At 61.0% G+C, this 49,375-nt stretch carries 39 protein-coding genes and 1 other annotated feature; of the genes, 24 read left to right on the top strand and 15 right to left on the bottom strand.

All coding sequences use genetic code 11. The features are described from left to right. Positions 1-187: 187 nt before the first annotated feature. The gene (locus ACODSN_RS14970) at positions 188-1,684 is read right to left on the bottom strand and encodes a SulP family inorganic anion transporter (protein ID WP_489056285.1); all 1,497 of its coding nucleotides are present in this window, start codon (positions 1,682-1,684) and stop codon (positions 188-190) included. Positions 1,685-1,741: 57 nt separating this feature from the next. Further along, positions 1,742-1,797, bottom strand: a sequence feature (sul1 is cis-regulatory element that is thought to sense ions involved in sulfur or methionine metabolism; They are found in Alphaproteobacteria). A gap of 214 nt (positions 1,798-2,011) precedes the next feature. Between ACODSN_RS14970 and nhaA the strand changes: the two genes are divergently transcribed. Continuing rightward, positions 2,012-3,202: a Na+/H+ antiporter NhaA gene (gene nhaA / locus ACODSN_RS14965; protein WP_489056284.1), complete on the top strand. Its 1,191-nt coding sequence runs from the start codon at positions 2,012-2,014 to the stop codon at positions 3,200-3,202. 39 nt (positions 3,203-3,241) lie between these two features. Here the strand turns inward: nhaA and ACODSN_RS14960 are convergent, their stop codons facing one another. Further along, a complete protein-coding gene (locus ACODSN_RS14960) occupies positions 3,242-3,862 on the bottom strand; it encodes a hypothetical protein (RefSeq protein WP_489056283.1) in 621 nt (206 codons plus the stop codon). A gap of 332 nt (positions 3,863-4,194) precedes the next feature. On the opposite strand from ACODSN_RS14960, the gene ACODSN_RS14955 reads away from it, so the two are divergent. The 5 genes from ACODSN_RS14955 to ACODSN_RS14935 all read left to right on the top strand — a co-directional run bounded on the left by ACODSN_RS14955 (position 4,195) and on the right by ACODSN_RS14935 (position 9,324). After that, complete coding sequence (locus ACODSN_RS14955) at positions 4,195-5,496, top strand: SLC13 family permease (protein ID WP_489056282.1); 1,302 nt, start codon at positions 4,195-4,197, stop codon at positions 5,494-5,496. 509 nt (positions 5,497-6,005) lie between these two features. Further along, positions 6,006-6,215, top strand: coding sequence for a hypothetical protein (locus ACODSN_RS14950; protein WP_489056281.1), 210 nt, complete (start codon positions 6,006-6,008; stop codon positions 6,213-6,215). A 409-nt stretch (positions 6,216-6,624) separates the two neighbouring features. Then, the gene (locus ACODSN_RS14945; protein ID WP_489056280.1) at positions 6,625-7,572 is read left to right on the top strand and encodes a DUF2493 domain-containing protein; all 948 of its coding nucleotides are present in this window, start codon (positions 6,625-6,627) and stop codon (positions 7,570-7,572) included. Between the two features lie 228 nt (positions 7,573-7,800). Further along, the gene (locus ACODSN_RS14940; RefSeq protein ID WP_489056279.1) at positions 7,801-8,427 is read left to right on the top strand and encodes a hypothetical protein; all 627 of its coding nucleotides are present in this window, start codon (positions 7,801-7,803) and stop codon (positions 8,425-8,427) included. A 483-nt stretch (positions 8,428-8,910) separates the two neighbouring features. Beyond that, the gene (locus ACODSN_RS14935) at positions 8,911-9,324 is read left to right on the top strand and encodes a single-stranded DNA-binding protein (RefSeq protein WP_056769078.1); all 414 of its coding nucleotides are present in this window, start codon (positions 8,911-8,913) and stop codon (positions 9,322-9,324) included. A gap of 130 nt (positions 9,325-9,454) precedes the next feature. Here the strand turns inward: ACODSN_RS14935 and ACODSN_RS14930 are convergent, their stop codons facing one another. The 3 genes from ACODSN_RS14930 to ACODSN_RS14920 form a co-directional block, all read right to left on the bottom strand. Then, positions 9,455-9,883 carry a thermonuclease family protein gene (locus ACODSN_RS14930; protein WP_489056278.1) on the bottom strand — a complete coding sequence of 143 codons (429 nt, stop codon included), beginning with the start codon at positions 9,881-9,883 and terminating at the stop codon, positions 9,455-9,457. A 394-nt stretch (positions 9,884-10,277) separates the two neighbouring features. Then, the gene (locus ACODSN_RS14925; RefSeq protein ID WP_489056277.1) at positions 10,278-10,757 is read right to left on the bottom strand and encodes an RES family NAD+ phosphorylase; all 480 of its coding nucleotides are present in this window, start codon (positions 10,755-10,757) and stop codon (positions 10,278-10,280) included. Beyond that, positions 10,754-11,188 carry an Xre family toxin-antitoxin system antitoxin gene (locus ACODSN_RS14920; protein WP_107125803.1) on the bottom strand — a complete coding sequence of 145 codons (435 nt, stop codon included), beginning with the start codon at positions 11,186-11,188 and terminating at the stop codon, positions 10,754-10,756. Before ACODSN_RS14920 ends, ACODSN_RS14925 begins: the two co-directional genes overlap by 4 nt. Positions 11,189-11,479: 291 nt before the next feature. On the opposite strand from ACODSN_RS14920, the gene ACODSN_RS14915 reads away from it, so the two are divergent. Further along, complete coding sequence (locus ACODSN_RS14915; protein WP_489056276.1) at positions 11,480-11,650, top strand: hypothetical protein; 171 nt, start codon at positions 11,480-11,482, stop codon at positions 11,648-11,650. A 56-nt stretch (positions 11,651-11,706) separates the two neighbouring features. Here ACODSN_RS14915 and ACODSN_RS14910 read toward each other — a convergent pair whose 3' ends face one another. The 4 genes from ACODSN_RS14910 to ACODSN_RS14895 form a co-directional block, all read right to left on the bottom strand. Beyond that, on the bottom strand, positions 11,707-12,717 hold the full coding sequence (locus tag ACODSN_RS14910) for a tyrosine-type recombinase/integrase (RefSeq protein WP_489056275.1): 1,011 nt from the start codon (positions 12,715-12,717) through the stop codon (positions 11,707-11,709). Beyond that, positions 12,710-13,675: a tyrosine-type recombinase/integrase gene (locus ACODSN_RS14905; RefSeq protein WP_489056274.1), complete on the bottom strand. Its 966-nt coding sequence runs from the start codon at positions 13,673-13,675 to the stop codon at positions 12,710-12,712. Before ACODSN_RS14905 ends, ACODSN_RS14910 begins: the two co-directional genes overlap by 8 nt. Further along, positions 13,672-14,904: a tyrosine-type recombinase/integrase gene (locus ACODSN_RS14900; protein WP_489056273.1), complete on the bottom strand. Its 1,233-nt coding sequence runs from the start codon at positions 14,902-14,904 to the stop codon at positions 13,672-13,674. The genes ACODSN_RS14905 and ACODSN_RS14900 overlap by 4 nt, the downstream gene beginning before the upstream one ends. A 151-nt stretch (positions 14,905-15,055) precedes the next feature. Further along, positions 15,056-16,183 carry a citrate synthase gene (locus tag ACODSN_RS14895; protein ID WP_489056272.1) on the bottom strand — a complete coding sequence of 376 codons (1,128 nt, stop codon included), beginning with the start codon at positions 16,181-16,183 and terminating at the stop codon, positions 15,056-15,058. A gap of 76 nt (positions 16,184-16,259) precedes the next feature. On the opposite strand from ACODSN_RS14895, the gene ACODSN_RS14890 reads away from it, so the two are divergent. Both ACODSN_RS14890 and ACODSN_RS14885 read left to right on the top strand, forming a co-directional pair. Then, positions 16,260-17,636: a CoA transferase gene (locus ACODSN_RS14890; RefSeq protein ID WP_489056271.1), complete on the top strand. Its 1,377-nt coding sequence runs from the start codon at positions 16,260-16,262 to the stop codon at positions 17,634-17,636. A 365-nt stretch (positions 17,637-18,001) separates the two neighbouring features. Then, complete coding sequence (locus ACODSN_RS14885) at positions 18,002-18,523, top strand: hypothetical protein (RefSeq protein WP_489056270.1); 522 nt, start codon at positions 18,002-18,004, stop codon at positions 18,521-18,523. Positions 18,524-18,664: 141 nt separating this feature from the next. Here ACODSN_RS14885 and ACODSN_RS14880 read toward each other — a convergent pair whose 3' ends face one another. After that, positions 18,665-19,042: a hypothetical protein gene (locus ACODSN_RS14880; protein WP_489056269.1), complete on the bottom strand. Its 378-nt coding sequence runs from the start codon at positions 19,040-19,042 to the stop codon at positions 18,665-18,667. 275 nt (positions 19,043-19,317) lie between these two features. Here ACODSN_RS14880 and ACODSN_RS14875 point away from each other — a divergent pair, with 275 nt between their 5' ends. From ACODSN_RS14875 to ACODSN_RS14850, 6 genes are all read left to right on the top strand, one after another. Further along, positions 19,318-19,713 (top strand): DUF3768 domain-containing protein, encoded by a 396-nt coding sequence (locus tag ACODSN_RS14875; protein WP_489056268.1) that lies wholly within the window; start codon positions 19,318-19,320, stop codon positions 19,711-19,713. A 326-nt stretch (positions 19,714-20,039) separates the two neighbouring features. Beyond that, positions 20,040-20,219 (top strand): hypothetical protein, encoded by a 180-nt coding sequence (locus ACODSN_RS14870; protein WP_066532566.1) that lies wholly within the window; start codon positions 20,040-20,042, stop codon positions 20,217-20,219. Positions 20,220-20,232: 13 nt separating this feature from the next. Next, on the top strand, positions 20,233-20,997 hold the full coding sequence (locus tag ACODSN_RS14865) for a ParA family protein (RefSeq protein ID WP_489056267.1): 765 nt from the start codon (positions 20,233-20,235) through the stop codon (positions 20,995-20,997). Continuing rightward, the gene (locus tag ACODSN_RS14860; RefSeq protein ID WP_066532561.1) at positions 20,997-21,932 is read left to right on the top strand and encodes a ParB/RepB/Spo0J family partition protein; all 936 of its coding nucleotides are present in this window, start codon (positions 20,997-20,999) and stop codon (positions 21,930-21,932) included. The genes ACODSN_RS14865 and ACODSN_RS14860 overlap by 1 nt, the downstream gene beginning before the upstream one ends. A gap of 297 nt (positions 21,933-22,229) precedes the next feature. Next, a complete protein-coding gene (locus ACODSN_RS14855) occupies positions 22,230-22,766 on the top strand; it encodes a hypothetical protein (RefSeq protein ID WP_489056266.1) in 537 nt (178 codons plus the stop codon). Continuing rightward, positions 22,759-23,886 carry a relaxase/mobilization nuclease domain-containing protein gene (locus ACODSN_RS14850; RefSeq protein WP_489056265.1) on the top strand — a complete coding sequence of 376 codons (1,128 nt, stop codon included), beginning with the start codon at positions 22,759-22,761 and terminating at the stop codon, positions 23,884-23,886. Before ACODSN_RS14855 ends, ACODSN_RS14850 begins: the two co-directional genes overlap by 8 nt. A gap of 73 nt (positions 23,887-23,959) precedes the next feature. Here the strand turns inward: ACODSN_RS14850 and ACODSN_RS14845 are convergent, their stop codons facing one another. The 5 genes from ACODSN_RS14845 to ACODSN_RS14825 form a co-directional block, all read right to left on the bottom strand. After that, the gene (locus ACODSN_RS14845) at positions 23,960-25,423 is read right to left on the bottom strand and encodes an argonaute/piwi family protein (protein WP_489056264.1); all 1,464 of its coding nucleotides are present in this window, start codon (positions 25,421-25,423) and stop codon (positions 23,960-23,962) included. Further along, positions 25,420-26,760 carry a DUF4365 domain-containing protein gene (locus ACODSN_RS14840; protein ID WP_489056263.1) on the bottom strand — a complete coding sequence of 447 codons (1,341 nt, stop codon included), beginning with the start codon at positions 26,758-26,760 and terminating at the stop codon, positions 25,420-25,422. The genes ACODSN_RS14845 and ACODSN_RS14840 overlap by 4 nt, the downstream gene beginning before the upstream one ends. Positions 26,761-26,882: 122 nt before the next feature. Further along, positions 26,883-30,287, bottom strand: a complete 3,405-nt coding sequence (locus tag ACODSN_RS14835; RefSeq protein WP_489056262.1) for a UvrD-helicase domain-containing protein — start codon at positions 30,285-30,287, stop codon at positions 26,883-26,885. After that, positions 30,287-32,950: a PD-(D/E)XK nuclease family protein gene (locus tag ACODSN_RS14830; protein ID WP_489056261.1), complete on the bottom strand. Its 2,664-nt coding sequence runs from the start codon at positions 32,948-32,950 to the stop codon at positions 30,287-30,289. The genes ACODSN_RS14835 and ACODSN_RS14830 overlap by 1 nt, the downstream gene beginning before the upstream one ends. 16 nt (positions 32,951-32,966) lie before the next feature. Then, the gene (locus ACODSN_RS14825) at positions 32,967-33,110 is read right to left on the bottom strand and encodes a hypothetical protein (protein WP_173655764.1); all 144 of its coding nucleotides are present in this window, start codon (positions 33,108-33,110) and stop codon (positions 32,967-32,969) included. Between the two features lie 125 nt (positions 33,111-33,235). On the opposite strand from ACODSN_RS14825, the gene ACODSN_RS14820 reads away from it, so the two are divergent. From ACODSN_RS14820 to brxL, 9 genes are all read left to right on the top strand, one after another. After that, the gene (locus ACODSN_RS14820; RefSeq protein WP_489056260.1) at positions 33,236-34,120 is read left to right on the top strand and encodes a WYL domain-containing protein; all 885 of its coding nucleotides are present in this window, start codon (positions 33,236-33,238) and stop codon (positions 34,118-34,120) included. 111 nt (positions 34,121-34,231) lie between these two features. Beyond that, positions 34,232-34,852, top strand: a complete 621-nt coding sequence (locus tag ACODSN_RS14815; protein WP_489056259.1) for a DUF1819 family protein — start codon at positions 34,232-34,234, stop codon at positions 34,850-34,852. A 20-nt stretch (positions 34,853-34,872) separates the two neighbouring features. Next, a complete protein-coding gene (locus ACODSN_RS14810) occupies positions 34,873-35,463 on the top strand; it encodes a DUF1788 domain-containing protein (RefSeq protein WP_489056258.1) in 591 nt (196 codons plus the stop codon). 8 nt (positions 35,464-35,471) lie between these two features. Continuing rightward, on the top strand, positions 35,472-39,005 hold the full coding sequence (gene brxC, locus ACODSN_RS14805) for a BREX system P-loop protein BrxC (RefSeq protein ID WP_489056257.1): 3,534 nt from the start codon (positions 35,472-35,474) through the stop codon (positions 39,003-39,005). After that, positions 39,005-40,177 carry an AAA family ATPase gene (locus ACODSN_RS14800; RefSeq protein WP_489056256.1) on the top strand — a complete coding sequence of 391 codons (1,173 nt, stop codon included), beginning with the start codon at positions 39,005-39,007 and terminating at the stop codon, positions 40,175-40,177. Before brxC ends, ACODSN_RS14800 begins: the two co-directional genes overlap by 1 nt. Further along, the gene (locus ACODSN_RS14795) at positions 40,174-40,725 is read left to right on the top strand and encodes a hypothetical protein (protein ID WP_489056255.1); all 552 of its coding nucleotides are present in this window, start codon (positions 40,174-40,176) and stop codon (positions 40,723-40,725) included. Before ACODSN_RS14800 ends, ACODSN_RS14795 begins: the two co-directional genes overlap by 4 nt. Then, the gene (gene pglX / locus ACODSN_RS14790; protein ID WP_489056254.1) at positions 40,725-44,255 is read left to right on the top strand and encodes a BREX-1 system adenine-specific DNA-methyltransferase PglX; all 3,531 of its coding nucleotides are present in this window, start codon (positions 40,725-40,727) and stop codon (positions 44,253-44,255) included. Before ACODSN_RS14795 ends, pglX begins: the two co-directional genes overlap by 1 nt. Before the next feature lie 2 nt (positions 44,256-44,257). Further along, positions 44,258-46,759, top strand: a complete 2,502-nt coding sequence (gene pglZ, locus ACODSN_RS14785) for a BREX-1 system phosphatase PglZ type A (protein ID WP_489056253.1) — start codon at positions 44,258-44,260, stop codon at positions 46,757-46,759. 10 nt (positions 46,760-46,769) lie between these two features. Then, positions 46,770-48,842: a BREX system Lon protease-like protein BrxL gene (gene brxL, locus ACODSN_RS14780; RefSeq protein WP_489056252.1), complete on the top strand. Its 2,073-nt coding sequence runs from the start codon at positions 46,770-46,772 to the stop codon at positions 48,840-48,842. The last annotated feature ends 533 nt before the right edge of the window (positions 48,843-49,375 follow it).

The following is a 49,375-nucleotide window of genomic DNA, read 5'->3' as shown; positions in this document are numbered from 1 at the left end:
AGGTGGGTCACTTCTCGATGAAAACCCCGGGTCACTTCTCAACGGCAATCAACAAGTAGATCCTAAAGCACGCCGAGGGCCGCCCACGCTCTCGGAGCGCGGTCGGAAGTGCAGTTACGGCACCTTTAGCGAGCGCCGCGCTGGCTTAATCGCGTACTCAGCTAATGTGAGCGAGCTGCCGATCAGCTTAATGCGGTGCCAGCCCCATCTCGACGCCTGTCTTATCATGCAGTGCGAAACGATCGATGATGTCGGCGCTTGCCCGGTTATAGCCGATTACCTCGACGTCCCGACCATCGCGTCCCAAGCGCGCGACGATCTTGTCGAGTGCGCCGACGCCGGAGATGTCCCAGAAATGCGCTGCGGTCACATCGATCAGCACTCGCCGCGCAGTGTCCTCAGTCTGAAACGCGCGCGTAAACCGTTCGACCGAGGCGAAGAAGATCTCGCCGGTAACGTGATAGGTCGCCTGCATGCTGTCGATCGACACGGTGCGCTTGACCGAGAACATGCGCTGGACCTTGCCAGCAAAGAATATGCCGGAGAGCAGCACGCCAGCAAGCACGCCCAAGGACAGATCGTGCGTCGCCACCACCACGACGACCGTCGCTACCATGACCACCGATGATGTTAGCGGGTGGCGCCGCAGGTTCAGGATCGAGTTCCAGCTGAACGTGCCGATCGACACCATGATCATGACGGCGACGAGCGCAGGCATCGGCACACGCCCGACATAGGGGCCGAGCACGACAAGCAAGAAAAGCAAAAACCCGCCAGCGACGAAGGTGGACAGTCTGCTGCGTCCGCCGGACGTGACGTTGATAACCGATTGGCCAATCATCGCGCAGCCACCCATGCCGCCAAACAGCGCCGCGACGATGTTTGATCCACCTTGGCCGGCGCACTCCTGACGCTTGTTACTATCGGTATCGGTCATATCATCGACGATCTGCGCGGTAAGCAGCGACTCCAGCAGTCCGACCGCTGCCATCGTCAGCGAATACGGCAGAATGATCCGCAGCGTATCGAGCGTCAGCGGCACCTGCGGCAGCGCGAAGCTGGGCAGCGCCTCAGGCAGCTTGCCCATGTCGCCTACGGTATTGACCGGCAGACCGAGAGCGATGCTGATCGCGCTCAAGATGAGGATCGCCACCAGCGGCGAAGGGATGGCTGTGGTGATACGAGGGAAACCGTAAATGATCGCGAGGCCGCCAGCGACCATGGCGTAGGTCTCCCAGCCTACATTTGTAAGCTGTGGTAGCTGAGCCATGAAGATCAGGATGGCGAGCGCGTTGACGAAGCCGGTAATGACCGACCGCGAGACGAACTGCATGACCAGATCGAGCCGTAGCAGGCCAGCTGCGATCTGGATAAGACCCATCAGGATCGTGGCGGCGAACAGATATTCGACACCGTGATCGCGCACGAGCGGCACGACGAGGACGGCGACCGCCGCCGTCGCGGCCGAGATCATGCCCGGCCTCCCGCCAATAAATGCGATCGTCAGCGCGATCGCGACGGAGGCATAAAGACCGACCCGTGGGTCGACGCCGGCGATGATGGAAAAGCCGATTGCTTCGGGAATGAGCGCGAGTGCGACGACGATGCCGGCCAGGATGTCGCGGCGCGCCGCAGCAGCATTCGTAAACCACTCGCGACGGTAAGCAAAAAGATCGAATGTCATTGGTAATCCACAACAGGGCACAGAGCGCACTTGGTGCGCATGGGGGTGGGTGCGTGTTGTTGTCCGGCGGATCGGCGGCCGAAATAGCCACCCGGAATTTCACCGGGTCCTTGCGAATGGCGGGCCCCTATCCCTTCCCGGCGTGTGGGGCAACTGGTCAATCGAACGAGGGCTAGCGATAGATTGGTGAGCACCGGAGCGCGCGACTGTTGTGCGTTGCGGAATGAACTGCGATAAAGAATGCGGGTGTCGTTTTTCCGAAGGAGACGGCAGGTGAAAGCGCTGGTCGGGCCGCCAGCGCGCGACCCATGCCCGGAAGATTTGCTGATGAATGACATCCGACGGCCGCCAAGCGCGCTACGCAGCTTTCTCAAGAGTCAGACGTCTGGCGGTCTGATTCTCATGGCGGCGGCCGCACTCGCGCTGCTGGTAGCCAACTCGCCCCTAGCGCCAACTTATTTCGGTGCGCTGCACGCGTATGTCGGACCGTTGAGCCTGTCCCACTGGATCAATGACGGCTTGATGGCCGTGTTCTTTCTGCTGGTAGGCCTGGAGATCAAGCGCGAGGTACTCGATGGGCAATTGTCGAGCTGGAACCGACGCATCCTGCCTGGTGTGTCTGCGCTCGGCGGAATGGTCGTGCCAGCGCTGATCTTCCTGGCGTTCAACGGCCAAGACCCGGACACCGCACGTGGCTGGGCGATTCCTTCGGCGACCGACATCGCATTCGCCCTTGGTGTCCTGTCGCTGCTTGGCGATCGTGTCCCCACATCACTGAAGGTCTTCCTGACGGCACTTGCGATCATCGACGACTTGGGCGCCGTGATCATCATTGCCCTATTCTACACCAGTAACATGTCGATCCTTTATCTCGCCCTTGCAGGCGTAGTCGTAGCCATGCTGATCGGCATGAACCGGTACGGTGTCGTTCGGCTAGCACCGTATTTGCTGCTGGGCGCCCTGCTGTGGTTTCTGGTCCTGCAATCCGGTGTGCATGCGACCATTGCCGGGGTCGCGCTTGCCCTTACCATCCCGCTGCGCCGCGACTTGGGCCGCCCGGACGACATGGTGCATTCGCCGCTGCACAAGCTCGAGCATGGCCTTCACGGATGGGTGACATTCCTGATCGTGCCGATATTTGGATTTGCCAATGCCGGCGTCTCCTTCGCCGGGCTGACGCCGGCAGTTCTTGCCGACCATCTGACGCTCGGGGTCGCCTTGGGGCTGCTTCTGGGCAAGCTGGTGGGCGTGTTCGGCAGCGCCTACCTCGTGATCCGTGCAGACTGGGCTGACATGCCGGCCGACGCGAGCACGCTCCAACTGCTCGGCGTGTCGCTCCTGTGCGGCATCGGTTTTACGATGAGCCTGTTCATCGGCCTGTTGGCATTCGCGGATAATGCGTTGCTTCAGGAAGAGGTGAAGATCGGCATCCTCATGGGCTCGTTGCTGGCGGGGCTTCTCGGGTGGAGCATCTTGCGCGTTGCGCGCCGCGAAACGCGCCAGCCCACCCCGGCGTAAGGAAAAGCAAAGCCTTAGACGCCACCATCGTTTATCAACTCAATCGGTGAGCGATCCCGCTGGCCAAGTAGCGAGCGCCTTGTCAGTCAATGGATCCGCAATCGCGAGTTCATCCAGCACCACGAAAACCAGGCAGACCGGACGCTGTTCCGCCCCGCCGGGCTGACGGCAAGCCACGGGCAGGTCATTCGAACTACTCCCGAGGCGTCCGGTCAGGCGCAGAGCCAGGCCCTGCCTGCCATCGAACTCCGCTCGCTCCATTCGCAGTACGGACGAATAAGCCTTGCCGTCGCGACGCCCCTGCCGTGCGCCCCCCGCACCGAAGACTTGTCCGATCGCGACGGTCTGTCCGGCTAATGTAACGGGCTCGGCTCCCATAGGTACCGCCGGTGTCTGTGAAGCTGGACATGCTTCGCTGCGGGTCCAAGGTCGCGCGATCCAGAAGCCTTCGATCGTCTCTGCGTTCGATGCAGCATCCCCCGCAAACCATTCGCTCGGCGACCACGTTATCGGGGAGACATCCAGGCGCAGCGCTCCAGCCGCATCATCGTACCGCCAGCGCATTGCCGTCTTGCTGTCGGCGTCCGCCGGTCCATCGCACCCGAAGGGCAGCGATAAAGTAAACGGCTTGCCGACCGAATCTCGAACGCTCGCCGGCATGGCATCGCCTCGCGCAGTGGCATCCGCCGCCTCAGCGGCCAGAGCTAGAATGTCAGCACGACCCAGCACGCGAGTTGCACTGACCGTGGGCGACGGGCTGGGTACGGGCGCGACTACGACCGGAGTTTTCGGGGTTTGGCGTTCCTGCGAGGAACGCTGCCCTAGCAGAAATCCGCCCCCGCCGACGACCATTATCGCGAGTATACCGGCGGTCAGGGCGAGACGACTAGCACGCGGGCTGGGTTCATTCATGGACACAGGATAGCAAGTTCCGGCAATGGGTTCACCATGAACATGACGTATCCTGCACAACCGCCATCGGCCGTCCGCCGTTGAGTGGCGAGCAGATCCTGACGCTGGTGGTGCTGGTGGCGGTCGTCGCGGCGCTGATCTGGGACAAGGTGCGCTCCGACGTCGTCGCCTTGGCAGGCGCGGCGGTGCTGCTGATAACCGGGGTCGTCCGTCCGGTCGAAGTGCAGGGCGCGTTCGCCAGCCCTGCCATCATTGCGCTCGCCTCCCTGTTCGTCATCGCCTACGCGCTTGAGCTCTCCGGCCTGCTCGATCGCGCGATCGAGGCGGCGGTCCGGATGTGCAAGCAGATGGGCGCCGCTGGGCTGTGGGTGCTGCTCGCCGTCATCGGGTGCTTCTCCTGCTTCCTCAACAGCACACCGATCGTCGTGATGGGCGCGCCGGTCATCCGCGACGTCGCTACGGCGCTGAAACTTCCTCCGAAGCGCTATCTGATGCCGCTGTCGTACATTACCGTGTTGACCGGCTGCTGTACGCTAATCGGCACGTCCACAAACTTGCTCGTCGACGACATGGCACGCATCGCTGGGCAGCCGCGCTTCGGATTGTTCGAGATTACGCCGGTCGGCATTCCCTTGGCGCTGGCTGGCGGGCTCTATCTGTTTCTGTTCAGCGGCAAGCTGATGGGCCGGAGCTTGACCGATCCAGCGACCGAGCAGCGCACCCCGGATTTCGAAGCACCGGGCGCGCAGATTGGCCACGCCGAGCTCTTCGCTGAACCTCGCCCGTTTCAGCCGGTCAAGGCGGCTATCGCCGGGGCGGTTTTTGTCGCGGCGATAGCCGCGGCGGCGTTTAACATCGCGCCAATCGCGGCGTCGGCATTCGCGGGCGCGGTACTTCTGATCCTGTTGCGCGTCATTACCGCGGATGAAGCCTACGGCGGCCTGCGCCCACAAATCCTGATCCTGATCGCCGGCATGGTCGTGATCGGTATCGCCATGGAGGAAAGTGGCCTTGCCGCCGCCGGGACCGGCGCGCTCGTGGGCTCGCTGCATGATTTTAGCCCGCTGGTCGCGCTGATTGTCCTTTACGGACTGACCATGATCCTGACGGAGCTGCTATCCAACGCGACCGTTGCGGTGTTGGTCACGCCGATCGCCGTGGCGCTGGCGGAAAGCCTGGGGGTCAGCGCGCGGCCATTCCTGGTCGCGGTCATGATGGCGGGTAGCGCGGCATTTGCGACACCATTCGGCTACCAGACGAACGTCATCGTCTATCAGATGGGCGGATACCGCTACATGGACTTCGTCCGTGTCGGGCTTCCACTGAACCTGATCACCTTTGCCGTTGCGATCCTGGCGATTCAGGTATTCTTCCCGTTTTGACCGTTCAGTGCTGGCGGCCGAGTTCTACGCCGGCACGGCAAGCGGTGGCACAGATCGATAGCGGCGCGATCGCACCAGTTGGACCCGTCCGCTTCGATTGGGTCGCTTGCCAATAGAGCCGGTCAGCAATCGTCCCACTTTCTGTGGTTCTGCGATGCCAGGCAGGCAACCGTGGATGTCGGCTCATGACAAGGGCTGCCGTTCCCCGCGTCGCTTGGGAATGGCAAAAATGTCCCAATTATGCCTGTCCAGGGAGACCTGGGCGTGTACCCTGTGCGTCGGCTATCGAGAGGTTGATTGGCCGCAGCGACGATCGTCTTGGCGGCACCAGTTCGACGCCGACATGGCAATCACCAACCAGCTTAGTCTGGGAACACGTGGCATTTCCCGGGCATGGTCTGCGGATTGATCCTCTTCCTCACCAGTGACGGAGTTCAACCAGGCCGATCGCGCTTCTGTCGCGATCCGCATCGGCGGATCGCTGTTCCCTGACCTTCTCCCCGGCTTCAGTGCTACCGTCGAGCTATTGCGCCTTCACGGATTGGGAGGGGACCGAGTTCGATCCGGACGATCTCGATACGAGCGTTCCCCTGTACCTGGCCGACCATGAGGTCGCCTGGGGCCGGTTCGAGGCGATCCAGGCTTTCTGTTTCGATCATGCCCTGGTTTTCGCCCGCTGGATGGCGGCGCTCCTGGGGCGTTCGGCCCCGAGCGGGTGATCTTTGACGGCACGACCGTTCGGAGTTTCAGTGCGTCGGACGATGACGAGATCCTGATCTCGGCGGCAACGGTGCGCGGTCTCGGCAGTTATGCGCCGGTGCTGTCGCATCTCGCAGCGGCGGAATTCGAGATACCCTCCGTTCCGGATCGACGGCGCAGGCTGAGGACAAAGCGAAGCCGGTCTGTACTCGACACCTCCCCGCCAGAGGATGCCGCATATGGGCGCCCGCGAGGCGCCGGCAACCCGCGAACGGCGGGCCGAGTTGCCGTGTGCCACGGCTGCCCGCACCACCCCTTGTTCGCGCGTTTCCCTCGGCTGTGCCTCGGTGCCAGCCCCTCTTTTGCGAGCGCCCGGAGGATGCGCATCCGGCGGAGAGGCCGCCGGCACAGACAGAAAGGCTCGCTATCATGTCCACATCGCTTGCAGCCGCACTCGCGGCACTGGAGCTAGGGCACCTCGAACCCCGTGCTGAAGACCTCAGTGGCATGGCGCCGCCACCAACCGAGGCGCTGGAGCAGACCGTTACCGCAATCTGGAGCGATCTCTTCACGACGATGAGCAACACGTCGATCGAGCGCGACATCGAAGATCTGGGCTGGGGGCTGGTGAACCTCTTCCACCGCGCCGCCGCCAAGAAACACGGGCTGGTCGATCGGCTGACCGACGACATCCGCCTTCTCCTCGCCGAACAGGACGGCTCCGAAATCAGCACGGCCAATCTGGAGGAAAAGATCGATCTCGCCAAGAAGGTCGAGGAGTCCGCTGGTGCCTTCGAGATCATGCGCGATGTCGCCGCCGCGCACTATATCCGGGAGACCGGGAGATCGTGGGTGCCATCGTCCGGCAACCGCATTTCGCTCGGTGTCACCGCCGGGATCGTCGACGGCCATGCCTTCCTGCGGGCGCGCCGCGAGCGGGCTTTGAACGCCAACACCGCGCAGGGTACGCCGATTGTGTTCGCCGGTGGCCGCCTCACCTTCGCCAACGACGAAGATATGAAGACGTTCGCCGATAACCTGCTGGCCACCCTCAACAAGGTTCGCGCCCATGTCGGCGACATGTATCTCGTACACGGCGGCGATATGAAGGGTATCGAACGGCTTGCAGCGTCATGGGCCGAGCAGAACGGCATCCAGCAGGTGCGGTTCGGTCTCGATCGCAAACTCGGCGATCGCGCCGGCTTCCGTCGCAACGAGCAGATGCTCTCGCTCAAACCGCGTTTCGTGATCGCCTTCCAGGGCAATGGCGTGACGGAGCGGCTTGTCATCGAAGCCAAGGCTCGGGGACTGCGTGTCGTTGATCGCCGCGGCCCATTGGGAAGTCCTCCTTCAGCTGCTCGTCGCGGTGCGGGCTGAAGGCGCGGGCCGCCGGTTTCCCGGCGGCCCCTTTTCCGCTCCGCTCACGGTCGTCTTCTCGAAGTTCCCGCAGGCAAGAGGGGAGGGCGGCGAGGCCTTTTGGGTGTCGCTGAATAGCACTGGAACCCCGTCGGCCGTGTCGGCAGCGGGCGTGCGTTTCAGATTCCACCAGCCATCCGCGTCGCTCACGCTGCACCGGGCGTCGCTTTGCCACGAAGAAGGGAGATTATGATGCGCGATTTGCATGATGAGGAACTGCGCGCTTTGCTTGCGTTCCGACAGCGCCATGGTCGCTGCTGGAAGGCGGCGTTGCTGCTGCGCTGGTCGGCCGGCACCGACACCGATGAACCCGGTGCGGCGCATTTGCGCCATCTGCGCAATATCGGAGGACCGCGCTGGCTGATCGGGCTATCGCCCGCCACGCTTGATGACGCTGCGCGGCGTTTCGCCGGGGACGTCGATCCGGCGCTGATCGACATTTTCATGGAGAATGCCACGGGCTTTGCCCGCTGCGCGTCGGCAAGCGTCGGGATCGCTCCGGCGAGTGCTGCACATTCGCTGGCCATCGCGATCGAACTCAGCCTCAAAGCCTTTCTGATGAAGGCGGGCTATGCCGACGACTGGAACCGTGTCCATATTCGGCATGACCTCGAAAAGGCCCTGGCGCTTGCGACGGAAGCAGGCCTGTCCGGCCTGCCTCTGGAATTGCCGGATCTCACAGCGATCCTTTCGCCGGCCTATAGTCACCACGAGATCGACGCGTTGTTCCGGGTCGGGGCGTCACCCTTCGATGTGACCGACGCCTGTCTCTGCGTCGACCGTCTCCTTGCCGTGATCCGGGTGCAGATCGCGTAACCGGCCCCGCAACATCATCCATGCGCGCACCACTCGAAAGGGATTTGCCAATTCGATTGAAGCCAGAGACGGTTTTCCGACTAAACCCGCCGGACGGCCATCATGTCTTCTTGTCGTAGGGGCCGCCGCTGCTTCGCTGCGAACGACAAGTCGAACTGGAAAATGGGCTGACCAACGGTGGTGGGGCTATCGGGCGTAGATTGCTGCGGTGATAGGGCAATGCTTCTGCAACGGTTCCTGGGTTCATAGAACCAAAGCCACCATCCCTTCTTTTTGACCTGATCCCTAAGTCGGTCGTTCGGTGCTTCCAACCCGCTCCCCTTCGGGCCGAGTTGCCGTGTTCCACGGCTGCCCGCACCACCCCTTGTGTCGGGGTTCCCCTACGCCGCTTGCGCGCTCCGGTGGAAGCACCGCCCATGCCCGCCTTTTGCGGGGGTCAGTCGAAGGGACGGTCCCTTTGGCACCCAAAAAAGGAACCTCGACATGCAGAACCTCGTCATCCTCGCCGGCAATGTCGGCGCCACGCCGGAAGCCCGCACCACCCAGGGCGGCACCAAGATCACCCACTTCAGCCTCGCGACTTCGCGGCCCAAGCGAGACAGCAACGGCAAGGTCGTCAAGGACGACAATGGCCGCCGGATCGAAGATACCGAATGGCACCGGATCACCTGCTTCAACGGCGTCGGCAAGACCGTCGAGCAATATGTCGACAAGGGGATGAAGGTGATGGTGCGCGGTCGCATCCACTACACCCGCTGGACCGACAACGAGAATATCGAGCGGTACGGCGTCGAGATCATCGCCGACGAGGTGACCTTCCTCACCCGCGCCAAGCCCGCCAGTGGCGACCAAGGCGGCAATGACAGCTCAGTGGATGACGACGAAATTCCCTTCTGAGACCGGCGAAGCCCGGCGGCTCACGCCGCCGGGCCTTTTTGCTGTTTTCCGCAGCACGGTTCGGGATCGAGGGAAGTTCGGGAAATGGATCTGAACGAGCGCGGCTAGGATATTGCTCTTCCGCGTCCTCTCAGCGGCAGTGGCCCGCCGCATATCGGCTCCATCGCAGCACTGTGCCGCTCGCAATCATGGCGCAGCTGATATCGCCGATCGCTGGCGCGGCGCACCAGGCACCGGTGCGATCCCCTTTTGCATTGCCAGTCGATCGGCATTGGAGTCTTGGACCTGTGACAAGGATATGGCCTGTGGCGCTGCGCCCCTTCGCGCCGCCCAGCAACCGCACCAGCATGTCGCGCGCGACAATCCCGCTGGCGCGCGGGCAGGGGTGTCCCGTGCGGCACGAGCCATCGATCTCCCGCGCCGCTATCCCAGCGAGCCGGATCCGTGGTCCCTCGCGACACCAAATCGGGCCATCGCCGTCCCAAACCCTGATCGGTGTGCAGGTGAACGACTGGCCGCCCTGCACGACCGCGACGGCAAGCAGAAATACAGCGAGCATCAGCGCTCAACCCGGAAAGGGGTGTAAGTCATGCTTTAGGGAAGAGCGGCAATGTATCCGACCTCGTGGCGGGCTCGTCGGCGAGGATGTCGTAGCAGCGCAACCGCATTGCCAGGTGTCGCGCCAATTCCGCCGTTGCACGGCGTCGTGCAACGGTATCGCCACACCCAATATCGGTGACGAGGGCCGGTTCGGCCGTGGCGAGCGACACCTCGAGGTGGAGGGCTAGGCTATCTTCATCGACTCGGAGCATGGTCACAGAATAGAACAAATAAAGAACATTTATCAAGTGTCGAGATCCAGCGACCCATCCATTATTGCTTGGGTGACGCCAGCCATGACTGGACATCGCCCAGCGTTCCCAACAGCGTGCTGATCGCCAAGCCCTTCGCGATCAGCCGTAGAGCCGGTCATCCCACCAGATTGGTTCGGGCAGTTCGAAGCTGATTGCTTGCGCGTCGGGATGTGCTGGATTGATCAGGAAGTTGCGTTCCACCCGTGCCGGGATCGAAGGCACCAGCAACAGCGCCGAGCGCCCTGCCGCGAACCAAGCCTCGCCAAAGGCCTTGCAGATGTCTTCGCGCTTGCCGTCCCACCCGGAGAATTTCGCGGTCGGGAAGACTTCATAGCTGACGCCGTTGGGAATGGTGATGCGGATATAATGCTGGTTGGGCGGCATCACCGTGTTCGCGTGGGCGAGCTTTTCCAGCATCGCCGTCGGATAATGTTCTGACGTGTAGATGATCGGGCTGGCCGCGGTGTTCCACCGTCCCGGATAGAGCCGAGCGCCTTCGCTGTCATAGATCGGATGCGCGCCATCGGGATCGCCGATCCTGAAGCAGGTCAGCACGCGGTCGGTGATCTGGGTTCTCACGCCCCGCCGCCGTAAGCCGCCCGTCCCAGCAGGTTGATGACGACATCGGCCCCGGGCCCTGTCGCCAGCGCCACGTCGAGCGGCGCTTTGTTGTCGAGCATGGGATGCGCGCGGCCGAGAAAGTCGCGGACCTTGGCGGGATCCTTATAGATATCGAGCGCGAAGCTGAACACCTTGGCGATCCGCGCCAGCTTGTCGCCTTCCTCGCTGGTCAGGCGCTTGGACGCCGACTTCTTGCGGCGATCAAGCGTCGCCTTGGAAATGAGGCGGAACTTGAAGCGGCTGTCGCCCGGCGCGACGGTGTCGGCGAGATGGTCGAGCGCGCCGACCGGCAGACCTTCGAGGATCGAATAGCTCAGCCCCAGGCGCGTGTCGCCCTTGCGGGGCGCAACCCCAAGCAGGGTCTCGATCGTCACGGGCTGGCTCGCCATCTGCTGCTTCTGTCTCATCTGATGCAGATGTATGTCTCACATGAGGCAAGCACAAGCAACCGGTGATATCCGTTCGGTGGCGCCATGACCTCTTCCGGCCGGCAGCTTCACCCCGCTCTTTGAGGCGCAATCCTTGGTCCGGCGCGCGGCCTAATGCGATCAACCCGTAAAGGGTCCGGTCGCTTCGCTACGGCTTTTGGCCTGCGGCAAAAAGTGATCGCGGCCACCCTCCGAACACTTCGGGCGCCAGTCGAGCGGGGATGAACCCGCCGGCTTTCAAGGAGCCTCGACATGTTCACCGACATCAAGATCGCCCGCCTGAATGCACTCGGCCTCTCCAAGACCCTCATGATCGCAACGATGGTCATTGGGATCGGCAACCAGTTCGCCGTCATCACCGCCGACGACTTTGACGGCGACCTGGTCGTCATCAACGATTATGACCCCTGGGAGATTATGTAGACCCGCGGGGTATTGCCCATCCGGCCGGGCGTCTGGCCCGGCCGGAGTACACATAATCAAAGCGACTGAAGGAAGGCCATCAGATGATCCGGTGCCCGATACCGCGATGTCGGGGCGTCGATCGGCTGTAACCTGCTGAGCGCTTCTTCCTTCATGGCCAGATCTGCCTCCAGGTAGATATGCGTCGTGCCGGTGCCCTCGTGCCCGAGCCAGAGCGCGATCACCGTAATATCCACGCCCGCCTGCAACAAATGCATCGCCGTTGTGTGGCGGATGGTGTGCGGCGAGATCGGTCGCCCGGCAAGCTGCGGCTGCTGACGCGTGGCTTGATCGACTGCCAGCGCGAGACGCTGTGTAACGGCAGAGCGCGACAGCCGTCCACCCGAACTGCTCGGGAAGAGGAAGTCGGACTCACCAGCTCTGCTGAGCCGGCGTATCCACGGACGGATGATCGCGGCCGTGGGTTTCCATAGCGGCGTGCTACGCCGCTTCCGGCCCTTGCCCTGCAGATGCGCGACCGGGGATACGTCGAGAACGACGTTGCCCACGCGGAGATCGATGATCTCAGACACGCGCGCTCCAGTGTTATAGAGCATCGTGAACATCGCTCGATCTCGCTGGCCGACCCAGCTTATTGGATCCGGAGCGGCGATAATCGCTTCCATCTCCGGCCTGGTCAGGAAGCCGAGCACCGCTTTATCGCATCGTTTCTGTGGGATGGCCAGGCTGCGCTCGATGGTGGCCAGCGCGGTCAGATCCTGGTGAGCAGCATATTTCAGGAACGAGCGGATCGCGGCCAGAGGCGCATTGCGGCTACGCACGCCGTTGCCGCGCTCCCGCTCGAGATGATCAAGGAAGCCAAGGATCATCTCCGCGTCGAGATCACTGAGCATCAGACGGGTTGGCGCCTTGCCGATGGTCGCTTCTGCAAACGCGAGCAGCAGCCGGAAGGTGTCCCGATAGGCTGCCACCGTGCTCGGGCTGACGGCACGATGCTTTCGCAGGTGCTCCACAAAGAAGCGTTGCAGGATAGCCGAGAACGACGCGTGGGCGGATGGCTCAACCATGGAGAACCTCCCCAACTTTGCTGCCAAGCGCTTCGAACCGCTTGCCGGCTATCGCCATGAGTTCGGGCACGGCCTGCATGTACCAATAGGTTTCGCCGATGTTGACGTGGCCGACGTAGGTGGCGAGCGCCATCATAGCATTGCCAAGATTGCCGCCCTCTTCTTGCCAGAGCATCAGTCGGCGACAGATGAACGTATGTCGGAGATCATGGATGCGGATCGACCGATGACCGCCCCGCGCTTCGATCCTGAGTTCCGAGGCGACCTTCGAGAAGGTATTCCGCGCTGTATCGTAGCGGAGCGCCCGCCCGCTATATTCGGAGAGGAACAGGGGAGCCGCCGCATCCATCGCGCCATATTTCGCGCGTATTGACAGATAGCTCCGCAGTGCGGTGCCAACGGTCGGATGCATGGGCACAAGGCGCGATCGGTCGAACTTCGAGTGTCGGACGATCAGCTGCGTTTGATCTGGGTCGATGTCGCCGCACGTTAGGCGGAGCGCCTCGGAGATCCGCAGGCCTGTCGATGCAAGCAAGCCCAACAATGTCGTGAACGTTGCTGGCGTCAGCCCGCCGAACGGCGCCAGGCGGGACGCTGCGTTGAGCAGTGCCTCGATTTCCGCTGGCGTATAGATGTGTGGCGCGACCCGGCGGTGTCCCCGGCCGAACGGATTGCCTTCCGGGAACACGGTGGTGGGATCGTGCTCAGCTAGGAAGCGGGCGAACGGGCGCAAGACGTTGACACGACCGGCCCAGGTAAATGGGTCAGCGTGCAACGCTTGTTCGCGCGCCCATCGCAACACGATGGCGGGGGTCAATGCGCCGTCGTGGCCGTTCGCATCAGCGAACCGCGCGAACGCCATGGTCAACTTGCTCGCCGTCGAAAGCACGAAGCCGAGGCTGCGCCGTTCGGAAAGATACGCTTCCGCGCGCGACAGCATGATGCCGCGGCCGCTCATTTCGCGGCTCCTGGCCACGGTAATGCCACGGCGGCCAAGCGAGCAACGTCGACGCGAGTATAGGTCGCCGAAGTGACGATGCTACGATGACGCAGCACGTCGGCGATCTGCTTCATCGGCGTGCCGGCGTTGACCAGTCGGCTTCCCAAGGTGTGGCGAAGGATATGAACACGGGTCCGATCCCAGCCGCATCGTCGATAAGCGGTGCGGATCGCCTTTTGTACCGTTAGCCGGCCAATCGGCACGCCGAGCGGCGCTACGTGCCGCACGAAGATCGAGCGGCACGTAGTTTTCGGACGCTCATGCAGGAGATAATCGGCAATCGCCTGTCCCGTGGCCACGGGAAGTGGCAACACGTCGGCGCGTCTTCCCTTGCCGGCCGAGAGATGCAGAGTGCCCGCTCGCCAGTCGATATCGTCGAGACGAAGTCTTGCTACCTCTCCGCATCTCAGGCCCAGATCAGCCAGACATCGCGCCATGGCATATCCCCGGCGCGGCGACGAACAGGGCATGTCGAACGATGCGAAGAGCTCAACCAGTTCATCGTGCGACAAGACCTCCGGCAACGATGTATCACGCCAGTAGGCGGGGCGTGGCACCGCTCGCTTCAGACTGGCGACCTGGTCGCCGAGGAGTTCCCGGTAACGAAACCAGCACTGCAACGCGCCGCCCATCACACGGACGGTATTCGCGCTTGCGCCGGGCTCGCCGATTACGAAGCTGCGAATAGCGGCAACGCTGATCGACGCGAGCACGATCGGCCTGCAGCCAAACTGCGCTCGGAGGAAGCGACGTATGATCCGGCACCGGTGGTCGCGTGTCCCCTGGGACAAACCCCATATATCCGCCATCCTGCGATCGAAGCCGGATAACTCGCGTGCGATCTCATCATCGCTCGGCATCGCGGCTATTCCCTGCGCGCGCAGAATTCGGAGGAGAAGGTTGAGGGCGGCGCGCACCTCGATCATCCCGAGCGGCACCGGCCGCTGGCACGAGCATCGCGGCAGATGTTCCGACAAAAAGCGCTTGATCACCGCCTCGTCAACATCGCCCGCCGCATGCTCTTCGCGGGCTAACCACTGTCCGAAGTGGACTATGGCAGCGAGGTAGCGACGGCGGCGCTCGTTATATCGCGCCGCGAGCAGATGTTCGCGGTAGAGCGGGAGGATTTCCGCAAAGACATTTGTGGGGTCTTCGGTTCGAAGCTGGAGCGTCAGGGGTGTGGCCATTGTTTGATCTCCCATTGAAGAGAGATCGACTTTGGAGCCGCGATTACGTGCATCATAAACGCTTGTCACGTTGTGCGATCGACGGGAACGGCAGCGTCTGGTGGATTGCTGATAGTCAGATATTGGCGGACAGACTGTACATAACTGTCATTCAACTCGGCAAAACACCGTTGTAGCGGCCGCGCGGCCTTATCAGTGTTCCGATCCGATTTTGTTCAATAACGTGAGCGCACCAGCCCACTGCTCGGCCAATCAGAAAAATGCGGAATGGCGCGTCTCTGGGCAATCCCAGTGCATCGACCATCACCGCAAGTGCATAGTCACAATTGGGAAGCAGTCCCGTAAGGTCGAAAACGCTGGCGGCCAACGCCCGCAGGTCATTCGGCGCCTTGATACCTGCCAACATCAGGCCCGCACGAGGGTCGCCATCGGGATAGAGGTTGTGGCCAAAGCCCGGCAGCATTCGATCGCGCTCTAGCCATTGTCGAACAGCTTTCTCCGCACCCTGCCGCCGAGCATCTTCGGCAAGGTATCGCAACGCTTCGCCAGCACCGCCGTGCCGCGGACCGGATAGGGTGCACAATCCGGCAAGCAGGCAGGCGGGCAGCGATGCCCCGGTCGATGCGGCGACGCGAGCGGCGAATGTCGAGGCGTTGAGGTCGTGGTCGGCCATGGAGACCAGCGCTTGACGCAACCGCTCAGCACTTTGCGCATCGCAATTCCAGCCAAGAGCAAGTCGCTCATGGGTCGGACCCGGACCATCTGCCGCACCGCAGATCGATGCCAGTCTGCCTATGATCATCGCTGCATCCTGCGCAATGTGATCACCGCTGCAGCCTAAAATGGGCTGGCCTTGTGAAGAATGGGCGGCGAGGACCGAAAACGCATCCCCGCCCGCTTCGACGGCATCGGGCGAAAAGACGGGCGGATTCCGCACATCCCAAAGGAGTGCGGCAGTTTCCTCGAGCGTCGAACTGCGAGCCAGTTCGATAGCATCCTGCCCGCGATAATAGAGCTTGCCGCGATGGACGGTAGACAGACTTGTCAGGAGCGCCGGTTCTCCCCAGTCCATTGAACTAGCCGCAATCGCTGCCGGCTTCCGGCCGCGAGCCTTGCGAAGCGAGACTTCGGCGATGTCATCCGCGTTATAGAGGCTTCTACGGCTGTCGGCGGGATCAGGTTGCACGCGGATGCGGCCCCTGCTCGCATAGGCATAGAGTGTTTGCGCCTTGACGCCCAAGCGGGACAGCGCGGTGTCGCAATCGATCCAACCATTCATATTGATTATATATATCAAGATTGATTATATCGACAATCAGGCAAAAGTGCTGCTCACCTGATCGGGAGGAGGCACCATGTCCGACACTATTGCGCACTCCATGCTCGCCGGCATTTTGGCTGCGCTTGACCTCCCCGATGGCAACGCATCGCGCGTTGCCTTCAGCAGTGACGATCGCTTGCCATCCTGCTTTCCTGTTTCAGAGCTGGCCGCCGCTTCGATAGGTGCTGCTGCCGCAGCCGTATCCGAATTGGTCGGCTTATGCTCGGCCGTCCCGCCGGTCTCCGTCTCCTATAGATCGGCGTCGCTTTGGTTTGCCTGGTCGATTCGGCCTCAGGGGTGGGAAATGCCGAACCCCTGGGACGCCATAGCGGGCGATTACAAGGCTCGGGATGGATGGATAAAGCTCCACACCAATGCCCCACATCACCGCGCAGCGGCGCTGTCGGTGCTCGGTTGCGAACCAAGGCGCGAGGTTGTTGCGGACATTGTCGCGACTTGGCGTGCAGGCGAGCTTGAAGATGCGATTGTCGCTGCTGGTGGCTGTGCCGCACGCTTGCGGTCTGTCGAAGAATGGGCGGCCCATCCGCAAGGCGAAGCCGTTTCGGCAGAGCCATTGATAATCTGGGATACACCAAACAAGGGAATGGCGAGCGAATGGCAGCCTTCTCGCGCTCGCCCGCTTTCGGGGCTGCGTGTGCTCGATCTCACCCGCGTTCTCGCGGGGCCTGTGGCGACGCGATTTCTTGCTGGATTTGGCGCGGATGTCTTGCGTATCGATCCACCCGGATGGGATGAACCCGGCGTCATCCCCGAAGTGACATTGGGTAAGCGTTGCGCAAGGCTCGACCTCAAGACCCCATCTGGGCGTAATGCCTTCAGTGCGTTGCTCAACAAGGCCGACATATTGGTTCATGGCTATCGCAGCGACGCACTCGAAGAAATCGGGTTCGGTGCCGGGGCGCGACAGGCCATTCGCCCGGGCCTGATCGACATTTCCCTTGATGCTTATGGCCATAGCGGTCCTTGGGCGCGGCGGCGGGGTTTTGACAGCCTCGTACAGTTTTCATCCGGGATCGCAGCTGTGGGCATGGATTGGCGCAACGCGGACGCTCCGGTCTCGCTTCCCGTTCAAGCACTTGATCATGCTACAGGTTATCTCTTGGCGGCCGCCGCAGTTCGGGGTGTGATCGCAAGAACTACCGGCTCAGGCCCATCAAGTGCGCGGCTGTCGCTGGCACGCACAGCCAAGTTCCTAGCTCATCACAAAGGCAGTCCGTCAAACGCAGGATTTGCGCCGTCGATGGATGAAGACTTCGCCGCCACTGTTGAACAAACAGATTGGGGGCCGGCACGGCGTTTGCTTCAACCGGTCAACATCGCTGGCACTCGGATGCACTGGAGCCGGCCAGCAACGAAACTCGGTTCAAGCACGGCAACCTGGATCGGGTAAGTGAGTAACGGGGCCTGATGTCAAATCTTTCAAGGTCCGGTTTTGGGGAAGCGCCGGGTCATCATGAACCTCCAAAAATGGGGCGTTACATGCCGTTGACCGAGCAAGTACAGTTTGTTCGATTATGTGCAGTCCGGCCGGGCCAAACGCCCGGCCGGATGGGCAATGCCCCGCGGGTCTACATAATCTCCCAGGGGTCATAATCGCGATTATGCAGACATCCGCATAACAACGAATATGATCCGTTCGCGTGACACTTGCCGGGAGCCTCAGGGCTCCCGGCTCTGCCAAACATCGACGGGCATCGCGCTCTGTTTGTACTCTCGAGCAACCGATTATCAACATGCGCGCGATACAAAGTTGGGATGAATGCCGAAACAAAGATTCTATCCCAAAGTGATGACGCATTGTGGAGCCGGGTGGTCCATGATGTGAACGCATGGCGCGGGGCGTGTCTGCAGTGTTTCTCCGCGGCCGAGGCTGGCGTGACCGAAACCTTGCTATCTTTGAGTACGGTGCCGGAGAAAGGTGCGGCCGTCCGTCTGCGCCATCTGACCGGGCAGCGGTTCGACGATATCGCGGCGGTCCTTGGTACGGAAGGGGCCTTTGCCGCTGAGGGGAAAGCGGCGTTCAAAGCGATTGAGGCTTTTCGTGCCCATGAGCGCCTTCGAACATTTCTGGCGCATGGGGTGGCAAAGATTGCGATTGAGCGGACGGACAAGTGGATCGTGGTTTACCGTCAGGTCTCTATCCGTGCGCGGCAGGCTGAACGCACCATGCTTCTGGTCGAGGAAGCGGAAGGCCTTGAGATGCTCGCTGATATACGGCGGAAAAGCCAACAGCTCTGCTCAGTTCTTGGAAACCTGCGCCACCAGTTGGTGAAATAGACGCAGTACGCATCGCAGATTGGGCATGAAGCGAGGACGTTGGCGGCTCCGGCTGCACCGGACCGGGCTCTAGGCTTGCGCCCCGAGCCCCGTGCCGGGTCTCGGCCCATGCGGGCAACGATCCCTGCCGTGGTCGCGCAGTCAACAGTGCTCGGTAACGAGCAGCGCTGCGCTGTCGCTGAAAGGCGCTGGTCGACCAAGCGCAAGATGAGCTGGCGGGCATAGACTTAGCCCGTCGCGGAGCGCCGCATCGTCGACCAGGATGCGCCACGGTCCACCATAGCGCCGGGCGGCCAGGTAGAAGGTCGCACCATCGCACGCGACCATGCGGCATCGCTCCTGGCGATCGATCAACGACGCACTCCCGCCATAGCGGGCGACCAGTTCGTCAAGGTCGGCGCGCATCAGGGCGCCGCAGCGGCGGCACTGGGTACGAACCTGAATCTGCAGCTGCTGCATCGCGCCGACGCTCGATGTCCAGCGCGGCCAAAGGGCAATGATCCGGGCGGTGTCTGTCATGATCGGAAGGATAGCGAAGCCCTCGCTCGCGCGTCCAGCAGCACGTCTGAAAAGTCGGCCATGCCGTTCCTTATTCCCTCTGACCGCCGCATCGACGGTTCCTTCCTGGCTTGGCGTCCTCGCCGCGGCACTTGCCAGCGCAAGCCCGGTGCCGGGCTTCTCCACATCCGTTGCGACCCTGTCGGGTGCGCGGGCGCGCTATGCCCCGGCGGTCCGGTCGCCTGTCGGAAGGCCCCGATCGGCGGGGTCTGACACAGCTTGGAAAGTCGAACGTCATGGCCGACCCCCAGAATGACAAAGTCCTATCCGCAGACCAGCGCATCGCGACCATCGCGCGGCTCAATGATGCTCTGCGCCGATCCATCCATAACCCGGGCGTCAACCAAGTGGTCATGACCGCCGGGGTCGCCGACTTGATCGGCGATACCAGCCTGTTTCGCGGGTTTCAGCGCCGCGCGGAACTGCTGCGCACGGTGCGCGACTATGATGCCTTTGGTCCCGACGTCGATCCGCATGGGGAGCGTGATTTCGGTCGCTTCGAGTTCGCGGGCGAGGCCCTGTACTGGAAGGTCGATTATTATGATCGCGCGCTGACATATGGATCCCCTGACCCGACAGATCCCGATGTCACCATCCGCGTGCTGACGCTGCTTCTCACCCACGAATATTGAGCCATCATGGCCCCGACTCTGTCGGGGCCACCTTTTTACGGAAAGGATTCGCCGGTGCCGCGAGCGCGGATCGCCTTGCGCCACCCGGTTGCGCCCGGGGTCGGCCTGTCCAGATTTCCCATCTCTGGCGAGTGAACCCGGCCACCCCCCTGACCGGGGGGATAGCCGAAAAGTCTGCTTGAGCAGACTGTCGGCGGTGCCGCCTGACGTCCATTGGACCTTGTTCCCCGGCACGAGAGGGGAGGCTGCGCGGCATGAGGGGCCGCGTCTTGCTGCGCGGTCAGGGGACCGATCGGTGTCCCTGGAACATGCCAAGGAGACCCGCAGTGGCCGACTATTTTTCCCGGCATCCCGACCATGCGTTCGTATTCGCGTTCGTCTGCTTCGCGATCACCGTTTACCTGTTTCGCTATGTCGGACCGGGTATCGGCGGGGGCGGCGACTGGTCGTCGCGCGACCATTATGAGCGCAACCTGCGCGATGGTCCCCACGACTATGAATCGTGAGGGTCCGGCGATCATGAAGACGATTGTCGTCAGCCTGCTGAAGGGCGGGGTCGGCAAGACCTTTCTCGCCACCCACCTCGCCTGGTATCTCTCTGAGCAAGGCGGCAACCGCGTCGCCTTTCTCGACCTTGATCCGCAGGGCAGTTCCACGCGGCGGCTCGCTAGCGAGCGGACCGGGTGGTTCTCGGCGGACCTGTTTGATCCCGAGGCGCGGCTCGACCTTACCGATGCGCCCGGGATCACGGTCTTCGCCGCCGATCCGCGGCTGCAGATGGTCAAGGCAGCCGGTGATGTGCGCGATTTCCTTGGCCGGTTTCCCGCGTTGGGTGCCCATTTTGACCATTGCGTCATCGACACCGGTCCCAAATGGGATGAGCTGACCTTGAGCGCGATGGCGGTGGCCGACGCAGTCATCGCGCCGGTCCAGGTCGCCGAGGATTCGATCGAGTGCGCCAAGATGCTGCTCACCGCGCTCAAAAAAGCGGAGGGTGCGCGCGGCGGGCGCAAGGTCGATTTTCTCGGGCTGTTGCCCTCGATGGTCAATCCTTTCGACCGACGCGAAATGGACAATGCGGTCAAACTCGCCCGCGCCGTTGGCGAGAAGCTGATGTTCCCCGCCTTCATCAAGGCGCGGCCGACCTACAAGCATTCGGCCGAACAGCATCATCCCGTCTGGCGCGAAACCGGTAGTGGCGCAAAAGCGGCGGCTGACGAAATTCGGCCGATCCTGGCCGAGATCGTTCGCCGGATGGACGACCGCCGCCAGAGTGCGGCGTGATGGGCAAGTTCGATCAGCGCGCCGAAGAGTTCGGACTGCTCGTCGGTCTCCATGATAGCGCGCGGCGCGTCGAGGATCTGCCGCTCGACTGGATCATGGCCGATCCGGAAAATCCGCGGCGCGTGTTCGACGAGACGGAGCTCAAGGATCTTGCTGCCTCGATCGCCGCGCGCGGCGTCCTGCAGCCTATCATCGTCGCCCCGAAAAATGGCGACGGCCTTCACGTCATCCGCGTCGGCGAGCGGCGCTTTCGGGCATCGCGCCTTGCCGGGCGCGAGACCATCCCGGCGATCGTGATGGCGGTGGTGAACCGCGCCGACACGCTCGCCGATCAGATTGTCGAGAATGACCAGCGCGCAGGCCTCACCCCCCATGATCTGGCGACCGGGATCGAACGCATGCTGGGTGCCGGCGTCACCCAGGCGGAGATCGCCCGCGCGCTCGGCCGATCGAAGCAGTTCGTATCGCTCTATGCCGCCTGTGCCGACATGGCGCCCTGGCTGCGGGCCGCGATCGATCAGATGCCGATCCGCTTGCTCTACGACCTCCACCGGGCTGCCCGTACTCATGGCGACGCAGTGCGCGCCTATGTTGAGCGGCTTGGGGATGAAAACGTGACCCTGGCCGAGGGCGGCCGGTTCATTGCGGGACTTAAGGCATCCGAGACTCTGCCGGATGCCCGTCTCCGCGATGTGCCCGCGCTCTCGGACGGGCAGGGCGCCGAGCGCGCCGCACCGAGCCGGCCGGTTCGTGCCGGTGCCGGTTTGCGGTCGATGTTCGAAACGGAGGTGCCGCCGCAGCCTCGGCCGCTCGATGCGGTTCGGGTGACGGTGGGTGGGCGGACAGGACGTTTGATCCTGCCCGAGCGCGTTCGGGTGGCGTTCGACGACGGCCAGGAGGTCGAAGCGCCTGTTGCCGAGATCGCCATGGAGTAAACCATCGGCGGGGCAGGTCGGGGCGCATCCAATCACCCCTCACTCCGCGTCGAAACGATCGAGCTTTTCAGACAATTTTGACAGCCGTGCCCCTTTCTTCAGGGGCGCGGCTGTCTTCATTTGGCGGGCGGAGGGAATTGGTTCGGTCGGAGATATTCTTTTTCCCATCGATGCCAGTCGGGTTGGATACGTCGCTTGAAGAGGGGTGAGTCTGTTTGAGCAGACTATAGGACGAGTGGTTTTAGGTGAGGGCCGGATAGGCTTGGCGCCGTCATTGTTAAACAATAGCAATGGGGTGTGGCGTTTTTTGGCCTCCGTCTGCCCGATGATCTCGCGGCGCGCTTCGATGCTAAGGCGACTGCCGCTGGCGGTCGCTCAGCGCTCCTGCGCAAGCTGATCGACGCTGCGCTTGAAGACGCAGGGGATGCGTCGAGCGCGACGGCACCGCCTCGGACTCGCACGACTGGCCGGCTGCAGCTTCGGCTCATGCGCGAGGATATCGTCCAGCTCGATGCGGCGGCCGATGCGCGCGGCCTCAAACGGACCGAGTGGCTGGTGATGCTGTTGCGCCGACGGTTGCATGCGACATCGCCGCTGCCGCGCGCGGACCGGGTGCTGATCGCGCAGTCCTGGCGCGAACTCAACCGGATCGGCATCAATCTCAACCAGGCGGTCCATGCGCTGCATGCCGCGACCATGGTGGATTCCCGTCTCGACCTGGCGCGCGAGGCCGCGCGGGTCGCGTCCTTCCGGGATGAGGTGGCCGATCAGCTGCGCGCGCTTGGCCGGGCGCTCAAGGGTGACATGGCCTATTGGGATACGGCCGATGAATGAGGAGGATGACGGCGTCCTGCCGCTCCCCAGTCTGATGGAAGCCTGGCGACCGCCAACCGGGGGCAAGCGCAGCCTGCGCGGGGGGACACTGCGGATCCGCTCGGGCGGCAAGGGCAGGGGCGGGAGCAATGCCGCGCCGGCCCTGTCGGCGGCCGAGGCGCGGGCCAAGCTCGAGCGAATTGTGCGCAAGGCCCCCGAGGTCATGGTCAAGATCTCGGGCAAACAGCGTGGCGCCAGGCATCTTGCCGAGCATTTCGGCTATATCTCGCGTCACGGGAAGCTCGAGGTTCGCAGCAGCGAAGGCGAAATCATCACCGATGAAAAGCGCCTGAAGGCGATTGCTGCCGACTGGGACATGCTCGATCAGGCGATGAACGCGCATGGCAAGGACCGACCGACGTCGGTGTCGATGGTCTTGTCGATGCCGGGCGGTACGACCGATGCCGCCACGATCCATGACGCCGTGCAGGCGTTCGCGCGTGTCGAATTCGAAGGGCAGTTCAGCTATATGGTGGCGCTCCACACCGATACCGCTCACCCCCATGTCCACTTGACCGTCGCAACCCAAGGTGCAGACGGGACGCGGTTCAATCCGCGCAAGGCCGACCTTCATCATTGGCGCGAGAGCTTCGCCCATGAATTGCGCCAGCGCGGCATCGCCGCCGAAGCGACGCCGCGCCGCGCGCGCGGCCATGTCCAGAAGCGGGTGCGTTCGCCGGCGCACCATCTGGAGGCCCGGACAGCCGGGCTGGGGAGGGACTTGGATCTCAACCGGCTGATCGAAGAGCGCGCGCAGGAGTTCGCACGTTCAAAGAACCCGGAGCGTAGGGTGGAAGATGTGCTGGCGCTGGGCCGACAGAAGCAGATCCGGGGGGCATACGCAGATGCCGCGGCCGCGCTGGCGGCGACCGGGAAAGACGAGGATCGCGCGCTGGCCGAAGAGATCGCAGGGTTCGTGGCCGATATGCCGGCGGCGGTGTCGCGGCGATTGGAGCGGGCGCGGGAGATCATGATCGCCGATCGGAAAGCAGCGTCACAGGATGAACGTGGCAAATCAGGCAGCGGTGGGCGAGAGGAACAAAGCATCGCACCCTCGAAGCCGCGCGATCGTGAGCGCTAGTCCGCAAAGTCAGGAGGAATAGCTTTTCTGCGGAACCTCAGTCCCGATTTCGTCTGGCGCGGCATGGGCGGGATCACATGTAAAAGCTGTACCGCGGCGCGATTTCCTGACCTTCAGGCACATATTTCAATACCTCTCCTACGTTCCGCGCGGCTGCAATCGTGATCGGCATTCCATTGTCGAATTGGGTGTTGTTCCAGTTCATCTTTGTAAGTGCGAGCGTCTCCTCGGCGATATGCTGAAGTGGCTGACCCAGCGCCTGACACCTCAGCATCAGGGGCCGTGGCACATACATACCCGGATATGTGCGGAAGAACTCCACGCTTCCACGAGTGTAGAGCAGAGCCTGGTCCTTATCGAAGCGGAGTAACGTGCCGCGCAAGGGCGGATAGACTCCCATTCGATAGAGCCGAGTCATCGACTTCTGGATCCAGACAAAGTCCGCATAATCGATGTCGCGTTCGTCGATCGCCTTGTGGAAACCGGCAAGTTCGTTTCGATCGAACCGCGACGTCTTGTGAAGCACGACCCGCGCCGGGTAATGTCCGTGCTGTTGCCTGAACACCTTGAGCGAGCTTTTCAGCAATTCGTAGGCATCCTCCGCCGTCAAGTGCGGCTTTCGATCCTCTTCGCTTTCAACCATCCTACCGCCGCGGAGGATTAGACCTTCGCCCCGCTCGTCGAACATCTGGGCGGTGCTCGTGTGGATGTGCTCGCCATCGACCGACCGGTAGAAGCTCAATCCCACGAATGAAGTCCGCAGCTGGCGGGCATCGCGCGCGAGCCTCCAGGGCAATCCTCCAGCTTTGTAGTAAATGGCGGTCAGTAGATTCCACGCGACCGTGGCAGGGTCTTGCGTGCGTCTGTCACTGTTCTCCTTCAGCTTACGCGGAATTTTGAAGCTGGGGTCATATGTGGTCGGCCAAAGAAGCTGGATCGGCAAATGGAGCCGCATGCAGGCGGCTTTGAGCATTCCGCGAAAATCAAGGTCGGGGCCAGCCTCTGCCTCTTCGCCGCCTTCCGCAGCCTCGTTTGCGCCGGCAGCATCGCGCGCGTTATAGGTCCGCTGAATGATTTCGATGGGCAGCGCTACAAGTACGACGTCGGGCTTCGTCGTCCGTTCGGCGAGAACGCCCACTTCCTCTGCGATGGCTTCCACGACCGCTCGCGTCATCTCGCGCTGGCCTGCGATCGCAACGATCTTGGCAATTTCTCGAGGCGGAATCACCCTTTGAAGCTCGTCGGACGTTACGAATTCACATCGGAAAGATTCGTCCGCGCCCGTTCCAGGGAACGGCGGGAAAAGGTTGGGCTGGCGACTTTCCTTCGCCGGGAAACCGACCCGGCAGGCTTCGAGCCACCGAGCGGTGCCTTCCACGGTCTCGCCGCTGCCGACGATGCCGACCCGAATGCGCTTTGGGGCGCCCTCCGTGCCTACATCGAAGGGACCATAGTCCATCAAGCCGAAGCGAATGTCGGGGTGCCGAAATGCGCCTCCGAACTCCAGCGGGGGCTCCTGAACATGGGACAGCCTCATTCCGTGCTGCCGTCTATTTGTGCATATTCGAACAGTGGGGAAGACGGATCGGCCTCCTGCGATTTCCAGAGATCGTCCGGGACGCCAACATCCATTTCGAGCAAATCCAGAGAAGCGAATGATAGGAACGGATACCGTGTGGTCAGCAGATCGTCGGCACCGTGGGTTAGGAAGAAGTCCCGCCACATCACAAACTGGCCCATGACCGCGGCGTTGTTTTCCATTTCCTTGATCTTTTTCAAATGCTCGCCAGCCCAGGCGTCAGGGTTTTTGCCATCGTGCGTGAAATGGTAGGTCGGCGTGAGCTCCACGAACCAGACACCGGCAAAGCGGACGAACCGGTGCTGAAAAGCGGAATGACGCCAGTATGATGCGCGACCTGGATCGGTCTTTCGCTTCCCGTAGCTCCCAACTACTCTGCGGGTCGTTGTGTTTTTCAGGCTCCGATACGCGTAGTTTAAGGTGCTGCGATCGCGCGGCTTCTGGAAATAGAAGACCCCTGACTTTCGATCATGCCAGAGGTCCGGTCTTACGAACTCACCGATCGCCCGATTGAGCAAGGCAACAAAGTCGCGCTGCCGGTCTTCATCGTCACTGTCCGCCCATTCGTCGGCGCCGAACTCCTCCATCGCTTCCGCTTCGCAGAGCTTATTCCAAGGCCACCGGTCGAGATCGTGAAATGACAGGACGGATTTACCGCGCACGATCCACTCGGAACCTGCTTGGCGATCAAGTGCTCTCAGTGCCGCCCCAAAGGCTTTGTCCGTGGAGAACGTGGTGGGCGCCCAATACAAAGTTTCCGCCGTCGTGACGCCAATCAGATTCGTGAGCAAATCTTCTTGCCGCCGGACGCTCGGGCCGGATGCGCCAGGTGACACAGAGGCTGCGACTGCTGTAATGGCTGCCTTTGAATCCCTTGTAAAAAGGTCCGCTACCTTGTCGAAAACGACCTTTCGCGTTTTCAATCGTTCAGCGTCGGAGAACCAGTCCTTGATGGACTTCCAGTAAGCTGTCCCTTCTTCGGGTCGAACAACGATCAGCAGGACCGGGGCCGTTCCGTGCATCCAATAGGTGATGTCCGCTTCCGAGCAGGGATATTCAAATGACTCCTCCGTCTCCCCCTGCAGCCGCTTGCGTTCGGTCGCCTTTCCCTGGATCTGTAGCAGCAGGTTACCGACCGCGCCTGTGGCGACGTCACGAAGTTCGATAAACCCGTCGATGCCGGCCTCGACACCACCGGTTTCGTAGAACATGTAGCCCATCGAGAGGACGACTTCCTCAATGCGCGCAATTCCGCGCATACCGATTATGTCACTACTGCCGATCTTCTTTGCCAAATTGCCCTCCAGTGAAGATCTCTATCGTCCGAGGCCCACTCCTCGCCAGAACTTATCGCGAACGTGCGCAGGTCAATCAGCCTAGCTATCGCCCCCAGAGTCAGCCCTGCGGCCGCTATTTATCAGGCTGCGCAAGAGACGACCGGCGCGGGTGATACTGCGATGATATCGCCCGTAGTCACCAGTACGACCAGCCCGCGAACGGCGCCCGTCATATCCAGATAGTTGCCTACCTGCGCGCGATAGTGATTGAGGGTTTCGGCTGTCGGCTGCACATCGCTTTTCCAGTCGATGACAACGGTTGGCCTACCCGCGCTGTCGAAGCTGGTGGCGTCAGCAATTCCCACCGTCGCCTGTTCAACGCCGTCGACGTCGAGCGCTGCATAGACCGCCAGTTCGGGCGCCAACGTCGGACGCAACTGCGCGATCTCGGGGAGCGCCAATGTGCGGACCACGCAACCGGCAAGTTCGTCTGGAGAAAGGCCCTGAGAAGGGTCTGCCATGACGGGCCTGCCGATCTCGCCGATGAGCGCTCGTGCACGCTCGCTGAGTGCTCCCGCATCGTCCGGCGTCTCACCGGTCAGCACTTCTTCCAGCAGCTTGTGCAGGATCAGGCCCCTTTCGCGGCCGCCCTGAACATTGGGGCGCACCGCCTCGTCATCGGGCTGACCGGCCTCCGACGCTGCCCAGATTTCTACTGCTTCCGGGGTCAAAACCGGTCCATCGGCGCTTTCGTCGCGGCTTGGCGCAAGCCAGATCAGGCGACGCTGGCGCGCTTCGATCGATGCCGCTTCAGCGGCAAAAACATCCCGGGTCTGGTCGTTGGCCTCGTCGCCTGCCGCAAGGTCGAGCTCGGGCGGCAAATGCGACAGGTCGAGCGCCGGCAGTTCGGCAAGCGAAAGATCCAGAAGCGAAATCCATGCCGATTTCGATTGCGCCGCATCGAGGCGTGGAAGCACTAGAAGCTCGCGGGCGCGCGTCGCTGCGACATACCACAATCGGATCCGCTCGCGGTCGAGTTCGGCCTTCTCGGCGTCTCGCGCAGCGTCATAGCCAACAGGCCTCACCCCAAACACCGGGCAATAGAAGGTGTCGCTGTCGCGGTCGGTCACGGCGCTTTCGGGTGCCATGATGCTGGTCATCGTGTTGATCGGGACGACGATCGGCCATTCAAGGCCCTTGGCCGCGTGCATCGTGTAGAGCGCCACGGCCTCTTCCTGAGCATCGGGCCGTCCCTCGACCGCCCGGGCCTCATCGGTCCATGCCACTGTCATCGTCTCGGCGAAAGCGCGCAGACCGCGAACAGCAAAGGACGTCGTCAGGCTGAGATAGAGATCGACGTTTGCAAGCGCGCGCTCAGCTTGGCCGCGATGGCGCTCCAGCAGGATGGGACGGACCCGCAGCGCGTCGATCGCTTGCGACAAAAGGTCGTGCGGCGTGGTGCTGTTGGTTTGACGATAGAGCGCCTGTAGCGTCTCGATGGTCGATCGGGCCAGCGGATGCGCGATATGCTCGAGCTCAACGCCGAGGTCGAGGCGGGGCAGCCGTTCGGGATCGTCTTCGGCACGAGGAAGTGCCCAGATGATGTCGAGCAGTTCTTCTTCGGTCAGACCGACGAGCGGGCCGCGCAGCAATGCCCCGAGGGCGAGCGTGTCACGGCGGTCGGCGAGAACACGCGTCAGCGCGATCAGATCCTGGATCTCCTGACGGCGGAACAGGCCTTTGCCTGCCTGCGTGGCGACCGGGATGCCGTGGCGTTCGAGCGCCTCCTCGTATCGCCAAAGATCACTGCCGGTGGGCGCAAGCAAAGCGATGTCGCCTGGCCGGCAAGGTCGACTGGCGCCGGAGCGACGATCGAGGATCATCTCACTGCCAATCAGCCGGGCGCACATTTGGGCGATCGCGTCGGCTTCACCGTCGCGCTGGTGCTCGGCTGAGGCCTTGCCATTCTCATCGGCAACGGCGACGGCGAGAGCCGCAACGCAAAGGGCCTCGCCGCGATCGGCGTGAAAGGGATCGAGCGCCGTGAAGCCGGGTTGGCCCTCGCTCGAAAGCAGCGCCTCGAAGCGTTCGTTCACATAGGTCAGGATCGGCGCGCAGGAACGGAAATTGGTAGAGATCGCCAGCACGCTGTCAGGGTCCTGCGCGAGATAGGCATCGCGCGCCCGGACATAGGCGCTGACATCGGCGCCGCGGAAGCGATAGATCGCCTGCTTGGGATCACCCACGAGGAAGAGCGCGCCGGGACGGATCGTGAAGGCGCTCCAGTCTGCGCTTGCGACCCCGGCCGGCGGCTCGCCGCAGAGGCGCCAGAAGATTTCCGTCTGGAGCGGGTCAGTATCCTGAAACTCGTCGACAAGGACGTGGGCGAACCGGGCGGCGAGGGACCGTCGGACATCGTCGTGATCGCGCAAAAGATCGCGCGCCGCGAAGATCAGATCGTCGAAATCGAGCTGGGCGGCCGAACGCTTATAGTCCCGGAAACGGGCCAGCACAGGCTGCACCTGAGCGATGAGGTCGCACAGGACGCGACTGGCGACGTTCTGGACCAGATCCTGCCAGGCTTGGCAGCACGCGGCGTAATGCGCATCCGCCGCGATGTTCAGCCGTTCGCCTTCGGTCTTGGCCAAGCCTTCGCGCTTGGCGGCTTCGACCCATTTGCCTTTCTTCTTGTAGGCAAGGAACGAGCCGGTTTTAGTGCAGAGGTCGGGATGCGGCGGCGAAACCAGCAATCGCACCAAGCCGACTGGCGTTTCGATGATCGGCCCGCTGTCGAGCCCTGCTGCCATTCCGGCGAAGCGCTCGGCGAGCATGGCGGTTTCTTCCTCCACCGCTGGCGCGGTGCGGATGAACTCCATCAGACCATCGGCGGCATGTTGGAACGCGCTCAGGTGCGGGGCCAGGTCGCTGACCGGCGGCGCGGAGACGGTCCTGCGTTTGCGCAGGTTGGCGACGATCTTGTGGATCAAGCCCACGGTTTCGCCGGGATTGTGCAGCACCATTTCCGCGATGATGCCGCCTTCACCGCCCGAGAGCTGTTCGCGCAGCCACGTCTCGACGATTTCAATGAAGGAGAGATCGGCCTGGTTGCGGTCCATCACGCTCGCACCGGGATCGATGTCCGCCTCGACCGGGTAGGGTTTGATCAGCCGCTGGCAGAAGCCATGGATTGTCGAGCAGGTGATCTCGTCGATGACCGATGCGGCGGCCGCAAGGTTCGCGCTGTGGTTGGCTGACAAGCCGTCGGGAAATGCGATGTGCAACTCGGTCGGAATTGTGCCGGCCGCGAGGTCGGCGACGAAGTCGCGAACGCGGATCAGCAGCTCGCTGGCTGCCAATTCCGTAAAGGTGACGGCTGCGATCGACTTGGGCGCGATGCCCTCGGCGAGCATGGCGGCGATGCGGCCGGCCATCACGGCTGTCTTGCCGGAGCCTGCGCCGGCTTCGACCAGGATCGAGCGATCATGGACGCCGATGGCGGTGCGGCGGGCGGCGTCATCGCGCAGTGTGTTGGTAGCAGCGGTCATCACTGTGCCTCCCAGACCAGCGCAGCATTGCCGAAAGCTTCGGTCGCGGCGGGCAGTTTTCGTTTGCAGTAGGTGGCGCCCGCATTGGCCGGCAGGGCGAACGCCAGATCGTCGTAGGCGCCGCCGGTGTCCGGACCGATGAGGGCCTGGCCAGATTGAAGGTTCGCCCTAGCGGCTTGCAAATAGCCGGTGATCTCGGTGAGCGTCGCTTCCGGGTCGCCGAGTTGGAAGTCGATCTGATCGCGCGGAAAGAGCAGCGATGCACTGATCGACACGTCGTCGCCAAGAAGGGCCTTGACGGCGAAGGCATAGAGGCAGCGTTGCAACTCGCGGCCACCATCTAGACTGATATCGTCCTTGGGCGGCCGTCCGGTCTTATAATCACGAACGAGCGCGCGCTTGCCGTCTCCGGCAATGTCCAGGCGATCAATATAGCCGGCGATGCGAAAGCCGGTTGCGGGGATTTCGACGGGTGTGTGCGAATCCCACGGGCTGGCGGTGTCCGCTTTGGGCGTCGCGCCGCCGAAGGCGACTTCGCCAAAAGAGCGGGCGTCGGGCAGATGCTCGTCGCCGTAAGTCAGGGCGCGCGTGGTAAGAATCCGGGCGTCGTCGAGCGTCCGTCGCCAGATGAGCGCCGGTGGGACCGCTCGTTCGCTTTCCCACACGACCGCGATCCTGGCCGCAGCATCCTGCACGGCGCCAGCGATCTGCGCTTCGTCAGCCGCGGCGAGGCCGCTGGCCTTTTCAAGCGTCGCAAGCGCCAGATCGAGTGTCGTGTGAACCAGGTCGCCCATGGCCAATGCATCAAGGACAAGCGGGTCCGCGCCGCTCTCTGGGGTGCGCAGGCGCATCCCGTAGCGCCATACAAAGCCGAGCGGGCTGCGGAGCAGCAGACGAAGCGAACTGGCCGATTGAGTCCGGCCGAGGATGGCCTGCAGGAGAGGATGGTCCGCGCGAACCAGTCCATCGTGCGGTGTGATCTCCTTGCGGTGCCAGTTGCGCCAGGCCGTGGTGGCGCTGATGGCCTGGCTGTCCCGCGCGAACTCATCGGGTCGTGCCATCAATCGATCGGTCTCGCTGAATGCGTGAGCCGGAACCGCATTGCGCCGGATGTAGATCTCCTCAGATGCCGGACCGAGCAGTGCGCTGCGCCCCAGCAAGCGGCCTTCGCTGTCGCGGCGAGCGCGCGACATGACGATCTGACCGTTCGTCGTGGCGAGGATGGTCTCAAAATCTCGCCGATCCGCCGCGCCGACCGGCAGCGGGTCCAGCTCAGCGGTTGGAATGATGTGATCGGAAATCAGACGATCTTCGGAAATGCCGCGCGGCCAGCGCGATGAATTCATGCCGATGAGCCGAACGAAACGGCGCGGCGAAGCCGCCAAGGCGCTTGCAGGCATCCAGGCCACGGAAACGCAGGCCTCAAGCCCGTCATCTTGTTTCAGGCTGTCCAAGGTCGCATCGAGCGACCCCGATGGTCCAGCCAGCAGAGCCTTGCGCCAGCTCGCCAGGGCGCGTCCGGACAGAAAGGCTGCGCCGATCTCGTCGGCTGCCGGATGTCCCTTCGCCAACAAATCAATGATGCCACGCAAGGTCGGCGTATGATCCGTCGCGTCGGGCCAGTCGTCGGCGGTCAGCCGGTCCAGCAAGCGTTGCCAAGATGCCGGTGAAGCCAGCGGCGCGTCGGTCGGCAGGACCCGCAGCCAGCCCTGCGGCAAGCCGGCAAACGGGCCGGTTTCCGAACCGCACAACGCTGCGAGCCGACGCATCCGGGTCTGTGAGAAGCCGCGAATGAGGAGATCCGCGAGCGCCGCAGCCGCCTGACCATCCCGGGTTGTCGTGACCTTGATGCCGTGGACGAAGTGAAGATTCAGGTTCGCATCGGCGCGCAGGGCGAGGAGGTGATCGTCGTAGTCACCGGTCGATGCGGCCGCGATCGCGATGTCGGCGGGCTCCGCTTCTCCTGAAGCCATCAGGCCCCGCGCCCATCGAATGGCCTCGATCGCCTCGTGATAGGCAGTCGCGGCGCTGACCGTGCTGATTGCCGGCGCGGTCGCGTGTGCCCGGTCGATCGTGACGTCGAAGGCTTCCAGCCACGGCGGGGTCGGACGGGGGCCGGCTGTCCAGCGCACCGGGGTATGCGAGGTGAGTTCCTGCAGGAGCGGACGCCAGCACGGCGAAAGCTCGGTGATGCCGACAATCTCGACCGGACCCAAAACCGCCGGAGCGTGAGCGATCCGCCCCAAGGCGCGATTCACGAGATCAGTGGGACGCATCATGCCGGGCGGCAACTGGGCGAGAACCGCAGCTTCGAGGCGCGCGATCGAGTCGAGCCGAGGATGATCCCCGGCGCGAGCGGCCAGATCGATACCGGCCCGCCACGCCTTGTGGAGCGTGTCGGCCGCCGCCTCGACCATGCCGGGAAGCAGCTTGATGCTTTCCAGCTCTCCGAGGTTCGTGTCCGGCAGCACGGCCTGGATCGCCGTTCGCAAACACTCGTCATCGATCGGACGGGCGAAGCCGCCGGCCAGACGGACCGCGAGTTGTTCAAATGACATGATCTGCACGCCGTGTCGGCGCTGCCGGGCCGCGTCGAGGCGCAACTCGCGCATAGCTAAACGGCCGTGGGCGACGATGGTCCGCCGGTTGGAAAGGGTGGTCATCGTCGTTCTCCCTGAGTTACTTCTTGTTGGGGCGCTGCGTCAGCGCCGAAGCCGCCGCCGATTTTGCCGCTGCGCTCGACTTGGGGTCGCGCAGCACCTGCGATGCCGCAGTCGCGGCTTTCTTGCTCGTTACTTCATTCTTCGAGGGGGTCTTGGCCATGTGGTCCTCCTGTTGCCCGGCACGGTTTCGCTTGACGCGACTCCGTGATGGGAATAGAAACTACACAAGTCGTGCAGATGTGTCCATATAGTTTTTATCTGCATCCGTTTTGGAGGAAGATTCGGATGGCGGAAAGCCTGACGACATTGAAGTGGGGCGTTGAGCGTCGGCTCGAGTTCATCGAGTTCCGCCTGTTCTGGGAAGGCGGGGTCAATCGCTCGGACATCATCGAGATGTTCGATGTCTCGGTGCCGCAAGCATCAAAGGATTTGACGCTCTACCAGGAGCGAGCGCCCAACAATGCCCTCTACGACAAGAGCGCCAAGCGGTACGTCGCGAGCGAGCATTTCGAACCCCATTTCCTCAAGCCCGATCCCGACGGCTATCTGTCGCGCCTGCGGTCGGTTGCTGAAGGACTGATCGATCTATCGGAATCCTGGATCACCCAGGTTCCTGACACTGATATCGCCTTGACACCCCGGAGGGATATCGACGCGTCAGTGTTGCGCACGGTCCTCAGCGCCGTGCGCGATCACCGGTCTGTGGACATTCACTATCAGTCGATGAGTAAAGATCGGCCCGATCCGATCTGGCGCCGGATCACGCCCCACGCCTTCGGCTATGACGGCTTCCGCTGGCACGTTCGCGGCTATTGTCACGTCACCGACAAGTTCAAGGATTTCCTGCTGCCGCGCGTTCTCGGGATCGGGAGCCTCGGCGAACCTGGGGCACCCGCAGAGCATGATGCGCTTTGGCAAGAGCGGTTCGGGGTCGAGATTGGCCCTCACCCTGATCTGACCACAAGTCAGAAGGCCGTCGTCGCTAAAGACTATGGCATGGAGAAAGGCTCTGCGGTCCTCACCGTGCGCTACGCCATGCTGTTCTATGTTCTGAAGCGGCTCGGGCTCTTGGGCGACGCCGCCAAGCTGCCGGCCCGGAGTCAGCACATTGTTGTCGTCAATCAGGCCGAGACCGAGGCGGCTTTGGAGAAGGCAGAGTTTGCAGCGTGATATCTCGCATGGAAAAAATGGCGCAGGCCGCATTGGTATGCATGGGATTTTTCTCCTGTCAGCTGGATATCGTTTCTAGGGGCGCGGCTTTCCGCGTGGACGACCTGAGCCATGAGTAAACGTAAAGACGAGTCCTACCTCATGTCCTTTGGGACGGGCGGGCTGTATGTAAACGAGAGCGTCACGGTTGCGCGGCTTCACCGCCACGGAGACCACTGGGATGCCACGGCCGCCCGGGCTAGGGAGGCCGGCGCGTTCCAGGTGCGTAAGGCAAGCTCGGCCCAGCGTTCGATTCGTGAGATCGTCAACCGACTGAGATGGCTGTCTGACGCTGAACTCGGGGTGTTTGTCGAGGGTGAGCGAAGTGAACAGGCGGCGCTGCTATGGCTCGCCGCCTGCCGCGCGTACCGTTTCATCGGCGAGTTCGCGGTAGAGGTGCTGAATGAGCGCTTCCTCTCTCTCCGCACCGCCGTCACATACGACGACTTCGACACATTTTTGGCAGCTAAGGCGGAATGGTCTCCGAAGCTGGCGGCTCTTACAATCACTACCCGCGCCAAGCTCCGCGCCGTTCTTTTTCGCCTCATGCGAGAGGCGGAGATCCTGTCCCCAGATGATCGGATTCTTGGGTCAATACTGTCGCGCCGAGTCTTAGCTGTGATCCATAGCGGGGACCCTAACGAGCTTCGGTTTTTCCCGGGAGCCGAACGACAGATAGGGGGAGATCGATGATACCGCGAACCGGACGAGCTATGCCCGCAAAGGAGCGCTTCGATCATCTTTTGAAGGTGATTGCCAGCGAGCGCTTCTTGAAAAAGCAGGGGCTTGGCAATGAGGTGCCGTTCTTCATCTGCCCCTATCCGGCCGATGAAGCCGTCGCCATGGAGGGAATGCGGTCAAGCCTGATCAACCAGCTAGAGAGCCGAGGAGTCCGCGCTTTCGAGATCAACCTTTACGATCTAGGCGTCACGCTGCTGAGAGAGCGGGGCATCTGGGATGAGGTCCTCGCGGCTGAGCCGGACATCAGCAAGGCCGAGCTCAAGGAGCTGCTCCAAGGGGTGCTCGATCCGGAAGCGCACTTGGTGCCGGAAATTGGTGCGCGCTTGGCGCGGCAGGAATTCGATGTCCTGTTCCTGTCCGGGGTGGGCGAGGTCTACCCGTACATTCGGTCGCACAATGTGCTCAACAATCTTCAGAGCACCGCCAAGGAAAAACCGACGGTAATGTTCTTCCCGGGCACTTACACGCATGGCCTGGCCACAGGCGCGTCGCTCGACTTGTTCGGCACTCTGCACGACGACAAATACTACCGTGCATTCAATATAATGCACTACGAGATCTGAGGGGGAATATGACCAAACTTCGCGACATTTTCGAGAAGCCTGTCGATCGCGCGATCGAAGGGGTCATCAAGGCTGACGACGAGGCCAGCCTCAGGATCGAGCTCGAAGAATATGTGATCACCAACGAGATCGAACGCCAGCTCGAGAAGTTTCTCGACGCGTACAATAATTATGAGACGGCCAATGGGGCCTGGATTTCGGGCTTCTTCGGATCGGGCAAATCGCACTTGCTGAAGATGCTAGCGCTCCTTCTGGAGAATCGCGACGTTGGCGGGACGTCTGCCTACGAGCTCTTCAAGCAGAAATGCGCCGACAACGAGATTCTGGCCGCCGACCTTCGCAAGGCTGTCGCGATCCCTTCGCGGAGCATCCTTTTTAACATCGACCAGAAGGCCGATGTGATCTCGAAGGAGCAGATCGACGCTCTGCTTTCGGTGTTCCAGAAAGTCTTCGACGAAATGTGCGGCTATTACGGGAAGCAGCCGCACATCGCACAGTTTGAGCGCGATCTTGACAGCCGAGGCGTTCTCCAAAAATTCCAAGCTGCGTACCAGGCCGTCGCAGGAAAGCCCTGGGAGCGGGGGCGCGAACAGGCCCTGCTGGAAAATGCGAACGTCGCCAAGGCCTATGCGGTGGCGACGGGAGCCGATCCGTCATCGGCCCAGGGAATCCTGACCCAGTACCGACAGGATTTCCGGTCATCGATCGAGGACTTTGCCGACAAGGTGAAGTCCTATATTGAGGCGCAGCAGGCGGGATTCAGGCTGAATTTCTTCGTCGATGAGGTCGGCCAGTTTATCGCCGACAACGTCAAGCTGATGACGAACCTGCAGACCATTGCGGAGAGCTTGAACACGAAGTGCCGTGGCCGCGCGTGGATCATTGTGACTGCCCAGCAGGACATGGGTGCAGTCATTGGCGACATGACACAGCGACAGGAGAACGATTTCTCCAAGATCCAGGCGCGCTTCGCGAACCGGATGCCGCTCAACAGCGCGGACGTGGCGGAGGTAATACAAAAGCGCCTGCTGAAAAAAACGGAGGCCGGCATTCTGTCCCTAACGGATCTCTATCATCACGAAGCCAACAACCTGAAGACGTTATTCGACTTCTCGGATGGCTCGATGCGTCTCGAAAATTTCCGGGACCGCGATCACTTCATACATAGCTACCCATTCGTCCCCTACCAGTATCCTCTCTTCCAACAGGCGATTCAGAATCTCTCGCAGCACAACGCCTTCGAGGGCAAACATAGCTCTGTCGGTGAGCGGTCGATGCTAGGCGTGTTCCAGGAGGTTGCGGTCATGCTCGCTGACATTTCAGTCGGCGGCGTCGCTACTTTCGACCAGATGTTCGAAGGGATACGAACGGCCCTCAAATCCAACGTCCAGCAATCGATCCTGATCGCTGAGAAAAATCTTGGTGACGAGTTCGCCACACGCGTTCTCAAGGCATTGTTCCTCGTCAAATACGTGAAGGGTTTTAAACCGACCGCGCGAAATATTTCGATCTTGATGCTCGGCCGGTTTGACGCGGATCTGGCCAAGCACAAGCGGCATGTTGAGGAAGCACTCAGCCTGCTTGAGCAGAACACCTATATTCAGCGCAACGGTGACCTCTTCGAATTCTTGACTGACGAGGAAAAGGATATCGAACAGGAAATCAAGGCGATCGAAGTCGATACTGCCGAGATCGCCAAGGAGCTCGAAAGCCTAATTTTCGATGGGGTCATCAAAAGCCGGAAGCTCCGACACGATGCCTCGTCACAGGACTATAGCTTCGCCCGCTATTTGGACGATCGACTGTTGGGCCGCGACTATGAGCTGGCCATAAACGTCGTCACACCGTTCCACGAGCAGAGCGGAAACGCCGAAGCGATTGCGATGCGCACCATGTCGCGCGACGAGCTGGCCGTTGTACTCAACGCCGATGTCCGCTTCGTCAGCGATCTGATGATGTTCAAGCGAACCGACAAATATGTGCGCCAGGCCCGCGCGGTGGCACAACAGCCAACCATAGAGCGGATCGTCCGCGAAAAGGGCGAGCAGAATAGCAGCCGCCAACGCGATTTGACGCTGCGAGCTCAAGGGCTTTTGGCGGACGCACGGCTATTCGTGCGTGGCGAGGAGATCGAGGTTCGGTCGGAGGATCCGCAAGCAAGGATCGAACGCGCATTCCAGACTCTCGTCAACAAGGTGAACGTCAATCTCGGCATGTTGCGTGGCATCGCCTATTCCGAGAACGATATTGCCAAGGCCCTGACGCATGGCAACGACGGCATGTTCGGCGGCGATGACACCAATCTGACGGAGGCCGAGCAAGAGATCCTGAATTATGCCCAGGCCAATGCTCGCACTGGCATTCGCACGACTATCAAGGCCATTCTCGAACGGTTCGAGCGCAAGCCCTACGGCTGGTCCTATGCCGCGATCCTGTCCACGACGGCTAGCCTGATCGGGCGCGGCAAGATCGAAGCGCGTCAGGATGGAAGCCCTCTGGAAGGCGAGCCGCTGCAACGCGGGCTTCAGAATTCCCACGCGCATGGCAACATCGTGGTGGAGCTACAGGTGGAATTCACCGCTGCGCAGACGCGCAAGCTAAAGGAGTTTTTTGGAGAGTTTTTCGACTCGCAGCCGGCCGGATCGGAAGGCAAGGCGCTGGGTCTCGAAGCGGCCGAGGCGTTCGCCGCGCTCAAGACTGAACTTGCGGTGCTGGAAGCGCAGTCGTCGCGCTATCCGTTTCTCGCCTCCCTGACCAAGGTGCAGGAGGCGGTGCGCGAAGTCACCGGCAAACCCTATGCATGGTACGTGCAGGACCTCGGTCGCCACGAGGAGCGCCTGCTCGATCTCAAGGAGGGCGTCCTTGATCCGGTTCGCCGCTTCATGGGCGGGTCGCAGAAAGCGATCTACGACGAAGCGCGCACCTACCTTGCTGATCAGGGCGCCAATTTCGGTTATGGCGGCGATGATCGAGCCGGTGCTATCCGAGCCGTTCTGGATGATCCAATCTGCTTCACGGGTAGTGCCATTCAGCAGATGAAGGGCTCCCTTGACGCCCTAAAGGTTGAGGTTGATGCCCGAATCATCGCTGAGCGCAGGGCGGCGCTCTCTGAAATTGAAGCGTTGAGGGAAAAGCTCCGGCCGCTTCCGGAATATTCGACCTTGGCTGAACCTGTGCGCCGAGAAATCGAGGCCGTTTTTGCGGGCATTCTTGAGACAATCCAGAGCAGCAGCCTTATCGCTGTGATCCGCGAGCGTGTGACGGGCTTTAAGTCGACGGTCTTCCCGGCGCTCCTGGGCCGCGTCACCACGCCGCCGCCACGGCCCACTGGTCCCGCCAGCAGCGAGGATAAGCAGGGGCGCGCGCCCGACAATCAAAGCCCACCCGCGCCGCCGCCTACTCAATACGTGGCAGCCACCGGGCTGCGGGTCGCGTACCCCAAGCCCTTCCTTGCTGATGAGCAGGACGTGGATGCGTATCTCCACACGTTGCGAGATACGCTTGTTGCAGAAATCCGCGCAGGCAAGCGGGTGACCGTCTGATGATTACCGGCGTCAAGATCGAGAACTTTACGGCGTTCGGGGATCTAGAGATCACGCTTTCTCCGCGAGTGAACGTCATCATAGGTTCCAACGGGACGGGCAAAACGCACCTGTTGAAGGCGATCTATGGCCTGGCGCTGACGGGCCTGCCGGCATCCGCCGATAGTTCCGCCAAGGAGGTAGCGGCCGACATATCAAGGAAGCTGCTGCGGCTCTTCTCTCCCGAGGAAAACAGGATAGGGGTCCTGCGAGCTAGCGGCGCAAATGAGCCTAGTCGGCTCAGCTTGGTGGGTAGTAATGGAACCCGAGTAGAAATCTCGTTCGGCAGCCGCTCCCAGGCCGTGCGGATCAGGTTGGACACCGGCGGCACGGGCCATGAACTGCAGCCCGTGTTCATTCCGACGAAGGAGGTGCTGTCTCTCATTCGTGGGATGCGCCACCCGGATCATGATCGTGCGACTGTCGAGATGATCTTCGACGACGGCTATATCGACATCGCGGAACTTCTCGTCCGTCCAGGTTTCGAAGACGAAGCCTCAAGCCTCGACGAGGACCCGAGGCTATCGAGTGTTGTCCGCGAATTGGTCGACCTCGTCGGCGGGCGGTATCGCTGGACCAGCGAAGGCGCTTTCCGTTTCGAGCCTGGCCGATACGAAGAGAAGGCCGATCCGGCACGGTCGAAGTCGAAGTCAGCGCAGGCTTACCAGGACTCGACTGTCACCCGCTTCGTGCCGAGAGGCGAGCAATCGCTATCAAGCGGCATGACCGCAGAGGGATACAGGAAAATCGGCGTGCTGCATCGACTGCTCTGCAACGGGTCGATCAGCCCCGGCGCTACTGGCGTTCTTCTTTGGGATGAACCGGAGGCAAACCTCAATCCGAAGCTGATGAAGAAGCTCGTGCAGGTTCTGCTGGAGTTGTCCCGCAACGGTCAGCAGATCGTCCTCGCTACGCACGACTACGTACTTCTAAAATGGCTGGACCTGCTGATCGACAAGGGAAAGGACGACCATGTCCGGTTTCACGCCCTCTATCGCGATCCAGTCTCTCAGAAGTTAGCGGTGGAGAGTGCCGACAGCTACTCGCTGATCTCAAAATCGGCGATCTCGGACACCTTTGCGGAGCTGTTCGATGAAGATATGGCGCGGGCTCTCGGCGGTGCCAAACCATGAAGGCTTACAAGGCTGAGGCGAATGCCGACTTGGAGTTCTTGTTCCCAGATGAGCTCGTTTGGGAGGAGTTGGACCGTCAGGGCGTTAAGTTACCGATACAAATGAAATTCGTCGATCTCGTTATCGAGAGAGACGAGGACGTTCTTTTGGTTGAGATCAAGGATCCATCCAACAAAAGGGCACCTGCTGAGGAGCGGCAGGCTTATTTCAAGCGGCTATCGGACAATTCGATCTTGACGCAGGAGCTGACGCCCAAGGCGCGCGGTTCATACACGTTTCTTCATCTGATGGAGCGCGATACAAAACCGTTGAAGTATATCGTGCTGCTAGGCCTCGACGCCTTCGATGGTGCGCAACAAAAGGCGCTTCTTACTGGTTTCAAGGATCGGCTGCTTGCCGACATTCGGTGCGAGACAGATAGGCCCTGGCGACGCCACCACATCGCGGATTGCGTCGTGCTTTCCGTAGACATCTGGAACAAGACCTTCGCCGACTGGCCCGTGACTCGGGTTCCTGCTGCGGCCGCAAATGAAGAGGCAGCCGCCTGATGGATACCTCTAAGCTCAAGAAGTTCGCACAGTTCGCGCGCCGTACCTTAATCGGTCAGGTGAGCGCCAAGCTGGACTCCGTGCTCGCTCCTGGCGCCGCGGCGCGCCGTGAGCATCCGGAGGCGATGAACAAGCTCGACGCGGCCATAGCGCGGGATGGCAAGGTGCAGGTGATCGAGCGGGTGGCCTATATTTGGTTCAACCGCTTTACGGCCTTGCGCTACATGGACGTCAACGACCTTAATCCCGTTCGCGTCATCTCGCCCTTGTCGGCCCAATTTCAGCCGGAAATTCTGGCTGAGGCCAAGGCCGGGAACATCGACGAAGACCGCATCCCCGAGAAGGTTCGCGCTCAGGCCCGTGCCCTGTTGGATGGACGAGCGCCCAGCTCTGATGCACAAGCCGAAGCCTATCGGCTGCTGCTCGTTGCGATCTGCAATGATTGGCATCGAGTCATGCCGTTCCTCTTTGAGCGGATCGACGACTACACCGAACTGCTGCTCCCCGAAGATCTCCTGTCTAACGCTTCCATCCTCGCCTATTTGCGCGAGGCGATGACACCGGACGTCTGCGAGGATGTCGAGGTCATCGGATGGCTCTATCAATTTTACATCTCCGAGAAGAAGGACGAGGTCTTCGCGGGGCTGAAGAAGAACGTGAAGATCACGGCCGAGAACATCCCGGCGGCCACCCAGCTATTCACCCCGCACTGGATTGTCCGCTACCTCGTCGAGAATTCGCTCGGTCGGCTTTGGATGCTGAATCGGCCTGCCTCCAGGCTGAAGGAGCGAATGGACTATTACATAGCGCCGGAGCAACCGGAGACAGACTTCCTGCGCATGTCGCGTCCGGAGGATATCAAAGTCTGCGACCCAGCGTGCGGGTCCGGACATATGCTGACTTACGCTTTCGACCTCCTCCACGCGATTTATGAGGAAGAGGGATATAACCCGCCCGAGATTCCGGCGCTGATCCTGAAGCACAACCTAACCGGGCTGGAGATCGATGATCGCGCGGGTGCTTTGGCAGCCTTCGCGCTGGCGATGAAGGCGGCAGCAAAACTCGGGCGGCGGCGGTTCCTGCGGATGGAGGTGAAACCCGAGATCGTCGTGTTGCAGAACGTGAGCTTTACGCTGACTGAGATGCGGGAAGTGGCTGCCGTGGTGGGGCACGACCTGTTTTCAGGCGAGCTGCGAGACACGTTGCTGCAATTCGAGGAGGCCAAAAACTTCGGCTCGCTGATCGTGCCGAAGCTGCCCGATCCGGCCGAGACGCTGCGTGTGGTCGAGGCGCGAGACTTCGCCGAGGATTTGCTCCTGAATGAGGTCCGCACTCGTGTTGCAGCCGCACTGCGCATGGCCGAGACGCTGACAGCTAAATACCACGTGGTAGTTGCCAATCCGCCATATGCAGGCACATCTGGATTGAATCCAATCCTGCAGGACTTTGCTAAACATAGCTTCCCATCAAGTAAATCCGACCTCTATGCGATGTTCATGGAGCGTGGGTTGTACCTTTGTGCAAGCCATGGAATGTTGGCGATGATTAATATGCAATCATGGATGTTTCTTGGAACTTACCAGAAGCTTCGAGTTGGTATGTGGGATCAAGCAGCTATCTTGAGTATGCTTCACATAGGAGAGCGCGGGTTCGATACAATTGGCGGGTCTGTTGTTTCCACTACTGCATTCGTGCTGAAGCGCGCGGCAAAAAGCAACATGGTGGGGACATTTATCAGGCTCGTCGATGGAAGATCTGAAGCCGAGAAATCGGAAATGGTCCTCGAAGCGATCAAAGATCCGAGTAGCAGCTATCGATATCAGTCTGGAACAGCCAACTTTAAGGCCATTCCAGGTGAGCCTGTGGCTTACTGGTTAAGCGAGCGCTTTCAGAAGGTATTCGCTGAAGCAAAGAGCGTATCCGATTATGCCGATCCGCGTGCTGGTCTGCAAACTAGCGACAACAATCGCTTTCTTAGGTTCTGGCAGGAAGTGGCGGTGCGAAAGATCGCGTACGGCTGCTCGTCACGTGAGGCTGCGGCTGCGACTGGTGCAAAGTGGTTTCCTTGCACTAAGGGTGGCGGATTCAGAAAATGGTATGGATTTAATGAGTATCTCGTAAACTGGGAAAACGATGGTCAGGAATTGTTTGAGTTTGCGGCAGGCCTTTACGGATCCCCGACTCGTATAATCAAGAATGCTAGCCGATACTTCGAGAGTGGTCTCACTTGGTCTAGCATAGCTCCTGTCTTCTCGATGAGGTTTTGCCCTGAAGGATTCATATTTGAAACTAAGGGATCGATGTGTTTTCCACATCACAGCGATGATGGCTTACCCCTACTTGCTCTAATGAATTCGAAGATCGTTGAGGAAGCCTTGAGGGTATTCAGTCCGACACTCGATTTTCATGAGGGGCCACTTGGTAAAGTACCTGCAGTTTTTGAAGACTTTCGAGCAGATGCCACCAGCACGTCAGAACAGGCCATTGAATTAGCGAAAGCCGACTGGAACGCTTTTGAGTACTCTTGGGACTTCACCACGCACCCGCTCCTTTTTCAGGTTTACCGCTCCGTATCGCTGAAATCCACCTACGCCTCTCTCCGCGCTCACTGGCAAGGTATGACAGATGAGATGAAGCGGCTGGAGGAAGAGAATAACCGCGTCTTCATCGACGCCTATGGCCTGCTAGATGAGTTAACCCCCGAGGTGCCAATCGAGGAAATCACTCTCACCTGTAACCCCGCCTATCGTTATGGCGTGAAGGGCTCCGAGGACGACCGCGAAACCCGCCTGCGCGCCGACACAATGGCCGAGTTCGTCTCGTATGCTGTGGGCTGCATGTTCGGCCGTTACAGCGTCGACGCGCCCGGCCTGGTGCTCGCTAGTCAAGGGGAGACGCTGGCTGACTATCTGGTCCGCGTGCCGGATCCATCCTTCATGCCGGATGAGGACAACGTCATCCCAGTGCTCGACGGTGAATGGTTCGCGGATGACGTCACCAACCGCTTCCGCCGGTTTCTTCGTGCTACTTTCGGCGAAGAGCGTTTCCAGGAAAACCTTGCCTTCGTCGAGGAGGCGCTGGGCAAGGATATCCGTAGGTATTTCACGCGCGACTTTTTCAATGATCATGTAAAGCGGTACAAGAAGCGGCCCATATACTGGTTGTTCTCCAGCCCTAAAGGCACGTTCAATGCGCTGATTTATATGCATCGCTACCGTCCAGACACGGTAAGCGTTTTGCTGAACGATTACCTGCGGGAGTTCCGGTCCAAGCTAGAGGCGCACCGGAGAGGGCAGGAGTCGCTGAGTATCAGCGGCGACGCGTCCCCGGCGCAGCGAACAAAGGCGCTGAAAGAGATCGAAGCGACCGGCAAGCAAATCGAGGAACTCGATGCGTGGGAGCGCGATGTTCTGTTCCCCTTGGCCACACAAAAGATCGAGATCGATCTCGATGATGGTGTGAAGTCCAACTATCCGAAGTTCGGTGCAGCATTGAAGCCCATTAAGGGCCTGAATGACGCCGACGACTGACCATGTTGGATCGTATCACCAAGAGCCTTGAAGGCCATTTCGACAAGCACCGGATCGTGTTTTGGTACGACCCCGCGCGCGAGTTCCGCGCTGCATTCGATGGCTTGGCACTTAGCCGTGTGACGAAAATCGAGCTCGTCAACACCGAGTTCGCTGTGAAGCACCGAATACTACGGCAATTCCCGAAGGACCAGTTTCTGCTCTACTGGGAGGGGCCGCGGCCAGGCGACATCGACAATTGGCTGCTCGACGTCGAGCTGGCGAATGTTGTGTTCAAGACCGATCAGGTGGCCATCTGGTTAAGCGATCTCGGCTTGCCGATTGGCTTCGAGGATCTAGTGCGCGAGCATCAGGAGTTTTTCCGTTCTAGCCGCCGAATGGAAAAATTGAAGACTGTGATCCGCGGGGATGACACAAAACCCGCCCTGCGCTTGAAGATGCTGGCCATCTGCACGGGCGCTGAAGGGGGCTTTGACACCGTTGTTGAAGGACTTCTGGCGGAGCTTGCGGAGGGTCGCGAGGATAGCCTCCGGGTGATTGGCCGCATCGGATTGGACGCCTTCCTCTGGGAACAGATGGCGCGGATCTTCGGTTATCGCGCCGAGCGGCCCAGCATCGGCGACTTCGCGATCGCCCTATTCAAATCCTGTTACCAGAGCGCCGTTGGCGGGGAGCCGATCCTGACCCCCGACGCCCTGGTGTTTTTCCGACGGTGGAAAAACAACCGCAATGCTGGCGAGGTCTTCGCCAAGCTGGCGGCCGACTATGCCGATGCCTTGGGTATCGCCGAGGATCTGGCCAAGCGGGATTTCCGCACGTTGATCGAGATCGACTATTTCGAGGAGGTCGATCGAGCGATTATCCGTGCGCTAGTTCATGAGGTCAGCGCCCAGACGGTCGCCCAGGCTGACGTTCTAAGCTGGGTTCGTCAGCGGCGGCAAAGCCATTGGTACGGGGCCTATCGCGATCTCTATGAGGCGATCGGTTTTGCTGCTGAATTCCAGCAGGCGATGGCGCAGGTAGCGCTTGGCATGACCAGCCTGGCTGAGGGCGTGCAACGATACGCGAAGAGCTGGTTCAGGATCGACCAGCTCTACCGGAAATTCATCTGGCACATGCAAAAGTCTGGACAAGCGACCCTGATGCGCGAGCTCTCGGAGCAGGTCGAGAACCATTACGTGAACAGCTATCTACTGCGCCTCAACGAGGCGTGGCAGACCCATGTGGACGTGGCGGAAACCTGGTCGGCCGAGCCTATCCCGGCACAGCGGGGCTTCTATCGCGAGCATGTTGGTGAGTTTCGGCGTCGTGATCAGAAGATTTGCGTCATCATCTCTGACGCACTCCGCTACGAAGTTGCCGAGGAGCTCCTCGGGCGTATTCGGAGCCTTGACCGCTACGAGGCGGTTATCGAGCCAGTGTTTGGCAGCCTGCCGAGCTACACCCAACTCGGCATGGCTTCGCTCCTGCCCAACGGCGACTTGCAGATCGCCGATAACGACACCGCCACCGTCCTGGTAGACGGCCAGAGCTCACAGGGCCTGGAAAACCGCAAGAAGATCCTGGCGGAAGGTCGCACAGGCGACAGGGCCACTGCCTTGAAAGCCGAGGAGCTTATGGGGCTGGACAAGGATCAGGCGCGGGCGCTCGTCCGAGACCACGATGTCATCTACATCTATCACAACCTGATCGACGCGATCGGCGACAAGCAGGTTTCGGAGGAGCGAGTCTTCGAGGCAGTGGAGGACACGATCGAGGAGATAGTGCGGCTGGTAAAAAAGCTCAACGGCGCCAACGCCGCCAACATGATCGTCACCGCCGACCACGGCTTCATTTATCAGCACCGGCCGATCGAGGAGAGCGACTTCTCCTCCGCTCAGGTGGAGGGCGACACGATCCTGTACCGGGATCGCCGGTTCATCCTCGGGCATGGATTGAAGGCCAACCATGGCCTGCGGCGCTTTACGCCAGAGCAGGCCAATCTTCAGGGTTCCGTGGAAGTGCTGATCCCGAAATCGATCAACCGGTTGCGCAGGCAGGGCTCGGGGAGCCGGTTCGTCCATGGCGGTGCGACGCTGCAGGAGATCGTCGTTCCCGTGGTCAAAATCAACAAGAAGCGTCAGAGCGACATTTCGGCGGTCGAGGTAGAAATCATTGGCAGCTCGAACCAGATGATCACCTCGAGCCAGATATCGGTGCGCTTCTATCAGGCGACTGCGGTTACTGAGAAAACCCAGTCGCGCCAGCTGCGGGCCGGGATCTACGCCCAATCGGGCGAGCTGATTTCCGATCGCCATGACTTGGTCTTCGACTTCCGCTCCGACAATCCCCGCGAGCGCGAAATTCCGGTCCGCTTCCTTCTGTCGCGCCAAGCCGACGCGTTCAATGATCAAGAGGTGATCCTGAAGCTCGAAGAGCGGCATGGCGAGACATCTCATTTTCGAGATTATCGCACGGCTCGATACCGACTGAAGCGCAGCTTCTCGAACGATTTCGACTTCTAAGGGGCGAGCGATGACCGCACTCGACAACAAGATCAACGAACGGTTTCCCGGCTTGGTGGTCCGCAAGGATCTGGTGAAGACCGTCAAGGGCAACGCCATCGTTCCTTCCTACGTGCTGGAATATCTGCTTGGGCAATATTGTGCCACGAGCGACGAAGCGTCGATCCAGTCGGGCATCGAGACGGTGAAGGAGATCCTGCGCAAACATTATGTCCACCGCAACGAGGCGGGCCTAATTCGCTCCAACATCCGCGAAAAGGGTCGTTGGAAGGTAATCGACCGGGTCAGCGTCGATCTAAACACCGACAAGGACGCCTATGAGGCGAGCTTCGCCAATCTTGGCATCAAGCACGTCATCATCGATTCCACTACAGTTAAAGCGCACCCCAAGCTGCTGGTGAGCGGCGTCTGGTGCATTGCCGACGTTGAATATGAGCATAGCGACGACAAGAACGTAGAGCCCTGGATCCTGGGCACCATCAAACCAATCCAACTCTCGCGCTTCGATCACGACGCCTATCTCGCCGCACGCGGGGGCTTCACCACCGAGGAGTGGATCGACCTCCTGTTCCAAACGGTCGGCTTCGATCCGGCGATGTTCGGCAGGCGCAGCAAGCTTCTCCAGCTTATGCGGCTAATCCCGTTCGTAGAGCGCAACTATAATCTGATCGAGCTCGGCCCCAAGGGAACGGGGAAGTCACATATCTTCTCCGAATTCTCGCCGCACGGCATCCTGATATCAGGTGGCGAGGTAACGGTACCTAAGCTGTTCGTGAACAACAGCTCGGGCAAGATCGGGCTCGTCGGTTATTGGGATACAGTCGCGTTCGACGAATTCGCAGGTCGCCAGAAGAAGGTCGATAAGGCGCTCGTCGATATCATGAAAAATTACATGGCGAACAAAACCTTTTCACGCGGCGTGGAGACGCTGGGCGCCGAGGCGTCGATGGTGTTCGTCGGTAACACCCGCCACACCGTGCCCTACATGCTCAAGCACAGCGATCTCTTTGAGGAGCTACCCGAAAAATATTACGACTCCGCGTTCATTGATCGCCTCCACGCGTATGTGCCAGGCTGGGAGATCGACGTGATCCGCGGCGAAATGTTCTCGTCCGGCTATGGCTTCGTGGTCGATTACCTCGCGGAAATCCTGCGCCACATGCGCAACGACGATTTCGCCAATCGCTATCAAGAGTTGTTCACGCTCTCGTCCGACATCTCGACCCGAGACCGAGATGGCGTGAACAAGAGTTTTTCGGGGCTGATGAAGCTACTGTTCCCGGCCGGCGGCGCGACCGAGGTCGAGACCGAGGAGATGCTGCGCCTGGCGATGGAGGGTCGCAAGCGCGTCAAGGACCAGCTCTACCGGATCGACAGCACCTATCCGGAGACAGCGTTCTCCTTCACCGCACGTGATGGCCGCTTGATTGAGGTGACAACGCTGGAAGAGACCGAGTACCCGGCACATTATCACAAACGTGCCGTCGGCGATGACCTAGGCGAAGAAGCCGATGCCACCGTCGTCTCTACGGCGGAGGCAATACCATCTTCAGCGCCCGCCGCTCCTGCCCCAACCATTGTTGGTCCCCGCGAAGGCCACCGTATCCTGGCGGAGAATCAGAAGGGTGTTACGTTCGGCGATCTTTTCTGGCCATGGTTGAACGGTGCGACCCGGATTGTGCTCACCGATCCGTATATCCGGATGTTCCATCAGATTCGGAATCTGATGGAACTCGTCGAAGCAATCGCTCAGCGGAAGCCCGCTGAAGATGAAGTCCAGCTACATCTGATCACCTGCCCGGACACACTCTATCCCGACAAACAACAGGCAAATCTCGTTGCGGTCGAGCAAGCTGCGGCGATTGCGGGCATTCGCTTTGATTGGGAATTTGATGGCACCGGCACCATCCATGCGCGCCATATAGTCAGCGATTCCGGCTGGAAAATCAGTCTCGATCGCGGCCTTGATATCTTCCAGAAATTTGAGATGGGGGATGCCTTTAATATCGCAAACAGGCTTCAAGCCTACAGGCCCGTCAAGTCGTTCGAGGTGACTTATTTGAAGCTAGGCGCGGGACAATAATATAATACCGCGCATCCAGGCTGAAATGCTGCTGGCATCCGATTAACGTAGCCCGCTCTGAATTGGCCAAGTTCCGGCAGATAGGTTTTTATGATCCAGATATTAGTAGAATGGACGCCGTCGCATCATCCTGGTGACGGTCTTGGCACAATCGAAAGTCACCTGGCGGCAGGACTGGATGAAGGACCCTTATTGGTTGTTGGGTGTGATCTTGGGCGGCGGCCCAGGGGCAGAGGTGATGCCCTGATCTTCGCAGACGTGAACAATTACCTGTCGCATCTCGCAATGTATGACGGCGAGCTAGCCGATGAACGATGGGTAGGGCTTGTGCGGGCATCGCGTGCGGATCAGGCTACCGCTATTGCAGCCCTTTTTCAGATCAAAGAACGGGTCACGCCAGCGAAAACATCAAAATTAACAATACGACCCGCCGGGCGCGAGCCACGGAAGGTCTTCGATTACGCCGTGCTGACCGGTCTGTAGCGCGACGATTACGGTGTCCGGTCGGCGTCAATTTTGATGGCCGATAGGTG

Source organism: Sphingobium sp. FG11, from assembly GCF_057809915.1.
Note: the sequence above shows the minus strand (reverse complement) of the source record. Positions and strands in the feature narration are given on the sequence as shown.

Excerpts from the sequence above, each read along its gene's own strand:
- ACODSN_RS14970 (WP_489056285.1), bottom strand. The coding sequence starts at position 1,684 with ATGACATTCGATCTTTTTGCTTACCGTCGCGAGTGGTTTACGAATGCT.
- nhaA (WP_489056284.1), top strand. The coding sequence starts at position 2,012 with ATGAATGACATCCGACGGCCGCCAAGCGCGCTACGCAGCTTTCTCAAG.
- ACODSN_RS14960 (WP_489056283.1), bottom strand. The coding sequence starts at position 3,862 with ATGCCGGCGAGCGTTCGAGATTCGGTCGGCAAGCCGTTTACTTTATCG.
- ACODSN_RS14945 (WP_489056280.1), top strand. The coding sequence starts at position 6,625 with ATGTCCACATCGCTTGCAGCCGCACTCGCGGCACTGGAGCTAGGGCAC.
- ACODSN_RS14940 (WP_489056279.1), top strand. The coding sequence starts at position 7,801 with ATGATGCGCGATTTGCATGATGAGGAACTGCGCGCTTTGCTTGCGTTC.
- ACODSN_RS14935 (WP_056769078.1), top strand. The coding sequence starts at position 8,911 with ATGCAGAACCTCGTCATCCTCGCCGGCAATGTCGGCGCCACGCCGGAA.
- ACODSN_RS14930 (WP_489056278.1), bottom strand. The coding sequence starts at position 9,883 with ATGCTCGCTGTATTTCTGCTTGCCGTCGCGGTCGTGCAGGGCGGCCAG.
- ACODSN_RS14920 (WP_107125803.1), bottom strand. The coding sequence starts at position 11,188 with ATGGCGAGCCAGCCCGTGACGATCGAGACCCTGCTTGGGGTTGCGCCC.
- ACODSN_RS14915 (WP_489056276.1), top strand. The coding sequence starts at position 11,480 with ATGTTCACCGACATCAAGATCGCCCGCCTGAATGCACTCGGCCTCTCC.
- ACODSN_RS14910 (WP_489056275.1), bottom strand. The coding sequence starts at position 12,717 with ATGGTTGAGCCATCCGCCCACGCGTCGTTCTCGGCTATCCTGCAACGC.
- ACODSN_RS14905 (WP_489056274.1), bottom strand. The coding sequence starts at position 13,675 with ATGAGCGGCCGCGGCATCATGCTGTCGCGCGCGGAAGCGTATCTTTCC.
- ACODSN_RS14900 (WP_489056273.1), bottom strand. The coding sequence starts at position 14,904 with ATGGCCACACCCCTGACGCTCCAGCTTCGAACCGAAGACCCCACAAAT.
- ACODSN_RS14895 (WP_489056272.1), bottom strand. The coding sequence starts at position 16,183 with ATGAATGGTTGGATCGATTGCGACACCGCGCTGTCCCGCTTGGGCGTC.
- ACODSN_RS14890 (WP_489056271.1), top strand. The coding sequence starts at position 16,260 with ATGTCCGACACTATTGCGCACTCCATGCTCGCCGGCATTTTGGCTGCG.
- ACODSN_RS14885 (WP_489056270.1), top strand. The coding sequence starts at position 18,002 with ATGAATGCCGAAACAAAGATTCTATCCCAAAGTGATGACGCATTGTGG.
- ACODSN_RS14880 (WP_489056269.1), bottom strand. The coding sequence starts at position 19,042 with ATGACAGACACCGCCCGGATCATTGCCCTTTGGCCGCGCTGGACATCG.
- ACODSN_RS14875 (WP_489056268.1), top strand. The coding sequence starts at position 19,318 with ATGGCCGACCCCCAGAATGACAAAGTCCTATCCGCAGACCAGCGCATC.
- ACODSN_RS14865 (WP_489056267.1), top strand. The coding sequence starts at position 20,233 with ATGAAGACGATTGTCGTCAGCCTGCTGAAGGGCGGGGTCGGCAAGACC.
- ACODSN_RS14860 (WP_066532561.1), top strand. The coding sequence starts at position 20,997 with ATGGGCAAGTTCGATCAGCGCGCCGAAGAGTTCGGACTGCTCGTCGGT.
- ACODSN_RS14850 (WP_489056265.1), top strand. The coding sequence starts at position 22,759 with ATGAATGAGGAGGATGACGGCGTCCTGCCGCTCCCCAGTCTGATGGAA.
- ACODSN_RS14845 (WP_489056264.1), bottom strand. The coding sequence starts at position 25,423 with ATGAGGCTGTCCCATGTTCAGGAGCCCCCGCTGGAGTTCGGAGGCGCA.
- ACODSN_RS14835 (WP_489056262.1), bottom strand. The coding sequence starts at position 30,287 with ATGACCGCTGCTACCAACACACTGCGCGATGACGCCGCCCGCCGCACC.
- ACODSN_RS14830 (WP_489056261.1), bottom strand. The coding sequence starts at position 32,950 with ATGACCACCCTTTCCAACCGGCGGACCATCGTCGCCCACGGCCGTTTA.
- ACODSN_RS14825 (WP_173655764.1), bottom strand. The coding sequence starts at position 33,110 with ATGGCCAAGACCCCCTCGAAGAATGAAGTAACGAGCAAGAAAGCCGCG.
- ACODSN_RS14820 (WP_489056260.1), top strand. The coding sequence starts at position 33,236 with ATGGCGGAAAGCCTGACGACATTGAAGTGGGGCGTTGAGCGTCGGCTC.
- ACODSN_RS14815 (WP_489056259.1), top strand. The coding sequence starts at position 34,232 with ATGAGTAAACGTAAAGACGAGTCCTACCTCATGTCCTTTGGGACGGGC.
- ACODSN_RS14810 (WP_489056258.1), top strand. The coding sequence starts at position 34,873 with ATGCCCGCAAAGGAGCGCTTCGATCATCTTTTGAAGGTGATTGCCAGC.
- brxC (WP_489056257.1), top strand. The coding sequence starts at position 35,472 with ATGACCAAACTTCGCGACATTTTCGAGAAGCCTGTCGATCGCGCGATC.
- ACODSN_RS14800 (WP_489056256.1), top strand. The coding sequence starts at position 39,005 with ATGATTACCGGCGTCAAGATCGAGAACTTTACGGCGTTCGGGGATCTA.
- ACODSN_RS14795 (WP_489056255.1), top strand. The coding sequence starts at position 40,174 with ATGAAGGCTTACAAGGCTGAGGCGAATGCCGACTTGGAGTTCTTGTTC.
- pglX (WP_489056254.1), top strand. The coding sequence starts at position 40,725 with ATGGATACCTCTAAGCTCAAGAAGTTCGCACAGTTCGCGCGCCGTACC.
- pglZ (WP_489056253.1), top strand. The coding sequence starts at position 44,258 with ATGTTGGATCGTATCACCAAGAGCCTTGAAGGCCATTTCGACAAGCAC.
- brxL (WP_489056252.1), top strand. The coding sequence starts at position 46,770 with ATGACCGCACTCGACAACAAGATCAACGAACGGTTTCCCGGCTTGGTG.